Annotated in this window: 54 protein-coding genes and 1 riboswitch (1 of these 55 only partly in view); of the genes, 24 read left to right on the top strand and 30 right to left on the bottom strand. The window is 67.0% G+C overall.

Translation table 11 applies throughout. The annotated features are described in order from the left end of the window. The 6 genes from GFY24_RS31655 to thiO all read right to left on the bottom strand — a co-directional run. Positions 1-684, bottom strand: partial view of an adenylate/guanylate cyclase domain-containing protein gene (locus tag GFY24_RS31655; protein WP_228566838.1) — the 5' portion only. It extends 84 nt beyond the left edge of the window; 684 of the gene's 768 nt are visible here — the first part of the coding sequence; the start codon lies at positions 682-684; its stop codon lies off the left edge, out of view. Positions 685-1226: 542 nt separating this feature from the next. Then, positions 1227-1988 (bottom strand): ABC transporter permease, encoded by a 762-nt coding sequence (locus GFY24_RS31650; RefSeq protein ID WP_153808775.1) that lies wholly within the window; start codon positions 1986-1988, stop codon positions 1227-1229. Continuing rightward, positions 1988-2932: an ABC transporter ATP-binding protein gene (locus GFY24_RS31645; protein WP_153808774.1), complete on the bottom strand. Its 945-nt coding sequence runs from the start codon at positions 2930-2932 to the stop codon at positions 1988-1990. The genes GFY24_RS31650 and GFY24_RS31645 overlap by 1 nt, the downstream gene beginning before the upstream one ends. A 100-nt stretch (positions 2933-3032) precedes the next feature. After that, positions 3033-3797, bottom strand: coding sequence for a thiazole synthase (locus GFY24_RS31640; RefSeq protein ID WP_309231581.1), 765 nt, complete (start codon positions 3795-3797; stop codon positions 3033-3035). After that, positions 3790-4002 carry a sulfur carrier protein ThiS gene (thiS, locus tag GFY24_RS31635; protein ID WP_153808773.1) on the bottom strand — a complete coding sequence of 71 codons (213 nt, stop codon included), beginning with the start codon at positions 4000-4002 and terminating at the stop codon, positions 3790-3792. The genes GFY24_RS31640 and thiS overlap by 8 nt, the downstream gene beginning before the upstream one ends. After that, positions 3999-5276 carry a glycine oxidase ThiO gene (gene thiO / locus GFY24_RS31630; protein WP_309231580.1) on the bottom strand — a complete coding sequence of 426 codons (1278 nt, stop codon included), beginning with the start codon at positions 5274-5276 and terminating at the stop codon, positions 3999-4001. The genes thiS and thiO overlap by 4 nt, the downstream gene beginning before the upstream one ends. A 267-nt stretch (positions 5277-5543) precedes the next feature. Here thiO and thiE point away from each other — a divergent pair, with 267 nt between their 5' ends. Further along, positions 5544-6248 carry a thiamine phosphate synthase gene (gene thiE / locus GFY24_RS31625; protein ID WP_309231579.1) on the top strand — a complete coding sequence of 235 codons (705 nt, stop codon included), beginning with the start codon at positions 5544-5546 and terminating at the stop codon, positions 6246-6248. A gap of 112 nt (positions 6249-6360) precedes the next feature. On the opposite strand, the gene GFY24_RS31620 is transcribed toward thiE, so the two are convergent. Then, positions 6361-7026 carry an NUDIX domain-containing protein gene (locus tag GFY24_RS31620; RefSeq protein ID WP_153808772.1) on the bottom strand — a complete coding sequence of 222 codons (666 nt, stop codon included), beginning with the start codon at positions 7024-7026 and terminating at the stop codon, positions 6361-6363. 133 nt (positions 7027-7159) lie between these two features. On the opposite strand from GFY24_RS31620, the gene GFY24_RS31615 reads away from it, so the two are divergent. From GFY24_RS31615 to GFY24_RS31605, 3 genes are read left to right on the top strand one after another with little or no spacing between them, the layout of a single operon-like run. Beyond that, positions 7160-8491 (top strand): hypothetical protein, encoded by a 1332-nt coding sequence (locus GFY24_RS31615; RefSeq protein ID WP_153808771.1) that lies wholly within the window; start codon positions 7160-7162, stop codon positions 8489-8491. Next, entirely contained in the window at positions 8488-9513 is a 1026-nt protein-coding gene (locus GFY24_RS31610) for a glutamate ABC transporter substrate-binding protein (RefSeq protein WP_153808770.1), read from the top strand. Before GFY24_RS31615 ends, GFY24_RS31610 begins: the two co-directional genes overlap by 4 nt. Continuing rightward, a complete protein-coding gene (locus tag GFY24_RS31605; protein WP_375336128.1) occupies positions 9476-11869 on the top strand; it encodes a tetratricopeptide repeat protein in 2394 nt (797 codons plus the stop codon). The genes GFY24_RS31610 and GFY24_RS31605 overlap by 38 nt, the downstream gene beginning before the upstream one ends. Before the next feature lie 363 nt (positions 11870-12232). Here the strand turns inward: GFY24_RS31605 and GFY24_RS31600 are convergent, their stop codons facing one another. From GFY24_RS31600 to fgd, 3 genes are all read right to left on the bottom strand, one after another. Further along, positions 12233-13429 (bottom strand): acetate kinase, encoded by a 1197-nt coding sequence (locus GFY24_RS31600; protein WP_309231578.1) that lies wholly within the window; start codon positions 13427-13429, stop codon positions 12233-12235. Continuing rightward, positions 13426-15507, bottom strand: a complete 2082-nt coding sequence (pta, locus tag GFY24_RS31595) for a phosphate acetyltransferase (protein ID WP_153808768.1) — start codon at positions 15505-15507, stop codon at positions 13426-13428. Before pta ends, GFY24_RS31600 begins: the two co-directional genes overlap by 4 nt. A gap of 157 nt (positions 15508-15664) precedes the next feature. After that, positions 15665-16672, bottom strand: coding sequence for a glucose-6-phosphate dehydrogenase (coenzyme-F420) (fgd, locus tag GFY24_RS31590; protein WP_309231577.1), 1008 nt, complete (start codon positions 16670-16672; stop codon positions 15665-15667). A 326-nt stretch (positions 16673-16998) separates the two neighbouring features. On the opposite strand from fgd, the gene GFY24_RS31585 reads away from it, so the two are divergent. Continuing rightward, on the top strand, positions 16999-17757 hold the full coding sequence (locus GFY24_RS31585) for an HAD-IIA family hydrolase (protein WP_153808834.1): 759 nt from the start codon (positions 16999-17001) through the stop codon (positions 17755-17757). A 12-nt stretch (positions 17758-17769) separates the two neighbouring features. On the opposite strand, the gene GFY24_RS31580 is transcribed toward GFY24_RS31585, so the two are convergent. The 5 genes from GFY24_RS31580 to GFY24_RS31560 all read right to left on the bottom strand — a co-directional run bounded on the left by GFY24_RS31580 (position 17770) and on the right by GFY24_RS31560 (position 21274). Then, a complete protein-coding gene (locus GFY24_RS31580; RefSeq protein WP_153808766.1) occupies positions 17770-18216 on the bottom strand; it encodes a MarR family winged helix-turn-helix transcriptional regulator in 447 nt (148 codons plus the stop codon). Further along, on the bottom strand, positions 18213-18854 hold the full coding sequence (locus GFY24_RS31575; protein WP_153808765.1) for a type 1 glutamine amidotransferase family protein: 642 nt from the start codon (positions 18852-18854) through the stop codon (positions 18213-18215). Before GFY24_RS31575 ends, GFY24_RS31580 begins: the two co-directional genes overlap by 4 nt. A 47-nt stretch (positions 18855-18901) precedes the next feature. Then, positions 18902-20116, bottom strand: coding sequence for an O-succinylhomoserine sulfhydrylase (locus GFY24_RS31570; RefSeq protein WP_153808764.1), 1215 nt, complete (start codon positions 20114-20116; stop codon positions 18902-18904). Beyond that, entirely contained in the window at positions 20113-20535 is a 423-nt protein-coding gene (locus GFY24_RS31565; protein WP_309231576.1) for a rhodanese-like domain-containing protein, read from the bottom strand. Before GFY24_RS31565 ends, GFY24_RS31570 begins: the two co-directional genes overlap by 4 nt. 14 nt (positions 20536-20549) lie before the next feature. Then, positions 20550-20665, bottom strand: a riboswitch (SAM riboswitch). A gap of 60 nt (positions 20666-20725) precedes the next feature. Then, positions 20726-21274 (bottom strand): hypothetical protein, encoded by a 549-nt coding sequence (locus GFY24_RS31560; protein WP_153808763.1) that lies wholly within the window; start codon positions 21272-21274, stop codon positions 20726-20728. A gap of 178 nt (positions 21275-21452) precedes the next feature. Here GFY24_RS31560 and GFY24_RS31555 point away from each other — a divergent pair, with 178 nt between their 5' ends. Both GFY24_RS31555 and GFY24_RS31550 read left to right on the top strand, forming a co-directional pair. After that, entirely contained in the window at positions 21453-22841 is a 1389-nt protein-coding gene (locus tag GFY24_RS31555; protein ID WP_153808762.1) for an FAD-dependent oxidoreductase, read from the top strand. A 76-nt stretch (positions 22842-22917) separates the two neighbouring features. Further along, on the top strand, positions 22918-23790 hold the full coding sequence (locus GFY24_RS31550; protein ID WP_309231575.1) for an amidohydrolase family protein: 873 nt from the start codon (positions 22918-22920) through the stop codon (positions 23788-23790). Here the strand turns inward: GFY24_RS31550 and GFY24_RS31545 are convergent. After that, positions 23777-24259, bottom strand: a complete 483-nt coding sequence (locus GFY24_RS31545) for a DUF456 domain-containing protein (protein ID WP_309231574.1) — start codon at positions 24257-24259, stop codon at positions 23777-23779. The genes GFY24_RS31550 and GFY24_RS31545 overlap by 14 nt on opposite strands. A 299-nt stretch (positions 24260-24558) precedes the next feature. Between GFY24_RS31545 and GFY24_RS31540 the strand changes: the two genes are divergently transcribed. Continuing rightward, positions 24559-25656, top strand: a complete 1098-nt coding sequence (locus tag GFY24_RS31540) for a CaiB/BaiF CoA-transferase family protein (RefSeq protein ID WP_309231573.1) — start codon at positions 24559-24561, stop codon at positions 25654-25656. 104 nt (positions 25657-25760) lie between these two features. Here GFY24_RS31540 and GFY24_RS31535 read toward each other — a convergent pair whose 3' ends face one another. Together GFY24_RS31535 and GFY24_RS31530 are read right to left on the bottom strand one after the other, a co-directional pair. Further along, complete coding sequence (locus GFY24_RS31535) at positions 25761-25988, bottom strand: hypothetical protein (protein WP_228566832.1); 228 nt, start codon at positions 25986-25988, stop codon at positions 25761-25763. Positions 25989-26119: 131 nt separating this feature from the next. Next, positions 26120-26665: a YceI family protein gene (locus tag GFY24_RS31530; RefSeq protein ID WP_153808759.1), complete on the bottom strand. Its 546-nt coding sequence runs from the start codon at positions 26663-26665 to the stop codon at positions 26120-26122. A gap of 101 nt (positions 26666-26766) precedes the next feature. Here GFY24_RS31530 and GFY24_RS31525 point away from each other — a divergent pair, with 101 nt between their 5' ends. Then, positions 26767-27588 carry a helix-turn-helix transcriptional regulator gene (locus GFY24_RS31525; protein WP_309231572.1) on the top strand — a complete coding sequence of 274 codons (822 nt, stop codon included), beginning with the start codon at positions 26767-26769 and terminating at the stop codon, positions 27586-27588. 64 nt (positions 27589-27652) lie between these two features. Next, entirely contained in the window at positions 27653-30277 is a 2625-nt protein-coding gene (locus GFY24_RS31520) for a helix-turn-helix transcriptional regulator (protein WP_153808758.1), read from the top strand. Between the two features lie 110 nt (positions 30278-30387). On the opposite strand, the gene GFY24_RS31515 is transcribed toward GFY24_RS31520, so the two are convergent. After that, positions 30388-30687 (bottom strand): hypothetical protein, encoded by a 300-nt coding sequence (locus GFY24_RS31515; protein ID WP_153808757.1) that lies wholly within the window; start codon positions 30685-30687, stop codon positions 30388-30390. 114 nt (positions 30688-30801) lie between these two features. On the opposite strand from GFY24_RS31515, the gene GFY24_RS31510 reads away from it, so the two are divergent. After that, positions 30802-31863: a hypothetical protein gene (locus tag GFY24_RS31510; RefSeq protein WP_153808756.1), complete on the top strand. Its 1062-nt coding sequence runs from the start codon at positions 30802-30804 to the stop codon at positions 31861-31863. Between the two features lie 337 nt (positions 31864-32200). On the opposite strand, the gene GFY24_RS31505 is transcribed toward GFY24_RS31510, so the two are convergent. After that, positions 32201-32761 carry a methylated-DNA--[protein]-cysteine S-methyltransferase gene (locus GFY24_RS31505; protein ID WP_153808755.1) on the bottom strand — a complete coding sequence of 187 codons (561 nt, stop codon included), beginning with the start codon at positions 32759-32761 and terminating at the stop codon, positions 32201-32203. 53 nt (positions 32762-32814) lie between these two features. Continuing rightward, positions 32815-33117: a hypothetical protein gene (locus GFY24_RS31500; RefSeq protein WP_153808754.1), complete on the bottom strand. Its 303-nt coding sequence runs from the start codon at positions 33115-33117 to the stop codon at positions 32815-32817. 61 nt (positions 33118-33178) lie between these two features. Here GFY24_RS31500 and GFY24_RS31495 point away from each other — a divergent pair, with 61 nt between their 5' ends. Beyond that, positions 33179-34675 carry a PLP-dependent aminotransferase family protein gene (locus tag GFY24_RS31495; protein WP_153808753.1) on the top strand — a complete coding sequence of 499 codons (1497 nt, stop codon included), beginning with the start codon at positions 33179-33181 and terminating at the stop codon, positions 34673-34675. Positions 34676-35013: 338 nt separating this feature from the next. Here GFY24_RS31495 and GFY24_RS31490 read toward each other — a convergent pair whose 3' ends face one another. Then, entirely contained in the window at positions 35014-36324 is a 1311-nt protein-coding gene (locus GFY24_RS31490) for an adenylosuccinate synthase (RefSeq protein WP_153808752.1), read from the bottom strand. 274 nt (positions 36325-36598) lie between these two features. On the opposite strand from GFY24_RS31490, the gene GFY24_RS31485 reads away from it, so the two are divergent. Both GFY24_RS31485 and GFY24_RS31480 read left to right on the top strand, forming a co-directional pair. Next, positions 36599-37261, top strand: coding sequence for a hypothetical protein (locus GFY24_RS31485; protein ID WP_153808751.1), 663 nt, complete (start codon positions 36599-36601; stop codon positions 37259-37261). A 39-nt stretch (positions 37262-37300) separates the two neighbouring features. After that, a complete protein-coding gene (locus tag GFY24_RS31480; protein WP_153808750.1) occupies positions 37301-38083 on the top strand; it encodes a site-2 protease family protein in 783 nt (260 codons plus the stop codon). Positions 38084-38176: 93 nt separating this feature from the next. Here the strand turns inward: GFY24_RS31480 and GFY24_RS31475 are convergent, their stop codons facing one another. Then, on the bottom strand, positions 38177-39271 hold the full coding sequence (locus GFY24_RS31475; protein ID WP_153808829.1) for an aromatic acid exporter family protein: 1095 nt from the start codon (positions 39269-39271) through the stop codon (positions 38177-38179). 62 nt (positions 39272-39333) lie between these two features. Continuing rightward, positions 39334-39768, bottom strand: a complete 435-nt coding sequence (locus tag GFY24_RS31470) for a DUF3151 domain-containing protein (RefSeq protein ID WP_153808749.1) — start codon at positions 39766-39768, stop codon at positions 39334-39336. An 81-nt stretch (positions 39769-39849) separates the two neighbouring features. Here GFY24_RS31470 and GFY24_RS43215 point away from each other — a divergent pair, with 81 nt between their 5' ends. Together GFY24_RS43215 and GFY24_RS31460 are read left to right on the top strand one after the other, a co-directional pair. Further along, a complete protein-coding gene (locus tag GFY24_RS43215; protein ID WP_153808748.1) occupies positions 39850-42294 on the top strand; it encodes a hypothetical protein in 2445 nt (814 codons plus the stop codon). Between the two features lie 221 nt (positions 42295-42515). Continuing rightward, complete coding sequence (locus GFY24_RS31460) at positions 42516-43574, top strand: fused (3R)-hydroxyacyl-ACP dehydratase subunits HadA/HadB (RefSeq protein ID WP_153808747.1); 1059 nt, start codon at positions 42516-42518, stop codon at positions 43572-43574. A 66-nt stretch (positions 43575-43640) separates the two neighbouring features. Here GFY24_RS31460 and GFY24_RS31455 read toward each other — a convergent pair whose 3' ends face one another. The 3 genes from GFY24_RS31455 to fbaA form a co-directional block, all read right to left on the bottom strand. Further along, positions 43641-45107 carry a DUF4185 domain-containing protein gene (locus GFY24_RS31455; RefSeq protein ID WP_153808746.1) on the bottom strand — a complete coding sequence of 489 codons (1467 nt, stop codon included), beginning with the start codon at positions 45105-45107 and terminating at the stop codon, positions 43641-43643. A 124-nt stretch (positions 45108-45231) separates the two neighbouring features. Beyond that, entirely contained in the window at positions 45232-46350 is a 1119-nt protein-coding gene (locus GFY24_RS31450) for a BTAD domain-containing putative transcriptional regulator (protein WP_153808745.1), read from the bottom strand. A gap of 101 nt (positions 46351-46451) precedes the next feature. Further along, the gene (gene fbaA / locus GFY24_RS31445) at positions 46452-47489 is read right to left on the bottom strand and encodes a class II fructose-bisphosphate aldolase (protein ID WP_309231571.1); all 1038 of its coding nucleotides are present in this window, start codon (positions 47487-47489) and stop codon (positions 46452-46454) included. Between the two features lie 174 nt (positions 47490-47663). Here fbaA and GFY24_RS31440 point away from each other — a divergent pair, with 174 nt between their 5' ends. Further along, positions 47664-48353, top strand: coding sequence for a VTT domain-containing protein (locus GFY24_RS31440; protein ID WP_309231590.1), 690 nt, complete (start codon positions 47664-47666; stop codon positions 48351-48353). Between the two features lie 34 nt (positions 48354-48387). Further along, entirely contained in the window at positions 48388-49071 is a 684-nt protein-coding gene (locus GFY24_RS31435) for a DedA family protein (RefSeq protein WP_153808826.1), read from the top strand. Positions 49072-49076: 5 nt separating this feature from the next. Here GFY24_RS31435 and GFY24_RS31430 read toward each other — a convergent pair whose 3' ends face one another. The 3 genes from GFY24_RS31430 to GFY24_RS31420 form a co-directional block, all read right to left on the bottom strand. Then, on the bottom strand, positions 49077-50219 hold the full coding sequence (locus GFY24_RS31430; RefSeq protein ID WP_153808744.1) for a glycoside hydrolase family 76 protein: 1143 nt from the start codon (positions 50217-50219) through the stop codon (positions 49077-49079). Positions 50220-50298: 79 nt separating this feature from the next. After that, the gene (locus tag GFY24_RS31425) at positions 50299-51006 is read right to left on the bottom strand and encodes an RNA methyltransferase (protein ID WP_309231570.1); all 708 of its coding nucleotides are present in this window, start codon (positions 51004-51006) and stop codon (positions 50299-50301) included. 50 nt (positions 51007-51056) lie between these two features. Further along, on the bottom strand, positions 51057-51383 hold the full coding sequence (locus GFY24_RS31420) for a DUF4190 domain-containing protein (protein WP_153808743.1): 327 nt from the start codon (positions 51381-51383) through the stop codon (positions 51057-51059). A 92-nt stretch (positions 51384-51475) separates the two neighbouring features. Here GFY24_RS31420 and GFY24_RS31415 point away from each other — a divergent pair, with 92 nt between their 5' ends. From GFY24_RS31415 to GFY24_RS31390, 6 genes are all read left to right on the top strand, one after another. After that, positions 51476-52867: a sensor histidine kinase gene (locus tag GFY24_RS31415; RefSeq protein ID WP_153808742.1), complete on the top strand. Its 1392-nt coding sequence runs from the start codon at positions 51476-51478 to the stop codon at positions 52865-52867. Between the two features lie 40 nt (positions 52868-52907). Continuing rightward, a complete protein-coding gene (locus GFY24_RS31410) occupies positions 52908-53582 on the top strand; it encodes a response regulator transcription factor (protein WP_153808741.1) in 675 nt (224 codons plus the stop codon). A 40-nt stretch (positions 53583-53622) separates the two neighbouring features. Next, complete coding sequence (locus tag GFY24_RS31405) at positions 53623-54225, top strand: Uma2 family endonuclease (RefSeq protein ID WP_153808740.1); 603 nt, start codon at positions 53623-53625, stop codon at positions 54223-54225. 75 nt (positions 54226-54300) lie between these two features. Further along, positions 54301-54747: a hypothetical protein gene (locus GFY24_RS31400; protein WP_153808739.1), complete on the top strand. Its 447-nt coding sequence runs from the start codon at positions 54301-54303 to the stop codon at positions 54745-54747. A gap of 53 nt (positions 54748-54800) precedes the next feature. Continuing rightward, positions 54801-56132, top strand: coding sequence for a cytosine permease (locus GFY24_RS31395; protein WP_153808738.1), 1332 nt, complete (start codon positions 54801-54803; stop codon positions 56130-56132). 4 nt (positions 56133-56136) lie between these two features. Next, positions 56137-57222 carry a phosphotransferase enzyme family protein gene (locus tag GFY24_RS31390; protein WP_228566831.1) on the top strand — a complete coding sequence of 362 codons (1086 nt, stop codon included), beginning with the start codon at positions 56137-56139 and terminating at the stop codon, positions 57220-57222. The last annotated feature ends 132 nt before the right edge of the window (positions 57223-57354 follow it).

Genomic DNA, 57354 nt, shown 5'->3' with positions numbered 1-57354 from the left:
CACACCGAACCCCAACTCCTCGAGGGTCTCGGCGTCGAGCAAATCCAGGGTGGCCCCGGACAGCATGGTGTTGCCATTGCCGCCCGCCGCCATGACACGCGCGGCGATGGTGACATCGACACCCAGCCAGTCGCCGCCGATCTCGCGGGGCGTGCCGGTGTGCAGGCCCATCCGCATCTGCGGGCGGTACCCGTCGATATTCAGCGTGGTCAGATTCTCCTTGGCCGCCACCGCCGCTCGCACCGCGCGATCCGCGGACGGGAACACCGCCATGAGACCGTCGCCCATGCGCTTGATGACCTGCCCACCGCGATCGGCGATCGGCGGCTCGATGGCCTTGGCCACCCCGCGCAGCAATTCCAGGGTCCGTTCGTCACCGGCCGCGAGCGACCAGCTGGAGAACGCCACCAGATCGGTGAACATGATGGTGACGTCCTGCAGGCCGCGGCCCTTGCCGACCCGCTCCAGCATGGCCTGCCATACCTGAAGCGCGCCGAGGCCCAATTCACGTGCGGCACTGGGGGAATCGCCGACCAGCTTGTCCGCGGCACGGGCCACGGCCCGCGCGCCACCGGGCCCGGAGACCGAGAGCGGATCGCCGAAGGCCGGATCACCGGGCAGGTTCTCCCGGGCCTTGCGGACCAGGCCGATGAGATCGCCGCGCTGATTCGCGGCATTGACCAGTGCCGAGAGCTGCCCGCCGGGAAAGCGGCGGCGGTCGGGCACGGTATCGGTTTCATCGCGGGATTCGTCGACCAATTCGGTCGGGACCAGCGGGATTATGACGTCGGGGTCGATACGGGGCGCACGCGACTCGCGCGCACGGGCACCGTTCGCATCCCGCGACCGATTGCGATCGTTCCCCAATCCGCCCGAACGGGAGGCGTCGGATGCGCGCTCGCCGCCGTCGGAGGGTCGTTCGCTCACGCCCAGAGCGTATCTCAGGGCCTGATCTCCGGATGGATTGATGACTGCCACCTGACACCTTCCGATCGGTACGGGCGGCCACATCATTGGGCCCGCCGATGCATGAGTGCTTTGGTTGCTGGTCCGATGCTACAGATGACCAGTTCGGCTCGCCAGGCACTCCCGGGTGGAATTGACACATTTCACACAGAGTTTCCCGGGTGGTCCGAAACGACATCGGCCCGATACGGAGAACGTCCGTATCGGGCCGATATTCGCCGCCGTACCGGGCAGTGGCCGGCGGCATCCCCGGGCAGGGTCTATGCGTCGCGCTTATTGACTACGAACAGCGCGGCTCCGAAAACGATTCCGACGAACACCGCGAAGTACAGCAGGCTGCCCCACGGGCCCCAATGCCAGTTCGAACCGGCCGCGTCGGCCGAGGCCGAGTAGAAGTGGCCCGCGTTCGCGAACGGCATGAACGCGCCCACATTGCGGCCGAAGCTGCCGAATGCGCTCAGCAGCGACTCCAGCACGGTCGGCCACAGAATGATCAGCGAGATGGCCGCGGCGGTCTGCCGGACCAGCACGCCGACACCGACGGCGAGCACCACCGACAGGAAGGCGTAGATCGGGACGCCGTAGATGGCACGGGCATTGTCGGCATTGGTGAGCACCAGATCGGCGCCGCCCGCCGAACCGCTGATCAGCTTCGCCAGCACGAAAGCCAGCACGGTGAGCACGCCGATCAGGATCGCTCCGAACGCTCCGATCAGCAGGGCTTTGGTAAGCAGCACCCTATCCCGAGCGGGGGTTGCTAGAAATGTGCTGCGAATGGTCCCGAAGCGGTATTCACTCGTTACCGCCAGCGCCGACAAGATCATCAGCACCAGCACTCCGAAGCCGCTCACACCGCCGACGACGGTGGTCACATGCAAGGGCGGCGTATCCGCCTTCGGGGACCGATTGACCGCCGCGACCAGGGCCGCGAAGCCCAGACCCAGCAGCACGATAATTGCCGAGCACCACCACGGCGAGCGCGTCGAGGTGAGTTTGATTCGTTCCGCTGCGAGCACGCCCATCAGAGCGCCCCTCCCATCACCTGGTCGAAACCTTCGCCGTGGTACTCCACCGCACTACCGGTCATCTGCATGAACGCCTCCTCCAGCGAGGCACGCTGCGGCGACAGCTCGAAGAGCGTTATGTCATTGGCACCGGCCAACTTTCCGACCACATCGGAGGTGACACCGGCGACCACCAGGGCCGCGCCCTCGGCATCCGCACCATCCTCACGCACCGTCATACCGTTGGAGGTGAGCAGGCTGCGCAACTGGTCCAGCTGCGGACTGCGCACGCGCACAGACTGTTCCGAGGCCTTCTCGATGAAATCCTTTGTGGTGGTATCGGCCATGAGCTGACCGCGGCCGATCACGATGAGATGCTCTGCGGTCTGGGCCATTTCGGAGAGCAGGTGACTGGAGACCAGCACCGTGCGGCCCTCCGACGCCAGCCGCTGCATGAAACGGCGAATCCACAGAATGCCTTCGGGATCAAGGCCGTTCACCGGCTCGTCGAACAGCAGCACCTTCGGATCACCCAGCAGCGCGCCCGCCAGGCCGAGCCGCTGCGACATGCCGAGCGAGAATCCGCCCGCACTCTTATTGGCCACCTCGGCGAGGCCGACCAGGCGCAGCACCTCCTCCACGCGTGCCGCCGGAATGTCATTGGACGCCGCCAGCCAGCGCAAATGCGAACGCGCGGAACGATTCGGATGCACCCACTTGGCATCCAGCAGCGCGCCGACCTCGGTCAGCGGGCGCTTCAGATCGCGATACGGCCTGCCGTCGATGAGTGCGGTACCGGATGTCGGCTCATCCAACCCCAGGATCATCCGCATGGTGGTCGACTTACCCGCCCCATTCGGGCCGAGAAAGCCGGTTACCAACCCCGGACGCACCGTGAACGACAGATCCGACACCGCGACGGTCTGCCCGTAGTGTTTGGTCAGGCCCCTCAGTTCGATCATGCGGACCAGTCTTCCTCGAGAAGCCTCGACACACTATCGACCGGAGGTCGCGCGGCCCGTACCCCGCGAGGATGAGTCAACCCCCAAGGGGCACCCCGACTCAGAGATCAGGGGAGGAAGCCTGCGCCCAGAAACGCTTGGGAATACGGCCCGCTTCCCGGGCCAGCCAACCGGCCTGGACGGCATCGGCCATGGCGGTGGCCATGAGCGCGGGCCGACGGGCACGGGTCACGGCGGTGGCGAGCAGGACGGCGGAGCAGCCGAGCTCCATGGCCAGGGCCGCGTCACTGGCGGTGCCGATACCCGCGTCGAGGATGACCGGGACTCCCGCCGCGGCGACGATCATCTCGATATTGTGCGGATTGCCGATACCCAGACCGGTGCCGATGGGCGAACCCAGCGGCATGACCGCGGCACAGCCGATGTCCTCGAGACGGCGCGCCAGCACCGGATCATCGGTGGTGTACGGCAGCACCGTGAAACCGTCGTCCACCAATTGCTCTGCGGCGCTGACCAATTCGATCGCATCGGGGAGCAGGGTGCGCTCGTCGGCGATGACTTCCAGCTTCACCCAATCGGTTTCGAGCGCCTCGCGGCCCAGCTGCGCGGTGAGCACGGCCTCGGCGGCGGTACGGCAACCGGCGGTATTGGGCAGCGGGGCGATCTCCAAGCGCTTCAACAGATCCAGCACACCGGTACCACCCGCGACATCCACCCGCCGCATGGCGACCGTGGTCAGCTCGGTGCCCGAGGCGATCAGCGCCTCCTCCAGCACGGCCAGATTGTCCGCGCCGCCGGTGCCCATGATCAGCCGCGACGCGAAGCTACGGCCCGCGATAACCAGCGGATCGACCCCGCTAGCCACCCTGCACCGCCGTCAGCACCTCGAGCTCCCAACCCCGCCCGACCAGCTCATCCCAGCGCGACTTCGGGAACAGCGCACCATCCACCGCCACCGCCACACCCTGACACGGCAGATTCAACTGCTCCAGCACCTGACGCACCGTCGGCGCCTCGGCGAATTCATGGTCCTCACCATTCACGGTGATACCGACCGGAACTGCGGTCATCGGGCTCCTCCTGGGGAAAACGGCGTGGCGGAAGCACGCCGGCGATAGTTGGCGGACAAGGCACGCTCCTCGGCAGCGGTAGCGGGGCGGGGACCCTTCGGTTTCGGTTCGAAGCGATCCGGCGCGGCGGCGCGCGCCTCGGGGAGCTGGGTATCGGCGAGCAACGCCAGTACGGCGTCCGCGGTGACCGGAGTGCAGAGAATTCCATTGCGGCCGTGACCGGTCGCGGCGATCACCCGATCGTCCACATAGCCGATGAGTGGCAGGTTGTCCGGCGTTCCCGGCCTGGAACCCGCTGCGGCCTCGGCGAATTCGTATTCGCCGATACCCGGCAGAATTGTCTCGGCATCGGTGATCAGATCGCGGACCCCGGCGACGGTCACCGCGGTATCGAAGCCCTGCTCGTATTGGGTTGCGCCCAAGACGATCCCGTCATTACGGGGCACCAGATAGATGGGACGGCCGTGCACCCGCCCGCGGATCACGCCCTGAGGCGGGGCAGGCGCGCTGGGGCGGCGGCGCAGCCGAAGGATCTCGCCTTTCACCGGGCGCACCGGGAGCGCGGGCCACAGCTGTGCGGCAGCGGCACCGGCGGCCACCACAATTCGATCGTGCGGCAATTCATGTAGCAGCCGCGAGTGCGACTCGCTGTGGGCCGCACCATGATTCGCGATCGGTTCGCCGGCGTTCTCCGGCGAATACTCCGAAACCACCTGTTCGGCAATGAATTCCACGCCGACGGCGGCGCAGGCCGCGCGCAGGGCGGAAACCAGGGCGCGATTGTCGACCGCGGGTTCGGAGGCGGCCAACAGCCCGGCTCGAACAGCGCGGGCCAGACCCGGCTCAGCCGCACGGACACCCGCGCGATCGAGCAGCCGCAAGTGCCGATCCGCGGCTCCGCACCCGGGATCACCCGGCAGGGCGGGGAGGTCGTGGGCATTCACCCAATCGGCGATGGTGCGCAGATCCACGACGTCGGCCGCGTCCAGCGCGACGGTGAGAGTGCGGTTGGCGGTGAAGAGCTCGGCACCGGTCCGGGCTTGCAGACGAGCCGCGAAGTCCGGCCAGCGCGTCAGCGAGGCCGCGCCGAACTCGAGTGCGTCATCCTCCCCCGGCCAGCCCTCCGACAGCGGTGCCAGCATTCCGCCCGCCACCCACGAGGCACCCGACCCGCTCGCCGGATCGAACAGCGTGACCGTCCAGCCTTCCTCTGCGGCACGCCACGCCACCGAAAGCCCGATCACACCGCCGCCCACGACGGCCAGAGTCCGCACCGTTTCCACCTCGCACTACTCTCATCGCGCTGCTCGCCGCGGCGCGGGTCGATCTCATTGTGCCGCCGTCCACAGCACGGGTCACGGCCTCGGCGCCCGTCTCCCACCTGTCACGTGGCACGACGCGGACTTGCCGGAGCTGGCGCGGGTCGCGTGGCCGAGGCCGAGGCCGGCACACCATGGTCTGCGGGGCCGCGGATCGGGTGTGGCGGAAAATCACCGCACCGCCCGTTTCGTCCCAACGGTAGCGCGACTAGCGTCGGGGGCGTGCAGCCCTCCCACCCGAACCGGCCCGCCACACCGCGCGAGCGCCTGGCCGACGCGCGCCTGTACCTGTGCACGGACGCGCGCCGGGACAAGGGCGACCTCGTTGCCTTCGCCGACGCCGCCCTGGCCGGGGGCGTCGACATCATCCAGTTGCGAGACAAGGGGTCGCCCGGGGAGAAGGAGTTCGGGCCGCTCGAAGCCAAGGCCGAACTCGGGGTGCTGGCCGAATTGAAGGCCGCCGCGCGCAGGCACGGGGCCTTGGTGTCCTGCAATGATCGCGCCGATATCGGGTTGGCGGCCGGGGTCGACGTGCTGCATCTGGGCCAGGGCGACCTACCGCCCTGGTACGCCCGCAAGATCCTCGGACCCGATGTGGTGATCGGGCGCTCCACCCACAATCGCGCGCAGGCCGGGCTGGCCGCCATCGATGAACACATCGATTACTTCTGCACCGGGCCCGTCTACGCCACGCCGACGAAGCCGGGCCGGCAGGCCGCCGGTCTGGAGCTGGTCCGCTCCACCGCCGAATCGCACACCGCCCGACCCTGGTTCGCCATCGGCGGCATCGACGACCAGCGCCTGCCCGAGGTGCTCGCGGCCGGTGCGACTCGAATCGTGGTGGTACGAGCCATAACCGAGGCCCGCGACCCCGAATCCGCGGCCCGCGCACTCAAACAGCGCGTCTTGGACAACCTCGCCAACTGAGCGGCGTTGCCGCGGGCGGCCTGCGCACACTTGCCGGGATTTCCTCAACGGCGAGGCGGACTCGGTTGTCCTTGCGTTGCACCACTTCTCGCGGAACACCGGGCGTGATGGCTCAGGACAACACCTGAGCCAGGGTGAGGTACAACACATTTCCGGCCACATCGAGGGTCTGTTCGGCCGCCCCGATGCGGGCGTCGCGCACATCCCCATTGCCGCCCGAGCGCAGCCACAGGAACTCCGCGCCGGCCAGTTCCAGGGTGCGTGGCAATGCCGCCGCCACTGTCTCCGGATCGTCGAGGCCGTCCAGGCTGACCCGGGCCGGGGTGGCACGCAGCAGTGGCCAGGCGGCGGCGAAACCGGGGTGCAGCGGGCGGGCGTCCACCTCCGATTCGGGTACCCAGGCCAGTTCGGTGCTCTCCAGATTTCCCTGGGTGCGCAGCTGGGTGACGGCGTCGGCGATGACCGTGGTGTACGTCCAGCCGCTGGCCGCGGTGGCCGTCACCCGTTCGGCCCGCACCCGGATGGATCCGGCGGTGATACCCGCCTCCTCCTCGGCCTCGCGGACGGCGGCATGCACGCTGGTCTCGTGCGAATCGCGGGCGCCACCGGGCAGTGCCCAGGTGCCGCCCTGATGACTCCAGGCGGAGCGATGCTGCAGCAGCACCGCCGACCCGCCATCGGCGAGCGGAGCGCGCAGCAACAGTCCGGCAGCTCCGAAACGACCCCACTGACGGGTGCCATCCGGACTTTCCGCCCAGCCGTCACCGTCACCACGCATACTTTCGATCCCATCCTCGGGCCACGCCGCACAGACACCCGGGTGTTCCCGCGTCACGGCACAGGTACGTCCACAATAAGCTCATTCGACATCAACAAGTCGATCGTTCGGTTTCGGTCAGTGGGAGGTGAACGTGGTTCGCACCGAGCAGTTGCGGCTGGACGAGCTGTCCCCTCGTGCTGCCGCCGCGGCGGTGCGGGAACGGCTGTCGAGCACCGATATGCGGCTGTTCGCGCACTCCTCACCGGCCAAGTTGATCGCGGTGGGACTGGTATTGCTGGGAATGTGCCTGGCCGCGGGCGTGGTCACCGCGACCGCGGTGAACAATCGGCAGCACGCGTTGGACGTACTTTTGGATCAGGCCGAGCCGGACGCGTATTCGGCGCAGCGGCTGTACACCGCGCTGTCGGTGGCCGACGCCTCGGCGGGCACCGCGTTCATCTCCGGCGGGCTGGAGCCCAAGGCCGTGCGCGACCGCTACAACCAGGCGGTCGGCGAGGCGGCCGCGGAACTGGTGACGCAGTCCAATCGCAGTGGCGGAGACGCGGATACGCATCTGCGCACCGGCATCTCCACCGGACTGCCGGTCTACTGCGGCATCGTGGAGACCGCGCGGGCGAACAATCGCAGCGGGCTACCGGTGGGGGCGGCCTATCTCAGCGAGGCGTCCAACCTCATGCAGGGCACCATGCTGCCGATGGCACAGGAGTTGCAGGAGCATCGCTCGGCGGCCATCACCGCCACCCAGCGCAATCATGTGCGGCCGCCGTGGCCCGCCATCGTGACACCGCTGCTGGCGGTGGCGGCGCTGGTCGGGGCGCAATTGTTCCTGTCCCGGCGCTGGCATCGGGTACTCAATCCCGGACTGCTGCTGGCCACCGGAACCATGGTGGTGCTGCTCGGCTGGACCGTGATCGCCGGATTCATCTCCGCGGTCGATACCACCGACTCCCGCGACAGCGGCAGCATCCCCACCTCGGCGCTGACCGAGAGCCGCATTCTCGCCCAGCAGGCCCGCACCGCCGAGACCCTGAAACTGGTGCGGCGCGACACCAGTACCGAATACGACAACACCTATGACAAGGCCACCGCCCGGTTGCGCGATATCTTCGCCGGCTACGACCAGGACGGGCCGGGCGCGGGCGAGGTGAAGACCGCGAGCTCGGCATTGGATCGCTGGCGGGCCGCCCATCAGCGGATGAACGACGCACTCTCCAAGGGCGACTTCATCGGCGCGGCCGCGGTCGCCACCGGACCGGGCGCGAACGAGGCCACCGCCCAGGTCGACGCCCTCGACCGCGCGCTCGGCGAGGGCATTACCGATACCCGGAACGAATTGCGCGGCAACACTTCCCACGCCGCCCGCACCCTCGACCTGCTCGCACCGGGCGCACTGGTGCTGAGCACCGCGGCGGCCGTCCTGGTGGCGGCGGGCCTGTGGCCGCGACTACGGGAGTACCGATGAATCACAGAACCGGCTATCCAGGCAAAGCCCTACGGCGCGAGCCGCATTCGACCCGGCGAATCGCCGGTGTCGCCTCGGCCGTACTCGCGGTGGCGCTCGCCGCCGGATGCGCCGACGGGGGTGCGCCCGCACCGCAGTCGACGCGGGTGCCGAGCTATGTCGAACCGCCGCTGCCGTCGGGAGCCGTTGCGGCACAAGCCAATGCTCCGCTGCCGCCCGCCGCCGTGAACTGCGGGGATCCCACCGCGAGCCTGCGGCCGAGCGGGGCGGGGCGGACACCGAATATCGATGCCATCCGGGCACGCGGCCGACTACTCGTCGGCTTGGATACCGGCAGTAATCTGTTCAGCTTCCGCGATTCGACCACCGGGGCGCTCGCCGGATTCGATGTGGAGATCGCCCGGGAATTGGCGCGGGATCTGCTCGGCAATCCGGATCTCATCGAATACCGGATCCTCGGCTCGGCGGACCGCGAGAAGGCCTTGCAGGAGCACACCGTGGATGTCGTGGTGAAGACCATGACCATCACTTGTGAACGGCGGCAACGGGTTACCTTCTCCACCTCGTACCTGCAGGCGCATCAGCGGGTACTGACCGTGCACAACTCCGGGATCTCCGGGCTCACCGATCTGGCGGGTAAACGGGTATGCGTGGTGCGTGGCACCACCTCACTGGATCTGGTCCGCACCCAGCAGCCCGCCGTCTCCATTCTCACCGTGCCCAGCTGGGCCGATTGTCTGGTGGTGCTGCAGCAGCGTCAGGTCGATGCCGCCAGCACCGATGACACCGTGCTGGCGGGTCTGGCGGTACAGGACCCGGCGACCGAGGTGGTCGGGCCGGATCTGAGCACCGAGCAGTACGGCATCGGCATCTCACAGGGCTCGGATGATCTGGTGCGCTTCGTCAACGGCACCCTGGAGCGCATTCGCACCGACGGCACCTGGTACCGCCTCTACCACCGCTGGCTGGCCGCCGAACTCGGCGATGCCGCGGTCCCGCCGCAGCCCAGGTACCAGGACTGAGATGACCGCACCCGAGGAACCGGACGCCACCCGCGCCACCGAGCGGGTAGCCGACGACGGGCCGCAGACCCAGGCCACCGAACGCTTCGGCGAGGGACCGGCGACGCGGGCGACCGAACATATCGCGGCCACCTCCGCTACGCCTGGGCCGCAGGAGGTTTCGCGCACCGAGGGTGAGGTGCGCACGCCCACCAGGCCGTCGCAGCGGACCGCGCGCATGTCGCGACCGCGACCGGTGGTGCGGCGGCTCGGCGCGGGACTGGTGCCGATTCCCGCGGTGGAGCCGGTCGATCCGGAGGCGGAGGTGCTCCCCGATCCGATGGTGGCGGAGGGGCGACGGTTCTGCTGGCGCTGCGGCAAGCCGGTCGGACGGGCCACCGCGGCGCATGCGGCGACCACGGCGGGAACGTGTGAAATCTGCGGTGCGCCATACGATTTCCGTCCCTCCCTGCATCAGGGCGATCGGGTGGCGGGGCAGTACGAGATCCAGGGCTGTATCGCGCACGGCGGGCTGGGCTGGATCTACCTCGCCATCGACCGCAATGTGAGCGACCGCTGGGTGGTGCTCAAGGGCCTGTTGCACGCCGGTGACGCCGAGGCGCAGGCGGTGGCCGTGGCCGAACGGCAATTCCTGGCCGAGGTGGCGCACCCGAGCATTGTCAAGATCCACAATTTCGTGGAGCATCCGGACGCGCACGGCTCCCCCATCGGCTACATCGTCATGGAGTACGTCGGCGGTCATTCGCTGCGTGATCTGCTCGAACAGCATGTGCGACCCGAGCGTATGCCGATCGCCGAGGCCATCGCCTATGTGCTGGAAATCCTTCCGGCACTGGACTATCTGCACTCGGTGGGGCTGGCGTACAACGATCTCAAGCCGGACAACATCATGGTCACCACGGACCGGGTGGAACTCATCGACCTGGGTGCGACCGCACCGTTCGAAGCCTACGGAAACCTGTACGGCACCAGGGGTTTCCAGGCTCCCGAGATTCCACAGACCGGACCCACCGTCGCCTCGGACATCTATACGGTCGGCCGTACCCTGGCCGTACTGATCCTGAACCTGCCCATGGAGAAGGGCGCGTACGTCGAAGGCATTCCGGCGGCGCGGGATCAGCCGGTGCTGGAGCGGCACGAGTTCTTCCACCGGCTGCTGTTGCGCGCCACCGATCCGGACCCGAACCGCCGCTTCACCTCGGCGCGGCTGCTCGGCGGTCAGCTCACCGGTGTGCTGCGCGAGATCCTCGCGGTCGAGACCGGTAACGAACATCCGCAGCTGTCAGCGCTTTTCAGCCCGCCGCGCACCAGCTTCGGCACCGAGGAGTTCGTGGCGCAGACCGACGGCCTGGTCGACGGCGTCGATCGCAGTACCCTGCTGAGTCCACGCGATGTGGTGGCCGCGCTACCGGTACCGCTGGTCGATCCGACCGATCCGTCCGCGCCACTGCTGGCCGGTTCGGCGCACCCCGAGGCCCGGCACGCCCTCGACGAACTACGGCACGGCCGGCAGCGGGCCGCGGCCGAACCCGGCGGCGCACCTGAGACTTTCGAGCTGGAGGTCACCCTCGCCGAGGCCCGCGCCCACCTGGATCTGGAGGAACCGGCCGCCGCCCGCATGCTGCTGCGCCGCCTCACCGACACCGGCGAACCACCCTCCGAGGACTGGCGCACGGACTGGTATCTCGGCATGGCCGAACTGCTGGACCAGGATTACGAACGCGCCTTCGCCCGCTTCGACGCCGTCCTGCAGGCCATCCCGGGCGAGATCGCACCCAAGCTCGCCCTCGCCGCGACCGCGGAACTGATTCTGCAGCACTGGGATTCACCGGATCCCGAGGAGTGGCGGGCGTACGCCGAGAAGTACTACGCCACCGTCTGGCGCACCGACCGCGGCGTGGTCAGCACCGCCTTCGGCCTGGCCCGCCAACTCGCCGCCGCCGGGCGCACCACGGCCGCGGTGGACGCGCTCGACGAGGTGCCGCCCGCCTCCCGGCACTACTCCGAGGCCCGCATGACCGCGGTGCTGATGCTGTTGACCAGCGCTCCGGTGGCCGAACTCGACGAATCCACCCTGCATTTGGCCGCGGCGCGGGTGCAGGCCCTGCCGCCCGGCGAGAGTCGCACCGCGCAGCTGCGCGTCCTGGTATCGGGCACCGCGCTGGGCTGGTTGCAGGCGGGCCACACACCGAAAACCGGTGACGCCAAGATATTCGGCGGCCCATTCGGCGAACGCGAGCTGCGGCGCGGTATCGAGAGCGGCCTGCGCGGCCTGGCCCGCTCGGCCCCCGGCCGCACGCATCGCTACGCCCTGATCGATCTCGCCAACGCGGTCCGCGCCAAATCCTGGTTCTAGAGCAAACATCAGGAAGTCACTGCCTGGACAGCGCCGCGTAAGTTCGCGGCCGTCCCGTTTCTGGACTGAGTGGAGCGGGGGAGCGCAGCGGAGGAGCGGAGGGAGGGAAGAAATGGGACCTCGAGGCCGCGAACCCGCCCGCAGCGCAGCGGAGGGCAGCGGAGGGCAAATGACCCGGCCCCGTGTCGCAGCTGAGTAACCCTTCGGGGGCAGCCGAGAAGTCGCAGGAACTGACGAGGGAGGGTCAGTACCTACCGCAGCTGTGCGTATGCGACACGGGTTCCGGGGCTCCATTCGGGAGTGGATCCGAGTACCACTCTGTCAGGGCGATCGTGACGTTTTCGTGAAGCGCCGCGGCGCGGCTCATCCCACCAATCGGGCAGCCGCGCGAGCGATCGCGAGCTCCTCGTTGGTCGGCACCACCAGCACCGCGACCTCCGCGCCCTCCGGCGAGATGTACCGGGCGGAGCGGTCTTTCGCGGTATTGCGGGCCGGGTCCACCCGAATGCCGAAGCGCTCCAACTCGGCCAGGGCCGCCGCGCGGACCTTGGCGTCGTTCTCGCCCACACCGGCGGTGAAGGTGATGGCGTCCACCCGGCCCAGCTCCACCAGGTATGCGCCGATATAGCGGCGCAGGCGGTGAATGTAGACGTCGAACGCGAGTTGCGCTGCGGCGTCACCGGTTTCGATGAGGCGGCCCAGTTCGCGGAAGTCGTTCACCCCGGACAGGCCCTTGATACCGGACTGCCGGTTGAGCAGGGCGTCCACCTCATCCACATTCATATCCGCGGTGCGGATCAGGTGGAAGATGATCCCGGGATCGAGATCCCCGGAGCGGGTTCCCATGACCAGACCCTCGAGCGGAGTCAGGCCCATGGTGGTATCCACCGCCTTACCGCCGCGAATGGCGGAGGCGGACGCGCCGTTACCCAGGTGCAGCACAATCTGATTCAGTTCGGCACGGTCCCGGCCGAGGAATTCGGCGACCTGCCCGGAGACGTACTCGTGCGAGGTGCCATGGAAGCCGTACCGCCGCACCCCGTACGCGGCAGCCACTTTCGCGTCGATGGCGTAGGTCTTGGCGGCGGCGGGCAGACCATGGAAGAAGGCAGTGTCGAACACCGCCACCTGTGGTACCTCGGGGAGCAGTTTGCGGGCACTCTCGATACCCACCACATTGGCCGGATTGTGCAGTGGCGCGAGCGCGGACAGGCGCGAGATGGCCTCGACCACCTCATCGGTGACGAGCGTCGGCTCGTAGAACACCTCACCACCGTGCACCACCCGGTGCCCGACCGCGCGCAAACCCGCATCGGCCAGGTCGTGCCCGCTCTCGGCGAAGATATCGAAGACCAGGCGCAAGCCTTCGGCATGATCGGGCACCTCGCCGTGGTGCTCGAAAGTCTTTCCGTCACTCTGATGTTCGATGGTGGGCGAGCCCTCGGCGACGGGTTCGCCGATGCGCTGCACAATTCCGGCGGCTACCACCTCCGCCGAATCCGGGTCCAGCAGTTGATATTTGATGGACGAGGACCCGGAGTTGATCACCAGGACCTTCACTTCGCCTCCTGCTGCGCCTGAATGGCGGTGATGGCAACGGTATTCACGATGTCGGCGACCAGTGCGCCACGCGAGAGGTCGTTCACCGGCTTGCGCAGACCTTGCAGCACCGGGCCGATGGCGACCGCACCGGCGCTGCGCTGCACGGCTTTATAGGTGTTGTTGCCGGTATTGAGGTCCGGGAAGATGAAGACCGTCGCCTGCCCGGCCACCGCCGAATCCGGCAGTTTGGTGCGCGCGACCGTGGGTTCGATGGCGGCGTCGTACTGGATCGGACCCTCCACCAGCAGTTCCGGTTCCCGCTCGTGCACGAGTTTGGTTGCGGTGCGCACCTTTTCGACATCCGCGCCGGAGCCGGATTCACCGGTCGAGTACGACAGCATGGCCACCCGGGGGTCGATACCGAATTGCGCCGCGGTCAGCGCGGACGAGATCGCGATATCGGCCAGCTGATCCGAGGTCGGATCGGGCACCACCGCACAGTCGCCGTAGGCCAGCACCCGGTCCGCCAGGCACATGAGGAATACGCTGGACACGGTGGATACGCCCGGCATGGTTTTGATGATCTCGAACGAGGGCCGGATGGTGTGCGCGGTGGTGTGCGCGGCACCCGACACCATGCCGTCGGCGACACCCATATGCACCATCATGGTGCCGAAATACGATATGTCACCGAGGTATTCGCGAGCGCGGTCCACCGTCATGCCCTTGTGGGCGCGCAGGCGGGCGTACTCCTGCGCGAATTCGTCGCGCAGCGGACAGGTCTTGGGATCCAGTACCTCGGCGGCATCGATATCCACCCCGAGTTCGGCGGCGCGGCCACGCACCGCCGTCTCGTCACCGAGGATGGTGAGATCGGCGATCTTGCGCTGCAATACGCGTCCGGCGGCGCGCAGAATACGGTCGTCATCACCCTCGGGGAGGACGATGCGCTTGCGGTCCGCGCGGGCGCGTTCGATCAGCTGATACTCGAACATCTGCGGGGTCACGATATTCGGGATGGGAATCTCGATCTGCTGCAACAACTCTCGTGCGTCCACTCGCTCCTCCATGAGCGCGAGCGCGGTATCCACCTTGCGAATACTGGACAGCGATACCCGGCCGCGGGTACGGGCGGCGGCCTTGGCGGTGGCGAAGGTGCCCAGGCTGGTCGACAGGATCGGCAGTTTCGGTTTCAGTCCCGCCATCAGGCGCGCGATGGACGGGGCGGGCTGCATATCACCGTTCATGATGATACCCGCGAGTGACGGAAAGCCTTCCGCCTCATGGGCATTCACCAGGGCGAGGAGCACGTCCGAACGGTCACCGGGCGTAATGACGGCGACGCCGTCGGTGAGTCGCTCCAGAATGTGCTCGGTCGTCATACCGCCGATAATCACGTCGAGGGCTTCGCGCTGCAGCAATTCCGGGTCGCCACTGTAGATTTCGCCGCCGATGGCATGACACAGCTCGTCCATGGTGGGGGCCTGCAGCAGCGGCACCTCGGGCAGCGTCCAGGTCGGCACCGCCGCGACGCGCGCCAGGGCTGCGGAATCCGCGTCCAACTGGTCCGGATCGCAGCGGTTGGCGATCACCGCGACCAGTTTGGCGTGCTCGGCGACCAGTTCGGTCCGGCACAGCTCCACCAATTGCGCCAATTCCGCGGGCGTGCGCTCGGATCCGCGCACCACCAGCAGTACCGGCGCACCGAGATTCACCGCGATACGGGCATTGAAGCGCAGTTCGCTGGGGCTGGCGACATCGGTGTAGTCACTGCCCAGAATGAGCACGGCATCGCACTGTGCGGCCATGGCGTGATAGCGCATGACGATCTCGCTGATCGCGCTGTCCGGGTCCGCGTGCACCTGTTCGTAGGTGACACCGATGGATTGGTCGTAATCGTCGTCGGCGGTGGAGTGTTCGAGCAGCAGTTCGAGAATGTAGTCCCGCTCGGTCGCGGAGCGGGTGATGGGCCGGAACACACCGACCCGCGGCGTGGTCGCCGCCAGCGCCTGCAGCACGCCGAGCGCCACGGTCGACTTGCCGGTGTCACCCTCGGGCGACGCGATGTACACACTGGAAACCGGTGAGGCAGCCATAGTCCGAGAGCCTACTGTGCCCGATTTGCCCTACGCTTCGCTCCGGGCGGGTTCGCGGCCCAGGGAGTCCCGCTTCTTCCCTCCCTCCGCTCCTCCGGTGCGCTCCCCCGCTCCACTCAGTCCAGAAGCGGGACGGGCCGCGAACCATGCCGGATGACTACAGCGCGCGCAGACGCGGGGCCAGGTCGCGCTCGAACAGTTCGAGGAAGCGCAGCTGATCATGGCCGGGGGCGTGGAAGACCAGGTGATTCAGGCCCGCGTCCAGGTACTGCTTGATCTGCTCGACGGCAGCGTCCGGATCGCTGGCCACGATCCAGCGCTTGGCGATCTGCTCGATGGGCAGCGCGTCCGCGGCGGCCTCCATCTCGATGGGATCGGTAATGGAGTGCTTCTGCTCGGCGGTCAGCGACAGCGGAGCCCAGAAACGCGTATTCTCAAGGGCCAGTTCGGGATCGGTGTCGTAGGAGATCTTGATCTCGATCATCCGGTCGATGTCCTCGACGGTACGGCCGACCTTCGCCGCGCCCTCGGCGACCGCGGGCATGAGCTTCTCGGTGTAGAGATCCATACCCTTGCCCGAGGTGCAGATGAAACCGTCACCCGCGCGGCCCGCGTACCGGGCCACCACCGGGCCGCCCGCGGCGATGTACACCGGGATGCCGTTCTCGGGTACGTCGTAGATCGACGCACCGACGGTCTTGTAGTACTCGCCGTCGAAGTCGGTGCGCTCACCGGTCCACAGCGCGCGCATGAGATCCACCGACTCGCGCAGCCGCGCGAAACGCTCCTTGAATTCCGGCCATTCGCCCTGATATCCGGTGGCGATCTCGTTCAGCGCCTCACCGGAACCCACACCCAGCATGATGCGATCCGGGTACAGGCAGCCCATGGTGGCGAACGCCTGCGCGATCACCGCGGGGTTGTAGCGGAAGGTCGGGGTCAGCACCGAGGTGCCGAGCATGATGCGCTCGGTGCGCTCACCGGTCGCGGCCATCCACGCCAGCGAGAACGGGGCGTGCCCGCCATTGTGCCGCCACGGTTGGAAGTGATCGCTCACGGTCGCACTGTCCATGCCGTGCTGTTCGGCAGCCACCGCGATCTCCACCAGCTCCCGGGGGCCGAACTGCTCCGCCGAAGCCTTGAATCCGAGCTTGAGGTCCTTCACCGCGCCACTCCTGTCGCCTTGCTGCGCTTGGTTTGTGCGGGCCAACCTCCCGCGCCTGCCGTTCCGGATAGGCCCGGTTTACGGCCCACTTCGCACCATAGTGGCCGCGGCACGGCGTCCTCAGCTGGGCTCACCCCCAAGGTTCGCGGCCCGCCCCGGTTCTGGACTGCGCTCCGCCTCCCCGCGCTTGGAGCGGACACGGGAGCGCAGCGGAGGAGCGGAGGGAGGGACTTCAGGGGCCGCGAACAGCCGTAGCGAAGCGGAGGCAAATTAGACTCTGTCCCGTGACCTCTATCGAAGAACCGATCCTGTCCTACCTCACCGACATGGACGGTGTCCTCGTGCACGAGAACCACATGGTGCCGGGCGCGGACCAATTCCTGGCCGAACTGCGCGACAACGGATTACCTTTCCTGGTTCTGACCAATAATTCGATCTACACCGCGCGTGATCTGCAGGCGCGCCTGCGGCACACCGGGCTCGACATTCCCGTCGAATCCATCTGGACCTCGGCACTGGCCACCGCCACCTTCCTGAAGGACCAGCGGCCGAATGGAACCGCCTATGTCGTAGGCGAATCCGGGCTCACCACCGCACTGCACGAAATCGGATACGTGCTCACCGACAGCCATCCGGACTATGTGGTCCTCGGCGAAACCCGCACCTATTCGTTCGAGGCCATCACCACCGCGATTCGCCTGATCTCGGCCGGCGCGCGCTTCATCGCCACCAACCCGGATCCGACCGGCCCGTCCCGCGAGGGCATCCTGCCGGCCACCGGTTCGGTCGCGGCGCTGATCACCCGCGCCACCGGCAAGGAGCCCTACTACGTGGGCAAGCCCAATCCGCTCATGATGCGTTCGGCCCTGCGCCGGATCGGCGCGCACTCGCAGTCCACCGTCATGATCGGCGACCGAATGGACACCGACGTCATCTCCGGCCTGGAGGCCGGTATGCGCACCATCCTGGTCACCACCGGCATCTCCACCCAGGCCACCGTCGAGCAGTACCCCTACCGCCCGACCGCCGTCCTGAACTCGGTCGCCGAACTCGTCGGCAAGACCAAGGCCCCGTTCGAACTCTGAAAGATCTTGCGGTTACTCGGATTCGATGGCTTCGAGCGCGGCCGACAACGCCGTGAGCGAATCCACGATCCGGGCGAACTGCTCGATACCGAGCTCGGCATTGAGCCGGGCCGCCAGCTTCGCGTGCTGCGGATTGATCCGCCGCACCGCGTCATGACCCTCCTCGGTGATGGCGACGAGTTTGGCGCGCTTGTGCAGCGGGTTCGGCCGGTACTCGGCAAAACCCTTCTGCACCAACAGATCCGCGATGCGCTGCACACTCTGGCGGGTGATGCCCATCTCCCGGGCGATCCCCGCCACCGGCAATGGCTCGTGCAGTACCGCGCCCAGCACCTGCCACCAGGCGGCGGTGATCCCCGCCGGTTTGGCCAATTCCTCTGCGATGGTGAGGAATTGGCCATTCAGCTTGAAGGACGTGATCGCGGCCGTACTGAACAGATCCTGTTCGCTACGGGTCATGACGTCGTGGCCGCGGCGCGGCTCTGCTCATACTCCGCGAGGGCGAAGAATCCGGCCGGATCATTCTGCGCGTACAGCCGGTACCAGGCATCCAAGATATGCGGCTCGAAGATTTCCAGCCGGGCGAAGATGGCGCGCGCGAACTCCACCGGCATGGTGCCGCTCGCGGTAATGAGATCCCCGTCGGTGACAGCGGGCTCGTAAACGAAGCACGCGCCACCCGAATATCCGCTCATGGCAAGGTATTCCGCCGCATTACTGGTATGCGAACGCCCATCCAGCAGGCCCGCACTCGCCAGCCCGAAAGTGGCCCCGCAGATGGCGGCCACCGGCACTCCGGCGGCCAGGAACTCGCGCGCCTTGTCCGCGAACGCGGTCAGCGCCCCGGCCTCCCAGGTGGCCGATCCGGGCAGAATCAGCATGGCGCTGTCGGCCGGGGAGAGTTCGTCCAGCGAGACATCCGGCGTGACCCGCATGCCGCCCATGGAGACAACGGAATCCGTTGTGGCACCGACGGTTCGGACCTGCCACTCGCCGGGCTCACGCTGCCAGAGTTCACGATTGATATGCGCCGTGGCGAATCCGGTCTCCCAATCGGAGAAGGTGTCGTACACGGCGAGATGCACTGTTTCAACCATGACAGCATCCTGTCAAATATGACAGGATGCTGTCAATGATGGTTAGTTCAGCTAAGCGCCTTGTCCAGGTCGCCGAGCAGATCCTCGACATCCTCGAGACCGATCGAGATACGCAGCACGCCGTCCGAAAGACCAATGGCGGCACGGCCTTCCGGGCCCATGGCGCGGTGCGTCGTGGTCGCCGGATGGGTGATGAGCGTCTTGGAATCGCCCAGATTGTTGGAGATGTCGATGATGCGCAGGCCGTTGAGGACCTCGAAGGCGCGCTTCTTGCCCTCTTCGGGTGCGGCGTTCAGTTCGAAGGTCACCACGGTGCCGCCGCCGGACATCTGGGTCTTGGCCAGCTCGTACTGCGGGTGCGACTTCAGGAACGGGTACTTCACCCAGGCCACGGCCGGGTGCTGCTCCAGGAATTCCGCGATACGCAGGGCCGATTCGGTGGACTGGCGCACCCGCAGGGGCATGGTCTCCAGGCCCTTGAGCAGGGTCCACGCATTGAACGGGCTCAGCGCCGGACCGGTATGGCGCATAAGGTTCTTCACCGGGCCGTCGATGTACTCCTGCGAACCCAGGATCGCACCGCCGAGCACTCGGCCCTGACCGTCGATGTGCTTGGTGCCGGAGTAGACCAGCACATCCGCGCCGAGCTCGAAACCCTTCTGCAGCAGCGGGGTGGCGAAGACGTTGTCCAGCACCACCTTCGCGCCCGCGGCATGCGCGAGATCGCAGACCGCGCGCACATCGACCAGCGCCTGCATCGGGTTGGACGGGGTCTCGAAGAACACCGCCTGGGTGGGCACCGACAGCGCCTCTTCCCACTGCGCCAGATCCTCACCGTCGACGAAGACGGTCTCCACACCCCAGCGCGGCAGAATCTCGTTGGCGACAACGAAACACGAGCCGAACAGGCTGCGTGCGGCCACCAGGCGGTCGCCGGCTTTGAGCAGTGCGCCCAGCGCGGTGAAGACCGCGGACATACCGCTTGCGGTGGCGAAACATGCCTCCGCGCCGTCGATCAGGCGCAGCCGCTCCTCGAACATGGCGACCGTCGGATTGCCGTAGCGCGAGTACACGAAGTGCTCGATCTCGCCGGTGAAGGCGGCCTCGGCGGCTTCGGCACTCTCGTAGACGAAACCGGAGTTGAGGAACAGCGCCTCGGAGGTCTCGTCATAGCCGGAGCGGCGCAATCCACCGCGCACGCCCAGGGTGGCGGGGCCGACGCCCTCGGGGAGCGGTCGCTCGAACGAACCACCGGTGATCATGACTGCCTCCACGGCAAACCATCGGCGCGCCAGCCTTCGCTGCCGCGGTGTCCCTGCGCGTCGAGCGCGCCTTCGAAACCCTCGAGAACATTGAAGGACGGCGTCAGGCCGAGCGCGGTGGCCGCGGTGGCCGCACCGATGGAGCGCTGACCGGAGCGGCAGATGAAGATCACCGGCGCTTCCGAGGCCGCATCCCGCTCACCCAGCGCCTGCCGCAGCTGGTCCACGAACCGCGTGTTCTGGGTGCCGCTGGTGTCCACCCATTCGATCAGCGCGGTCGGCCGACCGATACCGCTGGTGTCGGGGACGCCGACGAAGCGCCATTCGGCTTCGGTGCGCACATCGACCAGCACCGCATCCGGATTGTCCCGCAACAACTCCCACGCCTGCTTCGGCGTGATATCGCCCGCGTAGCTCACTTCGACCTCCTGTGAATCCGCACTTGCCGCACCGTTGCCCGATGCGCGGCCAGGTCGTCACCCGGAGCACCCCACCGCGGAGGAGGGTTGCCGACCAGCCAGCCGGGGCTTGACGCTGGTACTCATGACCTGAGTTGAGATTGACCGAAATCGGGGTCACCTGTCAAACCCTGCTCGGCATCGGTACAGGCTAAGAATCGCAGACCAGCCAGAGGCTGCCGGAGTGGGTGAAGTGCCAGGTGGAGGTCGATTCCCTGTCGCCGGTCTTGAAGGTGACCTGAGCGGTCGCCTTGTCCCCGTTCAGGGTTGGATCCGCGAGTTTCACGAAGTCGAACGCGGTCCCGTCACCGGCCTTGGCGGGCGCGAGCGGGGAGCGTTGCTCGTCGAATCCCGAGCACACCACGCGGTCGTCGAGTGTGCCGGTGGCGCTGCGGGATTGGAGGAACTTGCGCGAGGCCAGGGCGAGGCGGTCGGAATCTGTGACATTCTTCTCAACCGGCGAAACCAGGGCGGCCACCACGATTCCGACGACCACCAGCACCAGTACGCCCGCCGCCACCAGAAATGGCAGCAGACTGCGGGTACTGCTCTGATCGATCCGTAAATGCTGGTCGTCGGCGTCGGTCATGGCTCGATCATGCCCGGTCGGGGCGGTGACAGCGACGGCGACACCGGTGCGCCGGGCGGCCGGGCGTTCGTACTGTTCACCGGCACCGGCGCGGGCGGGGGTTCCTCCCACCGATAGAATCAGCACAATTTCCCGCGCGAAAGCGGGAATAGCAGTACCACGCAGCAACGCTGCAGCTTCGGGGATTCCAATGGAGGACTACCCGAAGCCAGGGCGTCAACTTAGCCTAAGCTAAGAAGGACGGCTGAGACTTGACGGCAGAATAGTTCAACCAAAGGGTGCGCCAAGAATGACCGAACAAGCAGCGACCCGCCCGCTTCGTATAGCGATCGTGGGCGCCGGCCCGGCCGGAATCTACGCGGCCGACGCGTTGATGAAATCCGACGCCGACGTGAGCATCGACCTGTACGAGCGGATGCCCGCGCCGTTCGGTCTGATCCGCTACGGCGTGGCCCCGGACCACCCGCGCATCAAAGGCATCATCACCGCCCTGCACAAGGTGCTCGACAAGGACCAGGTCCGCCTGCTCGGCAATATCGACTACGGCGTCGATATCAATCTCGAAGACCTGCAGCGCTTCTACGACGCGGTCATCTTCTCCACCGGTGCGAACGCCGACCGCGCGCTCGAGGTCCCGGGCATCGAGCTCGACGGTTCCTACGGTGCCGCGGACTTCGTCTCCTGGTACGACGGACACCCGGACGTGCCGCGCGACTGGCCGCTGCAGGCCGAGAAGGTCGCCGTGCTCGGCGTCGGCAATGTGGCACTGGATGTGGCGCGCGTACTCGCCAAGACCGGCGATGAACTGCTGCCCACCGAGATCCCGCCGAATGTGTACGAGGGCCTCAAGCAGAACAAGGCACTCGAGGTGCACGTGTTCGGCCGCCGCGGTCCCGCGCAGGCCAAGTTCACCCCTCTGGAACTGCGCGAACTCGATCATTCGCCGACCATCGAGGTCATTGTCGACCCCGAGGACATCGACTACGACGAGGGCTCCGAGGCCGCCCGCCGGCACTCCAAGCAGGTCGACATGATCTGCAACACCCTCGAGCAGTGGGCGATCCGCGATGTGGGCAACCGCCCGCACAAGCTGTTCCTGCACTTCTTCGAGAACCCGGCCGAGATCCTCGGCGCGGACGGCAAGGTCGTGGGCCTGCGCACCGAGCGCACCGCCCTCGATGGCACCGGAAACGTCAAGGGCACCGGCGAATTCAAGGACTTCGACGTCACCGCCGTCTACCGCGCGGTCGGCTACCTGTCGCAGAACATCCCCGCCCTGCCGTTCGACGATCAGGCCGGCACCGTGCCGAACGAGGCCGGACGCGTCCTGCTGGACGAGGACGCCGACGGCGCGGCCCGCTTCATGCCGCAGACCTACGTCACCGGATGGATCAAGCGCGGCCCGGTCGGCCTCATCGGCCACACCAAGGGCGACGCCAACGAGACCATCGCCTGCCTGCTCGACGACGCCGCCAACTTCACCCCGGCCGCCGAGCCGGAGCTGGACGCGGTCACCAAATTCCTGGAGGACAAGGGCGTCCCCTTCACCACCTGGGCCGGCTGGTACCGCCTGGACGCGCATGAGCGCGCCCTGGGCGAGCCCGAGGGCCGCGAGCGGGTGAAGGTCGTCGAGCGCGAGGACATGCTCCGCGCCAGCGAGCCGGACAAGGTGTCCTGACCTACCTGACCTGGCCCAATCCGACAGCTGGACAAGGTCTTCCGCACTTGTCACCGTTGTGAGGCATGCTGATCACGTGTTCGATGCCCATCTCCACATCTTCGACCCGCGGTTCCCGCTGGCCGAGAACGAGGGCTACCTGCCCGACCCGTACACCATCGCCGACTATCGACGCCGCATGCGGCGCTTCGATATCGACGGTGGCGCGGTGGTCAGCGGGTCCTTCCAGGGCACCGATACCAGTTATCTCCGGGCCGCCCTCGCCGAATTGGGCGAGGGCTGGGTCGGCGTCGTCAATCTGAACGAGGACGCCACCGACGCGGAGATTCTGGAGCTCGACCGCGCGGGCGTGCGCGCGGTGCGCTTCAATTTCAAGCGGGCGGGCGGCGATATCGTCGGGCTCACCATGCTCGCTTTGCGCGCCTATGAGCTGGCCGGATGGCATGTGGAGCTGTATATCGACGGGTCCATGCTGGGTTCGCTGGAACCGGTCATCACCAAACTGCCGAAGCTGTCCATCGATCACATGGGCATGTCCGACGAATGCCTGCCGTACCTGCTGAATCTGGTCGATCGCGGGGCCAAGGTGAAGGCCTCGGGCTTCGGGCGGGTCGCCATGAACGCGGGCAGGGCGCTGCGCAAGGTGCATGCGGTGAATCCCGAGGCACTCATGTTCGGATCCGATCTACCGGGCACCCGGGCCGGGCGGCCATTCCTGGACTCCGATATCCGGATCATCTCCGATGCCGTCGGCCATGACCTGAATATGGTGCTGGAAGACAATGCGCGGGCCTTCTACCGGCTGCCCGCCAAGGATCGGCGCATCGCGGATCCCGCGCCGACACTGCCCCTGTTCCGGCCGGGGCCGCCGACGCTGCGACTGAAGCGGTCGGAGCTGCCCGCGCCGCCCACCCTGCCGCTGCCCAGAATCGACCCTAGATCGCTATAGCGGCGACCAGCCAGACACCCGCGGCCAGTAGCGCGCCGAACAATTCCACCAGCATGGACAGGCCGACGCCCTTGAGCGCGTGCACCGTCGACTGCCAGGCGGGCTGTTGTTCGCGCAGCCGCTGCAACTCCGAAACATAAACGCCCAGAACGAATCCCAGGAACAGCCCGACCACCGGCACCACGAAGAAGCCGATAATGCCGAGCACCGCGCCCAGCACGAGCGACCGGTTCGGCACGCCCGCCTCGCGGAGTTTGCGACCCGGCCAGGTGTATTTGATGATGCCGCTGATCACCAGAAGCGTTGCGCAGACCGCGAATACGATCCACGCGGACGCACCGCCGGTCATGATCGCCCACACCAGGATGGCCGCCAGAATCAGCACCACCCCGGGCAGAATCGGCACGATCACCCCGAGCAGGCCGACAAGTATCGCGAGGCCGACCAAGACCTCGCCCGATGCACTCACTGTGAATCCTCCCGCTTGTAATCCCCCGCATTGTTGCTCATGAACACGTCTGCGAGTGGGCTGTAGCGGTGAAGTGTCTCCATCATTCCGGCGCGCTTTCGGCCGGAATCCACCGGAAGCCGCTGATACACAGCCAGTGTGGATCCCGGCCAAAAGCATGCCGGGATGACGGGGGCTACGCCGGGGGCTGTGCGCGGGAGGCCTTGCCCGGGCGCATTGGGCTCGCGTTATTGTCATATCGTCAACACCGGTGCTGTGAGCCGGTGCGCACTTCAGTCGACGATGAACCGAGGTAGGGCGTGAGCACTCCATCCACCGCCAAGCAGGGCCCACTCGCGGGTGTCCGGGTAGTTGAACTGGCCGGGATCGGCCCCGGCCCGCATGCGGCACTGCTGCTCGCGGATCTGGGCGCGGACGTGGTGCGGGTGCAGCGACCGAACCAACTGCCCGGCTTCATGGAACGGCCGCAGTGGCGCGGACGCACCATTGTCGAGGCCAATCTGAAGGATCCGGCCGATATCGAGAAGGTACTCGGGCTCATCGAGAAGGCCGATGTGCTCCTCGAGGGCTTCCGGCCGGGCGTCACCGAGCGCATGGGACTGGGCCCCGACGCTGCGCTGGAACGCAATCCGCGACTCGTCTACGGGCGTATGACCGGCTGGGGCCAGTACGGTCCGCTCGCCGATCGCGCCGGACACGACATCAACTACATCTCGCTGACCGGTGTGCTCAATGCCATCGGCCGCAAGGGTGAACGGCCGGTCCCGCCGCTGAATATGGTGGGCGACTTCGGCGGTGGCTCCATGTTCCTGGTGTTCGGCATCCTCGCCGCACTGATCGAACGGCAGACCTCCGGTAAGGGTCAGGTCATCGACGCGGCCATGGTCGATGGGGCACTTGCCCTTTCGCACATGATCTGGGGCATGAAGGGCGTCGGCCTGTGGTCCGACGAGCGCGGCACCAACCTGCTCGACACCGGTATGGCGTTCTACGACACCTATGAGACCTCGGACGGCAAGTACATGGCGGTCGGCTGTATCGAACCGCAGTTCTACACCGAATTGCTGCGTGGCCTGGAGATCGATCCGGAGGGACTGCCCATGCAGCTCGACCCGAACGGTCAGGATCAGCTGCGCAAGCTCTTCACCGAGAAGTTCAAGACCAAGACCCGCGACGAGTGGTGGCAGGTCTTCGAGCACACCGACGCGTGCACCACTCCGGTGCTGACTTTCACAGAGGCGGAACAGAATCCGCACATTGTGGCGCGCACCGGGCTGATCGAGATCGACGGCGTCGTACAGCACGCGCCCGCGCCGCGCTTCTCGCGCACGCCGGGCGGTATCCCCACCCCGCCGCCGACCGAGGGCACCCCGATCGAAACCGTTTGGGCCGACTGACATTCGGCCCGAAATGCCGAGCGGCGGTACCCGAATCGGGTACCGCCGCTCGGCATTTCGAGGCGGCACCGGCTCGGGGTGCGGCGCCGCCACGATCATGACCGTCAGTTCGACAGGAACAGGTACCAAAGGCCGTCGTCGCCCTGCTGGCAGGCCCAGTTGGTCCACTTGTCGTTGTCGCGGGTGACCTGGACATTGGGGCCGTCGGCCTGGCAGGCGGCCAGGGTCGAGTAGTTGCCCTCGACCTGGACGGTCTCGGCGGAGGCCAGGGCGGAGCCGCCGGCGACCAGGCCGAGCGCGATGGCACCGACCGCGAGGGTGTTCTTCAACATGAGATCGTCTCCTGTTCGTGGCCCGGAATCTCCGTGCCACACATAGGAAACTATTCGGACTATGACTGTTCTATGACCACGAACGCCAGCGGCGGCACCCGAATCGGGTGCCGCCGCTTGGCAATTCGAGATCAGGCCGAGGGCTCGACCAGCTGGATGTCCAGCTCGATGGCGATCTTGTCGCCCAGCATGGCGGTCGGCAGGCCGGCCGCGATATTGAATTCGCTGCGCTTGATGGAGCCGGTGGCGGTGAAGCCGGCGTGCTGCTTCTGGTCGCCGGGGAAGACCTGGACGCCGCCCCACTCGACATCGAGGGTGACGGGCTTGCTCACGCCGCCGAGGGTGACCTCACCGGTGACCTCGAACTCTTCGGCGATATCGACCGGCTCGGTGACCTTGAAGTGCAGGGTCGACAGGTTCGCGGTGTCGAGGATCTCAGCGCTGCGGACGTGGCCGTCGCGCATCTCGTTACCGGTGTCGAAGGAGTCGAGGTAGATGGTGGCCTCGATGGTGACGGCCTTACCGGCCTCGTCCACGACGAAGCCGGTCTCGAACTTGTTGAAGCGGCCGCGGACCTTGGAGATGCCCAGGTGGCGTGCGGTGAAGTTGACCGAGGAGTGGTTGGCGTCCAGGTTCCAGGAACCGGCGGCCAGGCGGGTCTGCTCAGAAGTCGTCATGTCCACCATTCAAATGGACCCCAGTCCGGTTAGCCACACCGTCTTGATCCTGGCACTGGCAGGGCGGGGATAACGGAGCCCGGAACAGGCACTATGGAGAGGTGTCCAGATCCGAATTCGCCGAGTTCCTGATTGCCAGGCGCGCGCAACTGCAGCCCGAAGACGTCGGCCTGCCCGCCGGTCGCCGCCGCCGCACCCCCGGACTGCGCCGCGAAGAGGTCGCCGCGCTCGCCGGCGTCAGCTCGGATTATCTGGCCCGGCTCGAGCAGGGACGGGATACCAATCCCTCCAGCGCGGTCCTCGGCGCGATTGCGGATGCGTTGCGGCTCAACGAGATTGAGCGACATCACTTCGGCAGACTCGCCATGAGCATGGAGCAGAAGGCCAGCTGCCCTTCCAGCGGACAGGCCCGCGAACAGGTCTCCGACACCCTGCGCGCGGTCGTCGACGCCCTGCATCCCACCCCCGCCTTCGTACTCGGACGCTGGCTCGATGTGCTCGCCTGGAATCCGTCCTGGCGGGCTTTCGTCGAACCGCTCGGCCTGTTCGACGAGGCCGCGCACGGCAGCTTCGCCACCTACCTGTTCGCGCACCCCGATGCCGCCACATATATCCGGAACTGGTCAGATGCCGCGGATATGGTCGCCTCGGCGCTGCGAAACGCCCAAACCCGATTCCCGGATGACCGCAGTCTGGAGGCCCGGATCACCGCGCTGCAGCGCCATCCGGAGTTCGATCGGCGCTGGCGCGAACACCTGCTCATCGACTACCGCACCCATGTGCTGCTCATCGAACATCCGCTGCGCGGGCAGGTCGAGGTGGAGATCGAATCCCTGGATCCGCTCGCCGATCTGACCATTCAGGTGTGGCTGGTCGACCGCCGCAAGGCGCATGCGCCGGGATTGCGGCTGGTCAACGAATAAACCATACATTTCAGGCTATTTCGTTCCGCGCGCCCGAAAAGGGTGAGCGGCCTACAGTTGACCCATGGCTCGGAATTGGCCGATGGTCGAACGGGAGAGCGAGCTCGAGGCGATCACCGCGGCGCTGACCGGAAACAAGTTCGTCGGAGCGGTGCTCACCGGCGACGCCGGAGTCGGAAAAACCACCCTGGCACGGCTGGCCACCACCACTGTGAACGGCAGAGCCGGGAACATCCGCTGGGTCGCGGGCACCGAATCCGCGCGCAGCATTCCGCTCGGCGTCTTCGCGCATATGGTCGGGGTCTACACCGCGCATGATCCGGTGACCTTCATGGCCGCGGCCCGCGAGGCACTACTCGCGGACGGGCACACCATTATCGGCGTCGACGACGCGCATCTGCTCGATCAGCTCTCCGCCACACTGCTTTTACAACTCGCCATCGACAAGGCCGCACACATTGTGGCGACCGTGCGTAGCGGAGTACAGGTGCCCGATGCGGTGACCTCGCTGTGGAAGGACGGGCATCTGCTGCGCATCGACCTGTCACCGTTCAGCCAGCGGCAGAGCGTGGAGCTGGTGGAGAACATGCTCGGCGGGCAACTGGAGGGGTTCACCGCCAACCTGATGTGGGAATCGTCCGGGGGGAACGCGCTTTTCCTGCGCCACCTGGTCGAAGGAGCGCTGGAGGCGGGGACGCTGCGGCAGGTCAATGGGGTGTGGCAATTGCGCGGGCGCGCGGCCGTCACCTCGGAATTGGCTGCGCTGCTGGAGGATCGGGTGGAGCAGCTGCCCGAACCGGTACTGCGGGTGCTGGAACTGCTCACCTTCTGCGAACCCATCGATCTGGACGTACTCGCCGAACTCGCGGGCGAACAAGCCGTGGAGACCGCCGAATCACGCGGTGTCATAAGGATTGTCGAGCACGGGCATCAACTGCTGGTGCGGTACAACCATCCACTCTTCGGGGAGGTCATCCGGCGGCGGCTCGGTATCGCCTCGGCGCGGCGACTGCGCGGGCGGCTGTACTCCTCGCTCAAGGAACGGCCGATCAATTCCGCACCGGACCGCATCCGGCTGGCCGAATTGGCTTTGGACAGTGACAAATCCGCGGATCTCGAACTCTTCGAGGCAGCGGCCGCCGATGCCATCGGATTGGCGAATCTCCCACTGGGAGAACGCTTCGCGCGGGCCGCCGTGGAACGACGCGGCGGCGTCGAGGCGGCGGATCTACTGGCGCGGGCACTGCTGTGGCAAGGGCATCGCATCGAGGCCGAACGCACACTCGCGGTATTCGACCCGGATCAGCTGAACGAGGTACAGCTCGCGCGCTGGGGAACCACCCGCGTCTCGAATCTGTTGTGGTCCGTGGGCGATGCCGATCGGGCCGACGAAGTACTGGAATCGGTGCGCAGCCGCGTCAAGCAGCCCAAGATCGTCGCCACCCTGAACGCCCTGGCCTCCGCATGCGCGGTCAACGAGAACAAACTCGACGAGGCGTTCGCGCTCGCCGAACCCGTCATGGCCGCCGACGACTCGCCGCCGTGGGCGGTGTACTGGGCGGCGTTCGGCGGCGGACTCGCCTTGGCGCTCATGGGACGCGGCGAGGCCGCCAGGCAATACGCGGCACGCAGCCACACCGTCGAATCACATATCGACGGGCTCAATCGATTCATGTCCGCACACGCGGAGGTACTGGCGCTCACCTTCACCGGCGATATCGACGCCGCAAGGCGTTGCGCCAGTAGCCCTTACACGTACTCATCACCCGGGCAATACCTGGCGTGGGGCATGACCAAGATCCTGCAGGGCACCGTCGACGTGGCACAGGGCAAGTTCCCGCAGGGCATCGACAATCTCGAGCAGGCACTCGCGGCACTGGCCACCGAGGGCGCGGCCGCCTGGCTGTTCCCCGCGAGACTCCGTCTGGCAGAAGCGTATGCGGCCCTCGGACGCGCCGGCGAGGCCGCCGAAACCATTGCCGCCGCCCGCGAACACGGCGGACGGCACAGCGCGGTGTACGAACCCATGCTGGAGATCACCAAGGCCTGGCATGCCGCGGCGGAAGGCACTGCGACACCGGCGATTCGGCTCGCACTCGGGGGCGCCGACGCCGCCGCGCGCTCACACCAGCACGCCATCGAGGCGATGGCATTGCATACCGCCGCGCGGTTCGGCGATCACTCGGTGGCGGGACGGCTCGCCGATCTCGCCGCGCGCGTGGACGGCCGGCTGGTGCAGGTGCAATCCCGGCACGCGGTAGCCGTGGCCGCCCACGACGGGGCCGGATTGGATACCGCCGCAGCCGAATTCGAGTCGATCGGGGTACTGCTGTCGGCGGCCGACGCCGCCGCGCAGGCCGCCACCGCACACGAACGGGCGGGCGACCGGCGACGGCTGCTGGAATCGGCCGCCACCGCCAATCGGCTGGCCGCCGCCTGCGGTGGGGCGAGCACCCCCGCCCTGCGGCAATCCGCCCAACCGCTACCGCTCACCTCCCGCGAACGCGAGATCGCCAACCTGGTCGCGGCCGGACTCTCCAATCGGCAGATCGCGGATCGGCTCACCGTCTCGGTCCGGACCGTCGAAGGCCACCTGTACCGGGCGTGCATCAAACTCGATGTGACCGATCGCGAGGCGCTGGCCGATCTCATGCGCGGCGGGTCATCTTCCGGCAAACACGGAATCTGACCCGCGACAGCATCTTCAAACAGCTGTTACCAGCAGCTTTGGGATTGCTCTCAAGCATCAACGTCAGATGTCGGATCGTCTGATTCGCATCTGGAACCACCGGTTTTCAATCAGCTACCATCCCCGCCGAGTGGCCGAATCCGGGCCGCGGGGGACAGATCCAATCTGATGAGGGTGGTATCGGCGTGACTCGTCGACATCGAGAAGTGAATACCGGCGTGCGACACGCCATCCGGCCCGCCCTCGGCGCTCCCGGTGGCGGTGGTGCCGCCCGGGCCGGGGCGGGTGCGAACCGCTAGCCCGCGGTACTCGACACGCGGACGCCATTTCTCGACCCGCCGGCAGGTCGCGGCGTGCCGGGGTGCGAGGTTCGCGACTCGCCGTCGGCGCAGGCGAACCGCGCACATCATCGAATCACCTGCTCACCGGGTGTCAGCCCAATGGGCTGCGCGGTTCCAGCCGCACTTGCCAATTCCATACAGCTCAGCAAATCGACTCCAATCTGATGAGGGTGGTGGTTCGACGTGACCCGTCGACATCTCGTGAACACAACCGGTGCGGCCCGCCGCGCCATGATCGTCGGCACGCTCCCGCTGGCCTTGGCCGTGGCCTGCTCCAGCGCCACCGAACCGCAAAGCGCCGCACCGTCATCCAGCGCCACCGGTAACTCCGTGCCCGGCACCGCCACTCCCCAGCCGAACGACTCCGGCACCGGTTCGCAGCCCACCACCCCGCCCGGCAGCACCCCCGCGCCGGGCACCGCCCTGCCGCCCGGCGTCGCCCCGGGCCAGCCCCCCGCCGCCTTCGCGGCTCCGCAACCCGGAACCCACTCCCCCGCACCACAACTCGCGGCTCCCAGCCCGGTGCAGCCCGGCGTCACCGCCCCCGCCGCCGACCACCCCGGTTCCCGCCCCGGCCCCCTGCAGCCCGGCGTGACCACCCCCAACCGCCCGCCCGCACCCCAGGCGGACTACCCGGTCCCCGCCAACTACCGCCCCATCCCCCAACTGGAACCGGCTCCGCCGGTCAACCTGCAGAGCCTGCACGCGCCGACGATCGTCGAACCGGTGGCCCCCATCGCCCCGCCTCCGCGCACCCTGCGGCTGGGTGATTTCACCGCGCCTGCTCCGGCGGATGTCCCGGACCAGGTCCTCGACACCGTCAACACCGCGGCCGCCGGCACCGAGGCCACCATCGCCACCGGCTTCAACTCGATCGGCATCAACCCGAGCCGTTCCGACCGCATTGCCGCGGGCACCCTCGCCGGAGTCGCGGCAGGCGCAACCGCCGGAGCGCTCGGTGCGGGCATCCCCGCCGCAGTCGTGGGCGCGGTCCCGGGCGCAGTGGTCGGCGCTGTCATCGGCGGCGTTGCGGGCGGCGCGCTCGGCAGCATCGGAGCGACAGTCGTGCCGTGGACGGCTCCGATCGATATTCCGGGCGGTATCGCGGGCGGCGCCCTGATCGGCGCCGCGGTGGGCGCCGCCGCCGGAGCCGTGGCACTCGGCATCCCCGCAGCGGCCATCGGCGGCGCCGCAGGCGGTATCGCCGGCGGCGCGGTCGGCGGCTTCCTCGGCGCCGCCTTCTAGCCACCCGCTCTTCCCCGGCCACCACTATCGACACACCGGCTGTCGCGGCCAGCAGCACCGCAGGTGCGGGTGTCGGCGGAGCCACGAGAGCCAGCGTCTGAGCAAATCCGAACTTCTCGGCGCGGCCCGCTACCCGGGACAAGTCCCGCCGAAAGCGCCCGTGCCCGGCGAATCCGCTTGGCACGGGCGCTTTTTCATGCCACCCGAGCTACCACCACGTTCGAGGCCGTGCAATCACCCTCGTCATCCCGGCGCGCTTTTGGCCGGGATGACGAGCAAGAGAACCTGCCGGGATGACGACGGGGTTCAGGTTCGGGTTCGGTGGGCCGGCGGTGGGTCAGAACAAGGTGGGTTCGCCGAAGCCGGGGGTGCGTTCGATTTCGAGGAGGCGCTGTTTGGTGGTTATGCCGCCGGGGGCCGAGAAGCCGTGCAGGGCGTGGTCCGCGGCCAGGACTCGGTGGCAGGGGACTATCAGCGGGATCGGGTTGCGGCCCAGGGATTGGCCTACGGCTTGGGCGCCGCCGGGGGCGCCTATGCGGTTGGCTATGTCGCCGTAGCTGAGGGTGTGGCCGGGGTGGATGGCGCGGGCCACGGTGTAGACAGCGCGGTCGAAATCGTTGAGGGGGCTGGTGTCCAGGGGGATCCAGTCGAGGTCGTCGAGGTCACCGGCCAGGTGGGCGCGGATCTTCTCGATGACCGTGGCGATTTCGGGGGTGGGGGCGGCTTCGCGGATTTCGAAGGTGCGGTGCTTGCGCAGGATGTAGGAGCGGGTGGTCTCCGGATCGCCGTCGGGGAGGGCGAAACGCAGCACCCCGGCGGGGCTCCAGGCGATGGCACAGGTGCCTATCGCGGTGTCGAAGAGCGCCGCCGAGGCGAGCGGGCGGTCCGGGTGCGGCATAAGGCCAGTGTGCACCCGGGGTCCGACAAATCCAGTCATTCAGTGCCAGTTGGCTAGAACTGGACTGTTTCTTCGCGGCAGGGGATCTTCGCCAGATCGGACAATGGCGAGCGGGTCCGCCGCACGCGCTGCGCGACCACCGCCGCGGGCGGGGCATCCTGTCGCGCGTAGGCGGCGGCCAGGTCCGAATATTGCCGCACCCCTTCATATTCCGCGACCGACCAGTCCGACATCGGCGCATGCGGCCGGTACCGCTCCAGCAACGCACCCCAGCGCTCATCCGGCGTGGGAGCGAACCGGTAGACGATCCCGGCGAAGACTGCGACAACCAGCAGGGCGGCGAGGGTTGCGATCATTACTCGATATTGGCCCCCGCTGGACTTGAATAAAATATCCAGTACCGGAATACTGGCCTTTATGGCGATACGAGTGATCGGCGCGGCCAGCCTCACACGCGACCTGGGTCGCTGGCGACAGGACGAACCCGGCGGCACGGCGGCCGACAGTGGTAGGCGCTCCAGCCGCCCCGCCTATGTGGCCCTGGCGGAGAGCGTCCGACTGCTCATCCATGACGGCCGCGCGCCCCTCGGCGTGGCCCTGCCCAGTGAGCGCGATCTGGCCACCAGCCTCAATGTCAGCCGCACCACCGTCACCTCCGCGTACGCCCTGCTGCGCGAGCACGGCTACCTGATCAGCAGACAGGGTTCGCGCAGCACGGTGGCGCTACCGCCCACGGTCGTGCACGACGGCACCAAACCCGCGCGCAGCCTGCTCGCCATGATGGCGCAACCGGAGCTCCCGACCATAGATATGACCTATGCCGCCATGTCCGCGCCGGTGGAGATGATGGAGGCGTATACCACTGCGCTACAAGGACTTCCGACCTATCTGAGCACGCATGGCATGGACCCGGTGGGCATGCTCATGCTCCGCGAGGCCCTGGCTCGCCGCTTCACCGAACGCGGTCTGCCGACCGAGCCGGATCAGATCCTGGTCACCCTCGGCGCACAGCACGGTCTGCGCCTACTGCTCAATGTGCTCACCGCACCCGCGGAGCGAGTCCTGATCGATCACCCCTCCTACCCGAACGCCATCGAGGCGATCCGCGATGTGGGCGCGCGCCCGGTCCCGGTCCCGCTCCGCCCCGACGGCTGGGACCTGGATGGAATCCGTAGCGCCGCAAGGCAAACCGCCGCCAGCGTCGCCTATCTGGTGCCGGACTATCACAATCCGACCGGCCTGCTGCTGCCTGCGGAGGGCCGCGCCGAACTGGCCGCCATCGCCCGCGAAACCCGCATGACCGTCATCGTCGACGAATCCATGGTGGATCTGCACCTCACCGACCACGAAATCATGCCGCCCGTAGCATCATTCGCGCGCGGCTCGGAGATCGTGACCATCGGCTCGGCCTCGAAATCCTTCTGGGGCGGCCTGCGCGTGGGCTGGGTACGCGCCAACCAGTCGCTGATCACCAAACTGCTCGGCACCCGATCGACCATGGACCTCGGCACGCCGGTCATGGATCAGCTGGCGACGGTGCACCTGCTCCAGCACGCGGACCAAATCCTCACGGTCCGAAGGGAACAGCTCCGCTCCCGCAAGGCGGCGCTACTCGACGCACTCGCCGAGGAACTCCCCGATTGGCGGGTATCGCCGGGCGCGGGCGGCATGTCGCTGTGGGCGCAACTCCCGGCCCCGGTCTCCTCCGCCCTGGCCGCCACCGCCCCCAATCACGGCGTATTGCTCGCCGCCGGACCACGTTTCGGCGTTCAAGGCGCCTTCGAACGCTTCCTCCGCCTGCCATTCACGCACGAGGAGCCCGACATTCGAGTCGCGGTGAAATCCCTCGCAGCGGCATACGCGTCCCTGACCCCCCACGCAGCAGAGCCCCTGGCCCCCCTCACCTGCTACTGAAATCGTCACCGCCGCATTCGCCCCCTGGTCCGACCGCGCACCGCTGCGCCCGAACCAGTTCCGCGAGTGTGCACTCAGGGCGGTGATTCTCGGGTTTCCCCGCCACAGCTGCACACTCGTGCGCCATGGCTGCACGCTCGCAGTGCACGCTGTCGACCCGTCGGTGAGTTCGGGCGAAATGGGCCGCCCCGCTGCGTTTTCGCAGCGGGGCGAGTCTGCAATGCGTTACGAAACAACTGATCTCGCGAGTTCGGGGTAACTCACCGGGTACGTCCAAAATTGTTTCGGCACCCGACCGCACCACGCGTCCCCAACGGCTAACGGCTCCTAGCCGTGCGCTAAAGGCTCGGGGAGGCGGAGGAGCTCAGGATGTCGTGGCGGACGATGGTCTGGTCGCGGCCCGGGCCGACGCCGATGCAGGACATGCGCGCGCCCGAGAGTTCTTCCAGGCGAAGCACATACGCCTGGGCGGTGGCCGGTAGCTCTTCGAAGGTGCGGCAGCCGGAGATGTCTTCCCACCAGCCGGGCATCTCTTCGTAGATGGGCTTGGCGTGGTGGAAATCGGTTTGGGTGGTGGGCATTTCGTCGAAACGCTCACCGTCGATCTCGTACGCGACGCAGATCGGCACGGTGTCCAGGCTGGAGAGCACGTCCAGCTTGGTGAGGAAGTAGTCGGTGATGCCGTTGACGCGCGTGGCGTAGCGGGCGATGACCGCGTCGAACCAGCCGGTGCGGCGGGCGCGGCCGGTGGTGACGCCGACCTCGCCGCCGGTCTTGGCCAGGTACACGCCGGACTCGTCGAAGAGTTCGGTCGGGAACGGGCCGGAGCCGACGCGGGTGGTGTACGCCTTCAGGATGCCGAGCACGGTCTCGATCTTGGTGGGGCCGATGCCCGAACCGACCGCCGCGCCGCCCGAGGTCGGGTTCGACGAAGTCACATACGGGTAGGTGCCGTGGTCGACGTCCAGCAGGGTGCCCTGCGAACCCTCCAGCAGCACAATCTCTTCGCGCTCCAGCGCCTGGTTGAGCAGCAGGCGGGTATCGCTGATGCGGTGCTTGAAGCCTTCGGCCTGCTCGAGCACCTCGTCCACCACCTGCTGGGGATCCAGCGCGCGGCGGTTGTAGATCTTCACCAGCACCTGGTTCTTGAATTCCAGTGCGGCTTCGACCTTCTGGGTGAGGATCTTCTCGTCCAGCACATCGGCGACGCGGACGCCCACACGCGCGACCTTGTCCTGGTAGCACGGCCCGATGCCGCGTCCCGTGGTGCCGATCTTCTTATTGCCGAGGAAGCGTTCGGTGACCTTATCGATGGCCACGTGGTACGGCATGATCAGGTGCGCATCGGCCGACAGCAGCAGGCGGGAGGTGTCCACGCCGCGCTGTTCCAGGCCCGCGAGTTCGGTGAGCAGTACGCCCGGATCGATCACCACGCCGTTGCCGATGACGTTGGTCACACCGGGGGTGAGGATGCCGGACGGAATCAGATGCAGTGCGAAGTTGTCGCCATTGGGCAGCACCACGGTGTGACCCGCGTTATTACCGCCCTGATAGCGCACAACCCATTGGACGCGGCCACCGAGCAGGTCGGTCGCTTTGCCCTTGCCCTCGTCGCCCCACTGGGCGCCGATCAGCACGATTGCCGGCATTAGAAGACTCCTACGGGTTCGACGCGCAGCATCGGTGATGCTGCAGCTACCCGCCGTCGGAAGGCGGTGGCCGGAGGCACAGTCTAATAGATGCTCGAATACGCCCAGGTTCGCGACCCGGCACGGGACGAAACCGACGTAACGGGTGGGCTTCGAAGGCGGCGCGGCAAATGAACCGGGTCTATGGTGACACCGGGAGCCGGGCCGGTAAGCGGGCCCGCAAGGAGCGCAGCGAGGCGATGGTGTTGTCAGGTCAGAGGAGGGTGTACGGCAGTTGAGTACCCATGTTCTCCGCTGCGACGGCGCACCCGTACCGATCGCATTGGCTTCTCTCCCACTCACTCAGACTTCGGCCATACCGGACACCACTGTCCTGGACGAGTTGCTGCCGGTAATGGCCGCCGACAGTTTGCCCCGCCTCATCGTGCTCGGTGAGGATGCCGGGCTCGCCGCGGTCCTCACCCATCTGATGCGCACCGAACGCCTCGGCGTCGAAATCGGCTATGTGCCCGTCGATCGCACCTACGGTTCGCGCGCCTACGAGACCGGCACCGGTTCGGCCGCCGCGAAACGCGCGCTCGAGGGCAGGCCGATGCAGACCCCGCTCATTCGCGACGACACCGGCAAGGTGCTGATCGGCCGCGCCGAACTGGTCGGCGAGCGCGGGGAGAAACTCGAAGGCGAAGCGTACGTGGACGACACGCGGTTGTTCACCGGGAAAGTCGCCGCGCTGCTGGTGTCACCGACACTGGAGATGCCCGGCCTGCACGCGAGCGTGCAACGCGGGATCCTGGGTAAGAAGCGTTGGGCGCAGGGCCGGGCCATGCAGCTCGGCACGCGTGGCGCGATCGTCACCCGGGACGGCATCACCACCGATAAGCCGGTGCGGCGCTCCACCTTCTACCGGCATCATGAACCCTGGTTGCTGGTCCGTTGACCTTCACCCGGTGAATCCGGGTTCCATACAAGGAGTCCGATGAGCTCTCCCCGCGCGATCGGCCGTGCTTCGGGGGCGGTGCGGCCGAGCCCTGTCTTCCTGCTCGTGGTCGCGATCGCCGTGGCCGGCGCGGTCATCGCCTGGACCGCCGACTTGCTTTCCCGCCAAGCACAATTCGGGGTTTTCCTGATGGTGGTGGCGGGCTGGGTGGTCTCCATCTGCCTGCACGAGTTCGCGCACGCGTTCGTCGCCTGGCGGGCCGGGGACCACGAGGTCGAGCTACGCGGATATCTGACGCTGAATCCGCTGAAATACAGTCACCCACTGCTGTCGATCGGATTGCCGTTGCTGTTCATCGCCATCGGCGGATTCGCGCTGCCGGGTGGCGCGGTGTACGTGAACTCGAACAGTTTCAGCGCGCGGATCCGGCGGACGCTGAGCGGTGCCGGACCGGCCACCAATGCGGTGTGCGCGATCGTGCTGCTGGTGATCGTGAAGCTGTGGGGCAGTTCGCATTCGCATGCCGCGTTCTGGTTCGGGCTGAGTTATCTGGCGTTCCTGCAGATCATGGCAACGGTGCTGAATCTGATCCCGGTGCCGGGGACCGACGGGTACGGGATTCTGGAGCCGTCGCTGAGCTATGACACGCGGCGGTCGATGGAGCAGATCAAGCCGTACGGCATTCTGATTCTGGTGGCGCTCCTGTTCGTGCCGCAGATCAATATCGCGTTCTTCGACGGGATTCGGGCGCTGTTCGAGCTGTCGGGCGTGCCGTCGCTGTGGTCGGACTTCGGCGGAGCGCTGACCCGATTCTGGCGTTGACAGATGTGTGGCCGGGCTACCCCGCGTCAGCCCGGCCATGATTGAAAGTTATAGGCGCGGGCACCGACAAACCCGAGTAGCGCACCACTCGAATCAATCGATCGGTGTCACATAGGGATTCGCGACGGTCGGCGGAAGTAGTGCGATCGATGAGAGTCGGCGCATACCGCACACCTGCATGAGATCGACCACGACCGAACGGATCTGCGCGAATACGACATGCGCGGAGATGCCCGCACCGTCCACCAGATCCTTGGTCGCGCCCTTGGCGACCGTGCGCAGTACCCGGGTGGCCGCCGCCGCATCGGGTTGATCACCGGGATCGGCCAGCACCATCTGCCGCACCATATCGACGGCCTCGCCGAGTCGCTCCACTTCGAGAGTCAGTCGCGGGTCCAGGATTTCGTCGTCGCGCACGAGAGAAAGGGCCCGGCGCAACAGGACTCGGGTATTGCGAATGGCATTGTCGAGCGGATCGGCCACCTCGCGCAGGCGCTCCAGCCGGGCACGCGAATTCCAGTACAGCGGTGAGATTCTGCTGATCTCCCGGCCGCCCTCGAGGGTGCTGCGGAGCGTGTCGAGGCCGGACTGGGTGCCGCGCACCGCCTCCAGCGCGGTCTTGATCTTGCCGGCGTCGTGCTCCAGCAGTCCATCCGCACAATCTGTGAGGGATTTGCCCATCACACCCAGAATGTCGGCGGCCTGCTGTCTGGCGCGGCGCACCGGATGCAGTGGAATCGCCGCCACCACAACGATGCCGACCATGCCGCCGACCAGCGCGTCGATGATGCGCAGGTGCGAAGCGCCGCTCTCCGGTGGGATGAGCGTGGCCACCAGCACCGCCGACGACGCGGCCTGCATGGTGATGACCGGACCGCCATCGAGGAAGACGGCCGTGCACATGGCGAAGATGACGAGTATCGAAATCTGCCAGACCCCGGTACCGACCCGCGAGACGAACAGATCACCGATACCGATACCGACCGCCACACCGACGATCAACTCCACCGCCCGGCGCAACTTCGCACCGAACGACACACCGATGGAGATCATGGCAGCCATCGGCGCGAAGAACGGTTGCGGATGCCCGACGATATTGTGCGCGATGAACCAGGCCACGCCCGCGCCGACCGCGCACTGAACGATCGGCAGCAGCGACGAGCGGACCCGCGCGGCGGCGGTGCGCATACGAGCCACGCCGCTGTCCTTGGCTGCGTCGAGCGTGGTTCCTAGGCCACTGCTCAATGTGGTCAGTCGAGGCCGAGTTCGGCGGCCGCGCGCGGATCGCAATCCTCGAGCAGATCCAGGCAGCGCGCGTACTCGTCGGTCTCGCCGATGGTGCGGGCGGCGCGGGCCAGCGCGCCCACACTCCGCAGGAAGCCGCGATTGGGTTCGTGGCTCCACGGCACCGGGCCGAAGCCCTTCCAGCCATTGCGGCGCAACAGGTCCAGGCCGCGGTGGTAGCCGGTGCGGGCGAACGCGTACCCGGCGAGGGTGTCCACGTTCACCTCGTTCTTGCCGCGATCGAGGGCGCCTTCCGCCAGGTAGGCCCAGGCGATGGAGGCGGTCGGATGCGCCGCCGCGACCTGCACCGGGTCCTTGTTATCCAGCAGCGCGTCCTCGGCGTCGGTGTTTTCCGGGAGCAGTACCGGCTGGGGTCCGAGCAGATCACCGAAGGAGGTCATGCCGATCATTCTGCACCGACTATCGGAATGCTCAGTAGGCTGACCGTCGAATCACAGTTCCGCCGAAGCGAGGGGTAGCGCGTGTCCGACTCGAACGACGACCAGCAGCCACAGGATGCTGCCCGCCCGGCAGCTCCCGGCAAGGGCGCCGACCAGGACACACCGAACCAGGCAGCCGCCCCCGAAACCGCCGCCACCGAGGTGATCCCCACCTCCAAGCCCGGCTTCGCCACCATCAAATACGAACCGGCCCAACCCATCCCGGAGGGCCCCACCAACCGCATCCCCACCAACCGTCCGGCCGAGGGCCGGGGCGCGCAGGGATCGAGCGCCGCGCCCGGCGATACGGGCAAAGGCGGTGCGCCCGACGCGGTGAAGCAAAGTGGCCCGGCACAGCGGAACCTCCCGCCCCATCTGGGCGGCCCCGCACAACAGAGTGCCCGCCCGGAGCAGGGCGTGACGCCGCCGAGTGGCGACGCGGTGCAGCAGCAGAGCAGTGGCGCGGGGCAGCCGGACAGTGGCGCACCACAACAGAGTAGTGACGCGGCACAGCCGGGTAGTGGCGCAACGCAACAAAGCAGTGGCACGGCGCAGCAAGGCGGCGCACCGCAGCAGAGCGGTGGCGCACCTCAACAGGGCAGTACCACGATGCAGCAAGGCGGCGGAGCAGCGCAGTCGGGTGGCGCAGCGCAGGGTGGGGCCTCGAAGGCTCCCGCCGCACCGCAGGGCGGGGCGCAGCCCTCGGCGAGCGCACAGCCCAGCACCCCGGCAGACTCCGGAAATCCGCCTCCCTCTGCGGATGTCACCACACAGTTCAAGGTCGTTCCACGCGCCGACGCACCCGTCAAGCAGGACCGCCCTGCGGGTCAGTCGGCCGGCGGGTCGGCCGCACAGCCGAATAACGCGGCAGCGCAATCGGGTTCGCCGGTAGCTCGACCTGCCGGCGCCCGCGCCGAGGGCGTGGCGGGCGAGGCTCCCACCGCCGGTACCGGCCCCTCAGCGAATGTGGTTGGCGGACAGAATATTTCCGGCGGCGGCGGTCAGTCCGGAACGCGGGAGGGTGATTCCTCCGGCGACGTGGCACCGGGTGCGGCGGATCAGGGTGGAAGCCGGAATCCAGCCGATCGGGCCGGGGCGCAGGACAATACAGGCGCACCGGCGGGGGCGAGTGAAGCGCCGTCGGCCGGAAAAGACGACGCCGATGCCCCCGACCCGGGCGCGAGCCCCGGCGGTGACGCGAGCAACTCGGAGTCGAAAACCGTTGTGATCAAACAGGTTCCGGCGGGGTCGGATGACGCCACCACCGCGCTGCCGATTGTGACGGGTGAGCAGAAGACCGAGAAGATGCGGGTTTCGGGGCCGCAGGGGCGGGCCGTGAGTAAGCCGCCCGCTTCGCCTCGGATGAATCAGGGGCCGCGGCATGTGGGACCGCGCGGGGGTGCGCCGGACGCGGGGCCGGTGGAGGAGACTCGGCCCGCGCCGCCTCGGCCTCCGCAAGCGCCGCGCCGGCCGGCCAGCGCGCCGTCGCCCGCCGATATGCAGCCGACCGCGCCCGCCGTTCCGATTCGCGGACCGCGAGCCATGCCACCCGGTCCGCAGCGTGTCGGTGCGGGCGCGCCGCAGGGTCCGGGCGGACCCCAGGGACCGAATGGCAAGGGTGGACCGCAACGCCCCGGCGGGCCGGGACAGGGCGGGCCGCAGGGGCCTGGCGGATCAATGCAGGGCGGACCGGGACAAGGCGGACCACAGGGACCCGGCGGACCCGCGCAGGGCGGACCGCAGGGAACCGGTGTACCTCTGACGAAGCCGGGCGGTGCGCGCGGAACTGGCGCGCCGCAGGGTCCGAGTGGTGTGCAGGGTGGACCCGCGGGCGCGCCGGGACTCGGCGCTATGGCAGGTGGAGCACTGGGTGCGCCTGGTCAAGGCGGGGCGCCGATGGGTGCTCCGCAGGGAGCCGGTGGCGTTCAGGGGGCCGGACAGCGGCCGCAGGATGGGCAGGGGCCCGATGACGGGCGGACCATTGCCGCGCCGCAGCGGGTGCCCGCGGCCGGGGAGAATGCCGATGCGCCGGTGAAAGCCGTTGCGGGGTCACGCAATCGGGTGTTGATCATTGCCGGGGCCGTGGTGGCGGTGGTCGCCGTGGTGATCGCGGTCGTCGCGTTCATGTCGAATTCGTCGGACAGTTCTCCTGAGGCGCAGGTCAAGAGCACTATTACGACCTATACCGATGGTTTGGCGAATGGTGATCTGGAGAAGTTGCGCGGTATCACCTGCGGTGCGCAGCACGACTTCTATCAGAATATTTCGGCCGATCAGTTCGCCGGTGTGTATCGAACTTCCAAGGAGCAGAAGAGCATTCCCGTGGTGAAGAGCGTGGATGCCATTCGTGTCACCGGGGATACCGCGATCGCGCAGGCGACCGTTTACACCGAGGCCGATCCGAGCAAGGCGTCGGCGCGCACCTTCGATCTGCAGCACACCTCCGATGGCTGGAAGGTTTGCGACCCGACTAACGCTCAGCACTGATCTGCAGATGTTCTCAGCGGGCGGTGTCGCATTCGCGCCGCGGCCCGCGACGAACATCACAAACACCTGGTCACCAGTCCGACTCGCCGGTAGCATAGCCCAGATTGTCTGGGCCAGCCACGATGGCGTGTCGGCGCCTCCGCGGCTCGTGCCGTGGTGCTGTGCCGACTCCGATCGGGCTTGGACCCACCGGGTTTCGATTGTGCAGGGAGCTGAACACCATGACGGAGACGGCCGAGGCGGCCGCCGCCAGCGCCACCGCCACCGATCTGGTCGGTCGGCATTTCCGAGTCCGGGACCACTACGCGGTGGGTCGCGAGAAGGTTCGTGAATTCGCGCGCGCGGTCCGCAATGAACACCCCGCCCACCACCACGAAGAGGACGCCCGCGAACTCGGCTATTCCGCCCTGCTCGCCTCGCCGACCTTCGCCTCGGTGATCGGCGCGGCCACCACGCGTTCCCTGATCGGCACCGTGCTCACCGAGTACGACGTCTCGCAATTCCTGCAGACGGACCAGATCTTCGAGTACCACCGCCCGATCCTCGCCGACGACCTGCTCTCGGTGGATGTGACGATCGAGCAGCTCCGCTCCTACGGCGGCAATGACTTCATCACCGTCAAGGTGACGTTCACCGATGCGGACGCGCTGCCGGTGCTGGTCGCGACCACCACCATCGTGGCCCGCCTGGGTGTGGAGATCGATGTGGCGATCGCGGAGACCATGGCAGGCGTGGTCATGCACGGCCATGTCGCGGACAGCGCCGCCAGCGCGTCGGACCCGGCCGGACTCATCCTGCTCGCGCCCGAGGATGTGGCCGCCCTGCGCGACCCCGCCCCGGCGCTACCGGTGCGCACCGTGCCGACGACCGCGACGCTGACCGCCGGCACCGAACTGCCAGCCGGCCGGATGCCGGTCACCCGCGGCGATCTGGCCAATTACGCCGGTGTGTCGGGTGATCCGAACCCGATCCACTTCAGCGATACCGCCGCTCAACTGGCCGGCCTGCCGACCGTGGTGGCGCACGGCATGCTCACCATGGGCCTGACCGCCAGTTACCTGGTCTCCTGGCTGGGCGATCCGGCGGCGCTGGGCAAGTTCAGCGTGCGCTTCTCCGGCTTCGTGCCGGTCTGGCCCGCCGCGGCCACCTTCGTGGAGTTCACCGGCAAGGTGAAGTCGGTGGATGCCGAAAACCGTTCCGCCACCATCGTTCTGGGTGCGACCTCGGAGGGTAAGAAGCTCTTCGGTCGCGCCGTCGCCGAGGTGCGGTTGTCCGCGTAGCACGAAAGCCGAAGGGCGGGTTGCGCATTCACGCGCGACCCGCCCTTTTCGTTTGACGCACACAGCTCAATTCACGGTGGCGTGCATCAGGTAGACGTTGTAGTCGTTCCAGGTGGACATGGTGAAGTACAGGTCGTTGCCGGTGGACCAGGGGTGGATGAAGCCGCCGTACAGCTCGGGGAATTGCAGGGCGCTCACCGTGGCGACGCTGGGCGACCACAGACCCTGGGGCGAATCCGATTCCCGGACAACGAGAGCCGCCTTCGCGGTGTCGAGGTAGCTCATCTGCCAGATCTTGCGGTCGGCGTCATAGCGGACGGAGAGCTCGGCCGCGGGGGCATCCACGATCGGTGAGGCGGAGGTGTACCCGCCCACCGGAGTCCATTCGCCGTCGCGCCAGAACTGGTACGCGGTGGTGTTGAGTACCTGATCCTTGGGGACGCGGGCCAGCCCGACCGAGCCGAGCCGGGTATTGGGTGTGCCGAACATGTACACCCAGTCGCCCTGCGGCACCATGGCGGCCACCTGGAAGTTGGAGACGCCGAAGATATTGTCCCACTTGGCATGTGGGTCCTTGGTCCAGGTTTCACCGTGATCGTCGGAGTAGGCGATGCCACCGTAATTCGTGTACCAGGTGCCGGGAATGCTGTTCCAGGTGCGAATCGACATGTAGCTCATGTACTGCCGGTCGCCCAGCGCGAAGCCGGAGGTCGGGATCGTGGTGATCTCGATATTGTCGAGCTTCTTACTGGTGAGCAATTCACCGGCGTGACAGCGTGTGTCGGTGACCATGCGGTCGAAGGTGACGCCGTCGGCCAGCTCCTTGTCACTGCTGAAGGCGAGCAGATTACTGCGCCAGTCCTCCCCCATACCGCCCGGTGGATGGAAGTCGCGGCCCACCGTGTCACCGAAGGCGATGGCGACCTCGCCGGGCCCGCTCTCCCACATGATGCCCAGGTCGGTGCCCTGTACCTGCCAGCGTTTATCGGTGCGGTTGACGGAGTTGGCCCCGGTCAGTTTGGCGACCTCGCGCACGCCGGACACCTCGGGAGCGGGCCGCGCCGCCGCCTGCGGTGCGGCTTCCACGCCCGGATGCGCCGCTTCCGGCCCGGGCGGCACCGCGGGCGGGTTCGGGTTGGGGAAGGCGAAATTGAACGCCTGTGGATGCAGGATGAGCCGCGGAATGCCCAGCTGCTCATTGAGACTCGGCGGCGGGGTGGGTAGATCGGTGAGGTCCGGGCACGGGTTGACGCACGGATCGGCGGGCAGCTCCATCTGCACCCGCGTCTTGTTCTCCGGCGGCGGTCCGGGATCCACGGTGACGGCCGGATAGGAGATCGGCACCTCCACCGTCTTGGGCACCACGGATTCGTGTACCGGCTTCGGATCGGACCCGCACGGTCCGATACCCGGAATCGATTCCACCGCACCGTGTTCCGCCGGTGCCGCGGTTGCGGTCGAGGGGTTCGCGGCGACCAGTACGCCCGCTCCGAACACCATCGCTCCCACCGCGGCCAGCAGCCTTTCGGCCATGCATCAACCTCTCGACATTCGCATCTCTCCGGACACATCCGGCCGCAGACCCTACCCGCGCCCCGGGCGATCCGCGGGCACTCGCCCAAAAGCAACCTAATCGATAGCCGAATGTTCCTACGGGTCAGCGCATCGCCTGGAATACGAAGATGGTCGCGCCGATCCGGATGGCGTCACCGTCGGCCAGCACGGCCGCACTCTCGATGGCCTGTTCGTTGATGAAGACCCCGTTGGCCGAACCCAGATCCTTGATGAGCAGTCCGGCCCGGCTGGGCGTGATCTGCGCGTGGTAGCGGCTCGCCTTGGGATCGTCGAGAACCAGATCGTTATCGGTCATGCGCCCGATCTTCATGCCGCCCACCGCGATCGGGATAACCCGGCCTTCGGCGGTGAGCAGTTGCCCGGCGCGCACGGCGCGCGGCATTTCGGTGACGGTCTCGGTCATGGCCTTGGCCATCCGCTCGACCTCGGCGATCTGACCGGTCAGCAGCGGCTCCTGCCGCAGCACCTGCTGCTCCAGCGCGATCAGCGCCGGACCCGGATCGATACCGAGCTCCTCGGACAGCACCCCGCGCACACGACGGCACGCCTCCAAGGCGTCGGCCTGCCGCCCCGACAGGTACAGCGCGGTAATCAGCTGCGCCCACAACGGTTCTCGCAGCGGATGCGCATTGGTCATGGCAACCAGTTCACCGACCACGGCCGACGCACGGCCACAGGCGATTTCGGCATCGACCCGCGCGGAGGCGACCAGCAGCCGCTCCTCATCCATTGCGGTGGCGAAGCTTTCGGCGAACGAGAGTCCGGAGAGATCGTCGAGCGCGCGACCTGTCCACTGCGCCAAGGCATCCGCGTATCGCCGTGCCGCGCCCTCGTGATCACCCAGATTCGCGGCCTCGGTCCCGGAGCGCCGAATACTCTCGAAGCGCCCCAGATCGCAGTGCTCATCGGAGATTTCGAGTCGATACCCCGACGACTCGGTACGCAGCACCGCACCGGGATCGACGCCCGCGTTACGCAGCGTCTTGCGAATATTGGAGACGAATACCTGCAAGCTGGCCTGATAGGAATCCGGCGGCTCGTCATTCCAGACGATATCCGCCAGCGCCTGCGAAGAGACCGCACGCCGCCGGTTCACGGTCAACGCGGCCAGCAGTGCGCGCGGCTTGGGGCCGCCGACCAGTACCGGACGGCCGCCGACCAGCACTTGCACAGGCCCGAGGACCCGCACATCGAGAGTCATTGCGCTGCACCTCGTATAGAAAAGCGAACCGCCGCGGCAGCACCTGGCCACCGCGGCGGGCTCTGCTCACTGGGCCGAAGTTTTCCGGCCTCGGAGCTACCTTACTTGGCGCTGATGGAGCGTCCCGCCGAGTTCAGGTCGTTGCAAGCTTCGACAACGCGAGCGGCCATGGAGGTTTCGGCCTTCTTGAGGTAGCTGCGCGGGTCGTAGACCTTCTTGTTGCCGACCTCACCGTCGATCTTCAGCACGCCGTCGTAGTTGGCGAACATGTGACCGGCGAGCGGGCGGGTGAAGGCGTACTGGGTGTCGGTGTCGACGTTCATCTTCACCACGCCGTAGCGCAGCGAATCCTCGATCTCGGACTTCAGCGAGCCCGAACCGCCGTGGAAGACGAAGTCGAACGGCTGCGCGTCCGCGCCCAGACCCAGCTTGGCGGCGGCCACGCGCTGCCCCTCGGCCAGCACCTCGGGCTTGAGAACGACATTGCCCGGCTTGTACACACCGTGCACATTGCCGAAGGTCGCGGCGAGCAGGTACTTGCCGTTCTCGCCCGCGCCGAGCGCGTCGATGGTCTTCTGGAAGTCCTCGGACGAGGTGTAGAGCTTGTCGTTGATCTCGGCCTCGACACCGTCCTCTTCACCGCCGACGACGCCGATCTCGACCTCGAGAATGATGTTCGCGGCATGGCACTGCTTCAGCAGTTCCTTGGCGATCTCCAGGTTCTCGTCGATCGGGATGGCCGAGCCGTCCCACATATGCGACTGGAACAGCGGGTTCAATCCGGCCTTCACGCGCTCGGCCGAAATGGCGATGAGCGGGCGAACGAAGGTGTCCAGCTTGTCCTTCGGGCAGTGATCGGTGTGCAGCGCGATGGTGATGTCGTACTCGGCGGCCACCACATGCGCGAATTCGGCGAGCGCGACCGCGCCGGTCACCATGCTCTTCACACCCAGGCCCGAGCCGAATTCGGCTCCGCCGGTGGAGAACTGGATGATGCCGTCACTGCCTGCGTCGGCGAAACCCTTGATCGCGGCGTTGATCGTCTCGGACGACGTGCAATTGATCGCGGGGAACGCGAAGGAGTTCTCCTTGGCCCGAGCAATCATCTCGGCGTAGATCTCCGGAGTCGCGATGGGCACAATGACCTCCGTAGTGGTGTGCTGTGTACAACAAATTCTGTCAGGCGACACCCTAAGGCAGTGTGGTTTCGACGGAGCCGGTGGCCTCGGACCGAACATCCTGAGCGGACGCTGTGAGACATTCTGTGATGGACCGCATTCACCGGTAGGGTGGTGCCCGTGACCTTGCTGGCCGTGTCCGATGCCGTGACGACCAACGTTGCCCTGCCCGCGATTCTCGATCCCATGCACCTCCTCACGGAGACATGGCTCAAGAACGCGGTGCTCCCAGCGATCTTGGTGATCGTCTTCATCGAGACGGGGCTGTTGTTCCCGATTCTCCCGGGTGACTCGCTGCTGTTCACTGGCGGTCTGCTGAGCGCCCAGTCGAACCCGCCGGTCTCCATCTGGGTGCTGCTCCCGGCGGTCATGCTCATCGCATTCCTGGGTGACCAATCCGGATATTGGATCGGCCGCGCCATCGGCCCGGCACTGTTCCAAAAAGAGGACAGTCGCTTCTTCAAGAAGAAGTACGTCACCGAGACGCACGAATTCTTCGAGAAGCACGGCCCCAAGACCATCATCCTGGCTCGCTTCGTGCCCATTGTGCGCACGTTCATGCCGGTGCTGGCGGGCGTCTCCAAGATGGATTACCGCAAGTTCGTCACCTTCGACATCGTCGGCGCCATCCTGTGGGCCGGTGGCGTCACGGTCCTGGGCTACTTCCTCGGCAATGTGGAGTTCATCCGCAAGAACGTCGAGGCGATCTTCCTGCTCATCGTGTTCGTCTCGATTCTGCCGGGCATCGTCACCGTGGTGAAGAATGTGCGCAATCGCGACACCGACCAGGAGTTGGCCGCGGCGTCGAACGAGCCGAACCGCTGAGCTATCGGTGTCGACCACCCCACTTGCCAACGCCCTGAGCGCCTTCGGGCCGCTCGAGACGGCCGGGCCGGTGATCGTCTGGACCGTGGTCCTGACCTTCGTCTTCCTGGAATGCGCGCTCATAATCGGGCTCTTCCTGCCCGGTGATTCCATGCTCATCACCGCGGGTGTCGTGCTGGCCTCGCAGGCCACCGGCGAGCTGCATATCTGGGCGCTGTCGATCGGCACCATGATCGCGGCCATCGCCGGTAATCAGGTCGGCTATGTGATCGGGCAGCGCACCGGGCATCACCTGGTGGCGCGTAAGAACGGCAAATACATCAACACCCGGAATCTGGGTCGAGTGGCGGAGCTGCTGCATCGGCACGGATTCCTGGCAGTGCTTGTCGCACGCTGGATTCCGTGGGTGCGCACGCTGTGCCCGCTGGTCGCGGGTGCGGCGGGAATGGATCACCGCAAGTACACGATCGCCTCGACCGTCGGCGCGATCATCTGGGCTCCGGTGCTGCTGCTGATCGGGTACTACGCGGGCAGTTTCCTGGAGAGCGTGTCCTGGCTGATGCCCGCGGTGATCGGCACGCTGGTGGTCGGGCTGGTGCTGGGGACGATTGTGGGCGTGCGGCAGTACCGTGCGGAAATGTCCCGGCCCGCAGAGGATTTCGACCTGGATTCCGAATGCGAGACGGTGCCGCCGGAGCCGCGCGGCAATAACGGCTGACGGTTTCAGAGCCCCGCGGCCGTGACCGTATGTGCGGCTTCCATGAGTTTCCAGCCCGAAAGTTGCACGGAGAGATCGCGTTCCGGGGTGCGGGAGGCGGAGACCGAACCACCCTCGAGGCGGCCCGCGCCGGAGATGCCGGGTAATCGCGCGGGTAATCGCCAGTCCGGGCCGAACAGTGGTTCGCCCTCCACTTCCAGGCGGTTCTCCCAGGCGGCGGTCGCGGAATCGCGGACTATGGCGGCGGCGGTGCGGCGTGCGTTCACCTGCGCGGTCTCATCGCCGGGGAGCATGATCGCGGCCAGCGCCAGATAGCGGATGAGAATGCCGTTGAACAGGCCGCCGTCCCCGCCCCCACCGCCGATGACCACGCCACCGCCGACCATATGCTCCTCGATGGCGGCGACCATGCGGACCGCGCGCTCGACATGCCGGGGTTCGCCGGTGTGCACGGCGAGTTCGGTTTCCAGGCCCAGCACCACGCCCTGGCAGTAGCTGTAGGTGGGGCGTTCCACCTCACCCGAGGGCAGGTGGATGCCGTCGAAAATCAGGCCGGAGTCCTTGTCGCGCAGGGTGTCGTCGAGCCAGTCGGCGATCTCCTGGGCGCGGGCGTAGCGGCCGAGCCGGGCCATCGCGATACCGGCCGGACCGTTCGCCGGGGCATTGAAGAAATCCGAGCCCTTACGCCACGGCACCGCCCCGAACTGCGGCTCGAACCCGGTGTACAACTCCTTGTCCAGCGCGATCAGCGCACCCCGCACCTCGGTGACGCCCTGGGTGCGCTCGGCGCGCTCCAAAGCGATTGTCAGCCAAGCCATATCGTCGTAGTAGTTATTGGTCCAACCCGCGATATTGCGTACTCGCATGGCCTGCGCGATCGACCAGATCCGCTTCTGCCGCACCGGGGTAGGCGACCGATTCGCGGCATCCACCGCACACTCCACCAGATGCGCCTGCCACCAGTAATGCCAGTTCGCGAAGCCGCGCTCGCGTTTGGTGGCAGGCCAGCCCACCACCCCGAGCGCGGTCCCCGGCATCCCCCACAGCGCCCGCAGATGCCGTGAGACGATCGCCGACTCCGCCAGATCGGCGCGCTCCGACCAGAGCGCGGCGGTCGGCTCGATATTGCGCCCGGTCCGCGAAGTCATAGGACATATCGTGCCAGTCGGACGGCCAACTTCGTGGCTGATTTGTTACCGGGGCGAGCCACCAACTTTGGGGTATTGGTTACCAGGCGGTCGCCAGGTCCGCATGTTCGCGGATCCAGGCGTGCATGGCGATGCCCGCCGCGACACCCGCATTGATGCTGCGAGTCGAGCCGAACTGGGCAATCGAGACCGTCAGCAGGGCGGCATCTTTCGCGGCCGCGGTGACGCCCGGGCCTTCCTGACCGAAGAGCAGCAGGCAATCGCGGGGCAGCTGAGCCGTTTCCAGCGGAACCGAACCGGGGACGTTGTCCACAGCCACCACGGTGAGGTTGTTGGCCAACGCGAACTTCAAGAGCTCGGCGGTGTCGGAATGGTGGTGGATGTGCTGATAGCGGTCGGTGACCATGGCGCCGCGGCGATTCCAGCGCTTGCGGCCGACAATGTGGACCGCGGCCGCGCCGAAGGCATTGGCGGTGCGGACAACCGTGCCGATATTCGCGTCATGGCCGAAGTTCTCGATGGCCACGTGGAAGGGGTGCCGGCGGCGGTCGATATCGGCGACTATCGCCTCGCGGGTCCAATACCGGTAGGCGTCAACCACATTGCGGCGGTCGCCGTGTGCGAGGAGTTCCGGGTCCAGCCTGGGGTCTTCGGGGGGTTCGGTGCCGAACTCCTCCCGCCATGGGCCGACGCCGTGCGGATGTTCACCCCATTCGGTGGGACCGGCGGGGTCGCCCTCGGTGGTGTCGGGGGCGGGCGGGTCATCGGAGGTGCGGGCGGAACTCACCCGGGCAATCGTAATGGCAGGTCAGCGAAGCCCCGCGCACGCTCCGAACGCTAGCTGCCGAAGCTGCCCACGACGCCGGCCACAATGCCCACGACCAGGAAGAGCAGGCCGAGAACGAGCAGGCAGGTGGCGACAATGCCGCAGATGTAGCCCGCGTTCACCATGCCGCGACCGCCGACGGTGCCCTGCGCGGCATCGATCTCATCGCGCGCGCGGCGGCCCATCACCCAGGCCACCGGTCCGAGGAATTGGCACAGCACCAGACTCAGAATGCCGAGGATGAGGACCGTGGCGGCCTGTGGATGATCCGGTGGCGGTGCGCCGTAATAGCCGGGCGGGGGTGGCTGATAACCCGGTGGCGGCGGTTGATAGCTCATGCACATGATGCTAGGTCTTCGTGCTGGCCCCACCACGCATTTACGGGTCTGCTCCCTCGTGCACGACCCCCGCTCCCGGCCACGATGAAGGCATGAGCGATACGGACGCCCTCCCCACTACTGTGCTCGACATGCACGCCCCGGAACCCGTCCCGCCACCGCGCCCCGGTCCGGGTGAACTGGTGGGCGGTTTTCTGCTGGCGCCGTTCCGGGCGCGGGTGTGGAAGGAATTCGCGTACCTGATCATTGCCTTCGGGCTCGGATGCATCGCTGCCGCATACCTTTTCGTCGGTGTCGGTGGCGGCCTGTACGCGTCCATCGTGCTGATCGGCATTCCGGTGCTGGCGTGTGTGCTGCTCGGTGGACGCGTGTGGGGGCGGATCTACCGGGTCCTGAACGCACTACTGCTGGACAATCCGATGCCGGAGCCGCAACCGTTCGCCTACCGCCCCGGCCTGTGGGGCTGGCTGCGCAGCGCCTATACCGATCGGACTTCCTGGCGCGCACTGCTGTTCCTGGTGATCCAATGCGTATTCGGGCTCGGGCTCGGCTATGTGTTGCTGATGACCATCGCGGTCACCGGATTCATCGCGGTCTCCCCCATCGTGTGGGCGCTCGGCAATCCCACCGACAATGTGGATGACCAAGGCGTCGTACACAATTCGATGATCCAGTTCGGCGATTACTACATCGATACCTGGCCCCGCGTATTGGGTCTCGGCGCCCTGGGCGTACTGGGCTGCTTCCTGCTGCCGTGGCTGATTCGCTTCGTCTGCTGGTTGCACGGCTTGTTCGCACTGTGGCTACTGACGCCCACCGCCGGGGATCGCCGCCTGATCGAATTGCAGGAGAGCCGCCGCGCCGCGGTCGACGACTCCACCGCCACCCTGCGCCGACTGGAGCGGGATCTGCACGACGGCACACAGGCGCGGCTGGTCAGCATCGCCATGATGCTGGGCCGGGCCGAGGAGCGCTTGGCCGCGGGCGGTGACGCCGGTGAATTGATCGCGCAGGCGCGCAGCGGATCGAAGGAGGCGCTCACCGAACTACGCGAACTGGTGCGCGGAATCCACCCGCCCGCTTTGGAATTGGGGTTGGAACCGGCGCTCGAAACGCTCGCGGCGCGCTGCGCCATCCCGGTGGAGTTGCGGGTACTGCTGCCGGTGCGGCCGAGCCCGTCGATCGAGGCCATTGCCTACTTCTCGGTCGCCGAACTGCTCACCAATGTGGTGAAACATGCTGGTGCGAACCGTATCTGGGTGGCCGTACTGCCGGTCGATACGGATTCTCTGGCCGTGAGTGTGCGCGACAACGGTCACGGCGGCGCGCTGCAACCGGCCGAGGGATCCGGCGAAACCACTGTGGCAGGCGGACTCTCGGGCCTGGCCGCGCGCGCCCGCTCGGTGGACGGTGGCCTGCTGGTGGACAGTCCGGCCGGTGGTCCGACCGTGATCACCATGGTGCTGCCCATCGCGGGACCATGACCGATCGCGGCATCGCGGCATCGCGGAAAGGGAGAGCATCATGACCACTGCCACCGAACGGGAGTCCGACCGGCTGCGGGTGGTGATCGCGGAGGACAACGCGATCCTGCGCGACGGCCTGACCGCACTGCTCACCGAACGCGGGCATGAGGTGGTCGCGGCGGTCGGCGAGGCGGACGGGCTGGCGGTGGCGGTGGCCGCACACAGCCCGGATGTCGCCGTGGTGGATGTGCGAATGCCGCCCAGTTTCACCGATGAGGGTTTGCTGGCGGCCCTCGCGCTGCGCCGCAGTCATCCGGAGACCGGCGTGCTGGTGTTCTCGCAGTGGATCGAAACTCGTTATGCCACCGAACTTCTCGCCTCGGGTGCGGGCGGGGTGGGTTACCTGTTGAAGGACCGGGTGGCCGATATCGGGGATTTCGTGGATGCCCTGCAGCGGGTCGCGACCGACGGCACCGCACTCGATCCGGAGGTGGTGAGTCAGCTCATGGGTGCGGCCCGGCAACAGGATTCGCTCGCGCGACTCACGCCACGCGAGCGCCAGGTACTGGAGTTGATGGCGCAGGGACTGTCGAATTCGGCGCTGGCGCAGGCGCTCACGGTCACCGAACGCGCGGTGGAGAAGCACATCGGCAATATCTTCACCAAGCTGGAATTGCCGCCGTCGGATCTGCATCATCGGCGGGTGCTGGCGGTTCTGCGGCTGAAGGGCTGAAAAGTCGCTGCGGGGTTGCCGGGCGTGGAACACTGGTTCCATGGTTCGGTCGAGTCCCACGGAAACAGTGAAAGCCGTCGCGTCCTGGCCTGATCACCTATTGACGCTGGCGGAGTGGTCGGCGCTACCCGAGGAGCGCGGTTGCTGCCGGGAATTGGTGGACGGGGTGCTGCTGGTGGCCCCGCAGCCGCCGCGGCATCAATTGGCGGTGTGGCGCTTGGCCGCTCAATTGGAGCCCGCGCTGCCGCGCCGGGTGGCGGCGCTGGCGCGGGTCGAATTGGTGATCGAGGAGTCGCATCCGCCGACGGTTCGGGTGCCGGATGTGCTGGTGGTGGGTGGTGCGGCCGGTGCGGCGCATGCGACCCGGGTGCGGCCCTCGGATGTGTTGGCGGCCATAGAGATTGTGTCGCCGGGGTCCAGGCGGACCGATCGGGTGATGAAGTTCGCCGAGTACGCCGAGGGCGGTATCGAGCGTTACTGGCTGCTGGAGACCGACGGGTCGGTGCGGTTGACCACCTTCGCATTGACGGACGGCCGATACGAACCAACCGGTGAGTACACGGGGCAGGTCACCCTCGAACTCGACGGCATGGCACTCCCCCTCGATCTGGATGCTCTAACCGCCCTGCGCACAACAGCCTGACCTCGCCGGATCCACTACCCAACCGGAAATTCGGGACTATCCTGGAGTTCCATAAGCCGTGGTTGGAGGGTCTTCATGGACCACGCGCGTGTATTTCGCACCGTGCTCGGCGTCACCGCCGCGTACCTTGTTTCCCTCTGTGTCTGGCTGGCCTGGCTGATGCCGCTCACCCCGCCGGGCACGGTGCCGCTGCAGGTGATCGTGCTGGTCGGTATGTTCGGCACCTTCCTCGGCGTCGGAATGCTGCTGGCACAGCAGCCCTCACACAGCGACCGGCGACTGCGCCGGCACGGGCTGGAGGGCTGGGCCACCATCGAAGGCGTGCACCGGTTACAGCGCACCGACCACTACACCGAACTCACCGAACTCGATCTGGAACTGGTGGTGCCGGGATCCGAGACCTATCACGGCAGCATCGTCTTCGATGTGGAGCCGGTGGTACGGCCGAGAATCACTGTGGGCGGCATACTTTCGATCCGCGTGGATCCGGCCAACCGGGACCGGATAATCCTCTGCCTCTGAAGCCCCAGGCAGACTGTCCGAAATGCCCGGTCCGCCCCGTAGCATCACTGGTCATGACCACCGCTACACCCCAGGACCGCCAGGAAGCGCCGCTGCTGCTGGACACCGAGCCGCCGCGCACGCTGAGCTTCAGCGACCAGGCGGCCTTCTGGCTGAATCTCGGCGTCAGCCTGATCGGGTTCAGCGGAGCGGCCTACGTGCTGTTCCCGACCGGACATCCGCCACTACCGATCGCCGGGGCGTTGCTGGCAACGCTCGTCGGCACCGTCGCGGGTATCGCCATGGTCGCCGGGACCGGAGCCGTCGGCACGCGCACCGGCGCACCCGCCATGGCGGTACTGCGCGGACTCTTCGGCACCAAACTCTCCTACCTGCCGACCGCCGCGAATATCGTGCAGTGCATCGGCTGGGGCGTATACGAACTGACCGTTATCGCGCTGGGCGTCTCCGCGCTCACCCATGACCGGGTGCCACACGCACTGGTGATCGTGGCGGCGGGCATCCTCTCCACCACCATGGCCATCTGGCCGCTGCGGGTACTGCACATTCTGCGTAAGTACGTGTCGGTGGCGGTGGGGATCGCGCTCGTCTACTTCACGATTCAGCTACTGCGGCAACCGATTCCGGAGCTGCCGGACACCAGCTGGAGCGGATTCTTCCCGGCGGTGGACACCACGCTCGCGGTATCGGTGTCGTTCGTGCCGCTGGCCGCCGACTACACCCGGCATTCGCGTTCGGCGCGCACGGCGGCGGGGGCGGCCACGCTCGGCTATTCGGTCGCGCAGTTCTGGTGCTATCTGCTGGGCATTCTGGCGATCCTGCAGGCGGGCGGCGATACCGAGCACATCTTCGACACGCTGCTGGGTGTGACGGCGGGCTGGGCGTTCTTCGCGGTGCTGGTGCTGCGCGAATCCGATCAGTCGTTCGCGAATGTCTACTCGACGGCCATGTCGATCCAGAATCTGCTGCCGCGGGTGGACCGTCGCCTGCTGGCGCTCGGCGTCGGCGTGATCGTCACGCTATTGGCGCTGCCGGTGCACGACTTCAGTGGTTACGCCAACTTCCTGTACCTGATCGGCTCGGTCTTCGTACCGCTGAGCGCCGTACTGATTGTCGACTTCTTCTTCGGAAGCGGCAGGCACGGCTGGAATCTCGCGCAGAACGCACCCGCCCGCCCACTCATGCTGCTGCCGTGGGTAGTCGGCTTCGTGGTGTACCAGCTCTGCAATCCTGGCTCGCTCACCTGGTGGGTGAACTTCTGGACCAAGATGCAGGACACCATCGGATTCCACCCGGGCTGGTGGACGTCCGCCTCGCTGTTCTCCTGGCTGGCAGCGGCTTTCGTCACCGCCATCCTGGTCGCCGTCCAGCGCCGGAGCGCCTGACCCGATGGCGCAGGACCGCGTCTTCGGAATGGGTTCGGATCCGCTCGTCGCCCCGGACTGGCCACCTCTGACCCCACCGGAGATCGCGGCCCTGCTCGGCCCGGACACACACATCGAATGGCGCAGTCCCCGACCGCTTTCCGCCACCGCACAGGTCCGCACCGCCGACAGCACACCGGTCATAGTCAAACGCCTCCCCCGCACCCTGCGTGATGCGGCGGCGCTCGACGAAGAACACGCCTTCATGAATCACCTGCGCGAGAACGGCATTCCCATCCCACGAGTACTGCTCACCCGCGAACTCGGCGAATTCACCTACGAGGTACAGGAACTGGGCATAGGCGACGACCTCTACCGAGGCACCTTCTCCTGGTCGCCCTACCAATCCCGCGCCCAGGCCGCCGCCTCCGGCCGCACCCTGGCCCAATTACACCTGGCCGCAATCGGATACGACGCCCCGGCACGCCCACCCCGCCCTCTGCTCGCCAGTTTCACCGTCTTCGCCTCCACGGATCCCCTTGCCGCAGTGGAGAAATTGGCCGCTACCCGACCGGCCTTGGCGGCCTTCCTCTCCGACCACTCCTGGCAGGCCGAAGTCGAACGGCTCCACCTCCCCTTCCACGCGCGCCTCTACCCCCTTCTGAGCGAACTCTCTCCTCGGTGGACGCACAATGACTGGCACGGCACCAACCTGCTCTGGACCCACGAAGCTCCCTCCACCGTCATAGATTTCGGGCTCTGTGACCGCACCACCCCTATCCACGACCTGGCTATAGCCCTTGAACGCTGTGCCGTCGACTGGATCTCGCTTCGTGTGGGCGGGCCGCCTCGCATCCAGTTCGATCAGGCGAGAGCTCTACTCGACGGCTACCAATCTCTCCGGCCTCTGACCACTACCGAATCTCGCGCCTTACCCGAACTATTGCCGCTGGTGCACGCCGAATACGAGCTCTCGGAGATCGACTACTTCCTCAGTGTGGTGCCTGGCGGGAATGTCGAGAACGCCGAGATCGCCTATCGGCATTACTTTCTCGGGCATACCGAATGGTGGATTGGTCAGGGGCGATCCCTGATTGAACGGCTGCATTAGCCGGGGGTGGCCGAACCAATGGCGTGGTGCGATCTTGGTGGTGTTCGGTTGTGGCGTGCATGCGACAAAGAAGAGGTGTGGGAACCCTGGGTGCCGTACCCGGCTTTAGCTCCCCCATTGGGTGCCGTCATC

It is taken from the genome of Nocardia sp. SYP-A9097 (assembly GCF_009649815.1).
In the GTDB taxonomy this organism is placed as follows: Bacteria; Actinomycetota; Actinomycetes; order Mycobacteriales; family Mycobacteriaceae; genus Nocardia.
This window is presented reverse-complemented; position numbering and strand designations above follow the sequence as displayed.

Coding starts and splice junctions, on each gene's coding strand:
- GFY24_RS31650 (WP_153808775.1), bottom strand. CDS start 1,988: ATGGGCGTGCTCGCAGCGGAACGAATCAAACTCACCTCGACGCGCTCG.
- GFY24_RS31645 (WP_153808774.1), bottom strand. CDS start 2,932: ATGATCGAACTGAGGGGCCTGACCAAACACTACGGGCAGACCGTCGCG.
- thiS (WP_153808773.1), bottom strand. CDS start 4,002: ATGACCGCAGTTCCGGTCGGTATCACCGTGAATGGTGAGGACCATGAA.
- GFY24_RS31620 (WP_153808772.1), bottom strand. CDS start 7,026: ATGCGTGGTGACGGTGACGGCTGGGCGGAAAGTCCGGATGGCACCCGT.
- GFY24_RS31610 (WP_153808770.1), top strand. CDS start 8,488: ATGAATCACAGAACCGGCTATCCAGGCAAAGCCCTACGGCGCGAGCCG.
- GFY24_RS31605 (WP_375336128.1), top strand. CDS start 9,476: ATGCCGCGGTCCCGCCGCAGCCCAGGTACCAGGACTGAGATGACCGCA.
- pta (WP_153808768.1), bottom strand. CDS start 15,507: ATGGCTGCCTCACCGGTTTCCAGTGTGTACATCGCGTCGCCCGAGGGT.
- GFY24_RS31585 (WP_153808834.1), top strand. CDS start 16,999: ATGGACGGTGTCCTCGTGCACGAGAACCACATGGTGCCGGGCGCGGAC.
- GFY24_RS31580 (WP_153808766.1), bottom strand. CDS start 18,216: ATGACCCGTAGCGAACAGGATCTGTTCAGTACGGCCGCGATCACGTCC.
- GFY24_RS31575 (WP_153808765.1), bottom strand. CDS start 18,854: ATGGTTGAAACAGTGCATCTCGCCGTGTACGACACCTTCTCCGATTGG.
- GFY24_RS31570 (WP_153808764.1), bottom strand. CDS start 20,116: ATGATCACCGGTGGTTCGTTCGAGCGACCGCTCCCCGAGGGCGTCGGC.
- GFY24_RS31555 (WP_153808762.1), top strand. CDS start 21,453: ATGACCGAACAAGCAGCGACCCGCCCGCTTCGTATAGCGATCGTGGGC.
- GFY24_RS31535 (WP_228566832.1), bottom strand. CDS start 25,988: ATGTTGAAGAACACCCTCGCGGTCGGTGCCATCGCGCTCGGCCTGGTC.
- GFY24_RS31530 (WP_153808759.1), bottom strand. CDS start 26,665: ATGACGACTTCTGAGCAGACCCGCCTGGCCGCCGGTTCCTGGAACCTG.
- GFY24_RS31520 (WP_153808758.1), top strand. CDS start 27,653: ATGGCTCGGAATTGGCCGATGGTCGAACGGGAGAGCGAGCTCGAGGCG.
- GFY24_RS31515 (WP_153808757.1), bottom strand. CDS start 30,687: ATGATGTGCGCGGTTCGCCTGCGCCGACGGCGAGTCGCGAACCTCGCA.
- GFY24_RS31505 (WP_153808755.1), bottom strand. CDS start 32,761: ATGCCGCACCCGGACCGCCCGCTCGCCTCGGCGGCGCTCTTCGACACC.
- GFY24_RS31500 (WP_153808754.1), bottom strand. CDS start 33,117: ATGATCGCAACCCTCGCCGCCCTGCTGGTTGTCGCAGTCTTCGCCGGG.
- GFY24_RS31495 (WP_153808753.1), top strand. CDS start 33,179: ATGGCGATACGAGTGATCGGCGCGGCCAGCCTCACACGCGACCTGGGT.
- GFY24_RS31490 (WP_153808752.1), bottom strand. CDS start 36,324: ATGCCGGCAATCGTGCTGATCGGCGCCCAGTGGGGCGACGAGGGCAAG.
- GFY24_RS31480 (WP_153808750.1), top strand. CDS start 37,301: ATGAGCTCTCCCCGCGCGATCGGCCGTGCTTCGGGGGCGGTGCGGCCG.
- GFY24_RS31475 (WP_153808829.1), bottom strand. CDS start 39,271: ATGCGCACCGCCGCCGCGCGGGTCCGCTCGTCGCTGCTGCCGATCGTT.
- GFY24_RS31470 (WP_153808749.1), bottom strand. CDS start 39,768: ATGACCTCCTTCGGTGATCTGCTCGGACCCCAGCCGGTACTGCTCCCG.
- GFY24_RS31460 (WP_153808747.1), top strand. CDS start 42,516: ATGACGGAGACGGCCGAGGCGGCCGCCGCCAGCGCCACCGCCACCGAT.
- GFY24_RS31455 (WP_153808746.1), bottom strand. CDS start 45,107: ATGGCCGAAAGGCTGCTGGCCGCGGTGGGAGCGATGGTGTTCGGAGCG.
- GFY24_RS31450 (WP_153808745.1), bottom strand. CDS start 46,350: ATGACTCTCGATGTGCGGGTCCTCGGGCCTGTGCAAGTGCTGGTCGGC.
- GFY24_RS31430 (WP_153808744.1), bottom strand. CDS start 50,219: ATGACTTCGCGGACCGGGCGCAATATCGAGCCGACCGCCGCGCTCTGG.
- GFY24_RS31420 (WP_153808743.1), bottom strand. CDS start 51,383: ATGAGCTATCAACCGCCGCCACCGGGTTATCAGCCACCCCCGCCCGGC.
- GFY24_RS31415 (WP_153808742.1), top strand. CDS start 51,476: ATGAGCGATACGGACGCCCTCCCCACTACTGTGCTCGACATGCACGCC.
- GFY24_RS31410 (WP_153808741.1), top strand. CDS start 52,908: ATGACCACTGCCACCGAACGGGAGTCCGACCGGCTGCGGGTGGTGATC.
- GFY24_RS31405 (WP_153808740.1), top strand. CDS start 53,623: ATGGTTCGGTCGAGTCCCACGGAAACAGTGAAAGCCGTCGCGTCCTGG.
- GFY24_RS31400 (WP_153808739.1), top strand. CDS start 54,301: ATGGACCACGCGCGTGTATTTCGCACCGTGCTCGGCGTCACCGCCGCG.
- GFY24_RS31395 (WP_153808738.1), top strand. CDS start 54,801: ATGACCACCGCTACACCCCAGGACCGCCAGGAAGCGCCGCTGCTGCTG.
- GFY24_RS31390 (WP_228566831.1), top strand. CDS start 56,137: ATGGCGCAGGACCGCGTCTTCGGAATGGGTTCGGATCCGCTCGTCGCC.